Raw genomic sequence first — 43,831 nt, 5'->3', positions numbered from 1 at the left:
CGCCCTACCGCGAGCCCAGGTCAGACTGTTATTCCTGCCTATTCGCCTGCTTCCCAAGCAGATGGCGCGGGTTCGATTCCCGTCATCGGCTCAACGACGAACCCTCCCAGATCAACTGGGGGGGTCGTTCGCCGGCTATGCCAATCCTTTGCCAGCTGCGAACGATCGTCGGCGATGCGGCGCTTGGCTCATCGTGACGCTTTGGTAGACCAGAACACGAAATCAGTCCTCCGACTTACGTCGGGGGCGACCGTCGGTTTCAGCACGCTACGCAGGGCGCCGCGGTCTCAGCGGAATCTGTGGGGGCTATGGGAACTATGCTCACCTCGACGGTCAGACCAACTCGTGTCGCGAGGTTGACTAGAACATCGATCGAGAATCGGCTCATCTTGCCATTCTTCAGATCCGAGATGCGCGGCTGTGTGACACCGAGGTTCCGCGCGGCCACGTTCTGCGACCACCCGAACTCATCGATGCGGTCGCTGATCGCGATCATCAGTCGAGATCTGACCTTGAGATTCTCAGCCTGCGCTGGCGTATCGGCGATGGCATCGAAAACTGACTTGAAATGCTGGGTGTTCTGCTCGGTTGGCATAGCGGTGCCCCTGTGGGAGTCGACGGGTACGTGTGGTGGTTTGCAGTTGTGGTGACGAGGTGGGCTAGAGATCCTTAGCTTGATCGACTGCAAGTTTGTACCGTTTGATGCCTGTGTCCTTCGCTGTCTTCGGGATCTGGTTGGACTTTTTCTGGAAGCAGTGAAGCACCCAGACCAGTCCCTTGAGTTCGGCTATGTAGAGGACCCGAAACCAGCCATCGTTCTCGGCGATGCGGATCTCTCGGACTCCGCGACCGATCTCGGGCATGGGCTTGGATCCGGGTGGTGTGTCGCCCAGTTGTGCCAGGTAGATGTGGTGACCGGCATCTGTTCTCGCCTCTGGAGGAAAGTCGCGTAGTTCATCGAGGGACCTTCCCACGAACTCCACGGGTTTGGCGGCAGTGGTGTCCCTCACAGCCACCAGTATACACAATCATATATACCCGTTGTCGGTGTGGCCGAACACACCTTGCTAGGTGCCTAGACGCGAACGATCTTGATCAACCCAGATGTCAACACTGATCAATCAACCAGCCAAAACTGCTTTCACCAGGGCTCGCCTACCGGTCGACCTGTGGGTCAATCGCCATTGCTCATTGAACGCACACGTGCCAAATCTGTGCCACGAAGACCGCCCTCCCATCTCTGCACACCGACCATGATCACTACTCGTAGAGTCCGTCGTCTCAGTACGCAGTGGGTACGCAGCGCCGCCAATCGGTGCCGATTTCAGCCGACGCAGAAACCGGAAACCCCCAGGTCACGCCCACCGAGCCATAGCTAGCCCACCAGCACAAACGTCAGGAACGGTGTCCATCATCAACATCATGCGGTGATGTCAGAGTCGGTGGGGTCTGGTGCATCACCAGGCTTCTGTGGCGGAGTAGTAGTGGTCTGCGAGAGCTGGCAGGTACGGCCCCTCGTCGATTACGAGGCCGCGGAGCTTCTGATAGTCCGGGTACCCGTCGAGTGAAGGCGCCAGCGTCACTGAGCGAGTTGTGGGGTCGATGGCCATCAGTCCGGCGTCGAACAGCTGGTGGAGGTCGGTTCGCAGGAGCAGGCCCTCGTCCAGATCGTGTGTCTGGTGCTTGGCGAAGCCCCGCAAGTGGGCTGCTTGCAGCACCGCGGCCGGACATGGCCCGGTGATTGCGCACCGCAGTCCATACCGTTCCAGCAGGCCCCTGCGGAATGGGCCTTGTCCGGTGCGAACTTGTACCAATGCTTGCCGCCGGCCTCCCTTCGGTGGTGTTGAGCGAGGCGTCGGAGCCTTAGGCAACGGCACCGCGAGTCCATCCAGAAGCGTGCGCAGTCCCTGCGGGTCGCACCGTCGTACCGCATTCTGCTGCGCGCCGTCCAATAGCGCCTCAATCGCGCGAAACGGCAGCGCGCCATCCAATGCTTGCCACTGTGCGCCGTAGCTGGCGACGTAGAGGGTGACGGGCACCTCCAACCGAAGCGGTTCGGGGAACTCGTGGCGACAGTCCTTGTGTCGACAGAGGTACTTCGGCGACTTGGTCGTGCGCGGCACGTGCCCGGTCCTTTTGCACTCCGGACACACATACCGAACCTTGATGCCAGGCTCGGAGTCGATCCGGTCGATGCGCGAAACACCGTGAACCGAGGTTGAATCGCGAAGGACCACCATGTCCCCGACCTGCACTTGGAGGTGGTTGGCAACTCCACTGTCGTAGACGTAGGTCGATCCGAGCTCATCGGGATAGCCGTCGTTGCTCTCCCAGCTTCGCCCCTCCAGCTTCGACAGCAGCGCCCATGTGTTCACTTCGTCCCCCTGTGACGTACCGGCGACCCCGCTCGGACCGCGCTAGCTCAGAGTACGAATACGGTCTGACATGCCAGCCGCGGATGCTTAACCTCCGGCTTATTACGGGAGCAGTCTCCCAAGGTCGGCGGATCTGACTCACCCACTACTTTCCCGCTACAAACCCCTGGCGATTTGGGCAAACAACGGCAGACAACCACGTAGCGCCGGTCGCAAAACACGCTGGTAGCAGCAGGTTTGCGTGTACGCCAGCGGACAGCCGCAGAGCAACGGAACAACCAAGAGGTTAGGGGTTCGAATCCCTTCGGGCGCACCGAAATCGACCCCGTATCTGTAGATACGGGGTCGATTTTTTCGTGGGAGGTGTGGTCAATCCGGGCTGGTCGCTGCCAGGACTCTGGCGGTTTCGCGGGCGGTCGGGGCGGGGGTGGCTATTCCTTTGAGGCCGGCGACTTTCGCGTTGATGTTGTCGGCGACGGTGATCGGGGGGTAGCCCTGTTCGCCGGGGGCGAGGGTGCCGGGGAGGGCTTGGATCACCGCGTCGTGGTTGCCGTCGAAGAAGAAGGCGGCGGAGCGGCGGCGGCGGATGTGGCCGTCGATGATCGGCGGATCGACACGGTGGAGGGTGGACATCCAGCGGTCGTTGGTCCAGCGGGCCATCGCGTCGCCGAGGTTGATCAGTAGAGCGCCTTGCGCGGGCTGCACGTTGTGCCAGTGGCCGTGTTTGTCGAGCACCTGCAGACCCGGGACGCGGTCGGCCCACAGGATGGTGAGGATGCCGAAGTCGGTGTGTGCGCCCATGCCGGTCATGTCGCCGTCGAGACGCAGTTCGCCCTCTGGCAGGGCGTAGTTGTTCATCTTCAGCGCGTCGATGGAATGGTCGGTGAGGGTGTCGAAGTAGTCGGCGGGTAGCCGCAGGGCTGCGGTGAAGGCGCGCAACAGGATTCGCGACAGTCGCTGTGCGTGGGCGAAGTAGGTGTCGATCGCGGGACGGAAGCCCGGCGCGGCCTCGGGCCAGTTATTGGCGGCATACGACGACGCGGGTAGGTCGAGGCCGGGGAAGTCGGTGGACTGGGTGCCGACGATGAAAGCCTCGTAGAAGTCGTTCATCTGATTCGCCGTGGGCAGTCCCAGACTCAGGCTCAGCGATTCCGACCTCGGCGGCGAGTAGCCACGGTTCTCCGAGGTCGAGCGCCGGTAGCGCTTCTTGATGTCGAGTGGCAGTGCGAAGAACTCGTCGAGCGCGTCGGTGAGTCCGGCCAGTACCTCGTCGGGGATGGCATGGCCGACGATCTGCATGAAGCCGACCTCGCGGCAAGCGGTGTCGATTGCGGCGGCGACCGCCGCGCGACCGGCATCGTCGGTGCCGGTCAGAAAGGGAGTGATGTCGATGGTGGGGACGGTGAACGGGGACGTCATCTCTTCAGGGTCTATTGCATGTATTGCCTCCGCATTACAGAACTGATGGAAGAGCAGACATGTAGTGAGTACGTAACGGTCCGGAAATCGACCACAAGTTGCATGTAGTCATCGCGCAGAAGGGCGCGACGACCAGGAGGACGACATGCAGAACCACCGACACCGCAGGCGCGCCGCGACCTCGGGAGCAGTGCTGTTGGCGGCGCTGCTCGCCGTCGCCGGTTGCGGCACCGATTCCCCGGATCAGGGTGGCGCCGCTGTCGCGCTCGAACCCGCGGCGCCCGCGCAGACACTGCGCGGGGTGTGCCCGGACACGGTCACCATCCAGCTGCAGTGGCAGCCGCAATCCGATCAGGGCGGGTTGTTCCAGCTGCTCGGGCCCGGGTACCGCGTGGACGAGGAGACCAAGTCGGTCGAAGGGCCGCTGGTGGCAGGCGGTAAGGACACCGGTGTGCGGTTGCAGCTGCGCGCGGGTGGGCCCGCGATCGGTTTCCAGTCCGTCCCCTCGCGCATGTACGTCGACGACACCGTCACGCTCGGGGTGGTGCACGGCGAGCAGGTGATCGCGGCGAGTGCCGCCAAGTCTGTCGTCGCTGTCACGCCGCTGCTGAAGTACAGCCCGTCCATTCTGATGTGGGATCCGGCGAGTCACCCGGACTGGCGTTCGATCGCCGACATCGGCCGCTCGAACGCGCCCGTTGTGGTGTCGAAGGAGCAGATCTTTCCGCAGTGGCTGGTGGCCAAGGGCCTGCTGAAACAGTCGCAGATAGATACTGGATACGACGGCGCCCCGGCCCGCTTCGTCGCCGACCCGACGATCGCTCAGCAGGGTTTCGCCAGCGCGGAACCGTACGTCTACGAGCACGAGGCCCGTGCCTGGAACAAGCCGGTGGCCTACGACCTGATCAAGAACTCCGGCTTCGACACCTATGCCTCGAATCTCACCGTGCGCGCCGACACAGTCGACGGACTGGCACCGTGTCTGGCCAAGTTGGTACCGATCGTGCAGCAGGCCGGCGCCGACTTCGGCTCCGCACCAGCCGACGCCAATGCCAAGGTCGTCGATATCGTGTCCCGCACACCGGCATTCACTCCCTATCCGGCAGGTGAGGCGGAGTTCGCCGCGAAGCAGCTCGTCGAGCTCGGCCTGTTGGCCAACGAGGCCGACGGCTCCTTCGGCACCTACGAGCAGGCTCGAACCCAGCGCAACCTCGAGGACCTGCGGCCGATCCTGGTGGCAGGCGGTGCCGCGATCCCACCGGCGCTGACAGCCGGCGAGATCTTCACCAACCGCTTCACCGACCCGAAAATCGGCATTCGCTGACCACGTGGAACCTCCGAACTGTGCTGGAGCGAAGGTTCTTTCGTAGGTCGCGAGGTTTCCCTGTCGGGACTACTTCCAAGCCGGGAGCGGCGGTAAGGGGCCGGTCAGGTCGCTACCTGAGGTACGGCCGACGAGCCAGCCGAGGAGGGCGGTGGCGGGGCCGAGGACGGTGTGGTGGGGACGGCCAGGGCCGACGGTGGCGATGAAATCTGTGTCGGTGGACTGGATGTCGAAGGTGGGGGTGGCTTCGGGCTGGAGTTTGGCGGAGAGGTCCGCGATGGTCTCGGGGAGAAGCCGCGCGACGAAGGGGGCAGGCCAATCGGCGGCGGTGTAGCCGACGTCGAGGTCCACGTGGTGGATTTCGGTCTCGCGCAGGCGCATCCAGGGGATCTGGTCGGCGGTGAGGGTGCCGCCCTGGCGGTTGCGGACCTCGACCTGCCAGTCGGCGGCGGGCATGGTGGTGGCGACGGCCTGCCAGCGGTGTGCGGTGGCGGTGAAGTCCGCGTGCTGCACGGTCAGCGGTCGGGGTGCGCCTGCCTCGATATCGGCATCACGAATGGCGACGCTCGGGTACTGCGGCATCTCGATGCCGGTGCGGGCCCACAGCAGCAGGTTCAACAGGCTGTCGGCATTGCGTGCCATGTGCGCCAGCACGTGACCGCGCGTCCACCCCGGTAACAGGGACGGTTCGGCCAACGCCGGATCGGTGAGGGTGCCGATGGCGGCGTCGAAGCGCGCGGTGGAGGCGGCGACCTGATCGAGCAGGTCGGTGGGAGTAGCCGTTTCGCTGGTCACGGATTCGAGGGTAGTGCGCCGCCGTCGCCGCGGACGCGAGAACGACGGCGTCGAACCTGCTCTGTGGACAACTCCGAACCTGTGGACAACTGGGGATGATCGGCCGTCGACGCCGGATCGCCGGAGCGGCTCCGTGTGACGATTCAGCTAGCGATGATCGCGTCGGCCTCGATCTCCACCAGCAGGTCAGGGGCGATCAGCGCGGTGACCTCATACATGGAGGCCGCGGGGCGGATCGTGCCGAACACTTCGGCATGGGCGGCCGCGACCTCGGGCCAGCGGGCGATATCGGTGACGAACATGCGCGTGCGCACCACGTCGCGCACGCTTGCCCCGGCCTGCTCCAGCGCGGCGGCGATGCGAGTCAGGACCTCACGGGTCTGGGCGCCGATATCGTCGCCGCCGACAGCGCCACCACCGGCGACAGCGGCGGTGGTACCGCTGACGATTACCTGGTCGCCGACTCGTACCGCTCGCGAATACCCGACGACATCTTCGAAATCGGAGGCTGAGGAAATGTTCACCCGAGTTGTGGTCATGGTTGCCAGAATGGTCCACCGCGTGGTGGAGGACAATTCATTTCCCGGTCGTCTCGTGGTCGGATCGCGACGGTATGCATGGCAAATGAACGTGCGTCCAGGTCTTCGTCTTTTCCCTCTCACCGCCGCTTTGTGCGCCGCCGCCGTGGTGGCGGGCTGCTCGTCGCCGGACTCCGCGGCCGGCTTCACCGCGGGCAAGGACCAGCCGCTGGTGATCTCGCTCGACGACCTGGTCGCCAAGGCGGGTACCAGCGCGGTGCTGGGGGTCAGCCTCGAGCCCGAGCACGGCAATGTCGCCCGCCGGGCCGACGGCGCCTACGTCTACACCCCGAGCGCCGGCTACACCGGTCTCGACCAGTTCACCGTCACCACCACCGACGCGGTTCGCCTCTACACGACCGATATTCCGGTGCTCGGCGAGTTCGGTGGCACCACGGTGCAGGGCAGTGGGTTCGGCTCGGCCTGGACCGCGGTGCCCGGTAGCACCGACGAGTTCTACGGGCTCACCGACCGCGGCCCGAACGTCGACGGTCCGGCGAAGAACGAGAAGCTCTCGCCCACACCGAATTTCGTGCCCAAGATCGGCCGGTTCAAGCTGGTCGACACCCAGGCCGTGCTGCAGTCGAGCATCGAACTGCGGAGCAAGTCGGGTGTGCCGTTCAACGGGCAGGTCGACACCTCGGCGAGCACCGGCGAGACCATCAAGGACCTCCAGGGCAATGTCCTGCCGCCCACCGATCACGGCATCGATCCCGAAGGCCTCGTCGCACTGGCCGACGGCACCTTCTGGATCTCCGACGAATACGGTCCGTTCCTGGTGCATTTCGATGCCACGGGCACCGAGATCGAGCGGCTCGCGCCCGGCAGCGGCCTGCCGAAGGAGATCGCGCTGCGCACACCCAACCAGGGCATGGAGGGGCTGACCATCACTCCCGACGGCAGCACCCTGGTCGGCGTGGTGCAGAGCGCGCTCAACACCCCCGGACTGAGCGGCTCGGCCAAGGAGGTGCCGTTCGCGCGGATCGTGACCGTCGATCTGAAGACCAAGGCGCAGAAGGAATTCCTGTACCCGCTGGAAAACCCGAAGCAGTCGAAGGTCGCGGTCTCGGAGATCACCGCGCTGAGCGCCACCACGTTCCTGGTCGACGAGCGTGACGGCAACCTCGCGCCCAAGTCGGACAAGAAGATCTGGACCATCGACATCGCGGGCGCGACCGATGTCGGCCCGCAGTCCGCCGTGCCGGGCGCGACTTACGACGCCGAGAAGGGCGGCCTGCTGATCGACGGCAAGCCCCTGGAGACGCTGATCGGGGTCACCCCGACCACCGAAGCCGTCGCCGCGCTGACCAAGGCGGGCGTCACCCCGGTCGCGAAGAAGAGCAACCTCGACCTCTCCGCGCTGGTCGCCGCACTCGACGAGAAGGGCAGGTTCTTCGGTCACGACAAGATCGAGGGCATCGCCACCCTCGACGGCGGCAAGACCATCTACATCGCCAACGACAGCGACTTCGGCCTGGCCGCCAGCCAGGGTGAACAGCCCCCGTTCGGGCTGAAGCCCAAGACGCTGCCCAACGGTGCACAGGACACCGGCGAGGTGCTCGCGGTGGACACGACCAAGCTGCCGGCGAAGATCGACGGCTACACGGTGAAGATCACCGTCAAGTAGTCCACTCGCGGGCTTCGACGAGTACCGCGGTGGCCAGGGCGAGTAACCACAGCGACATGGTTCCGACCTGGATTCGCTGGGCTATGCCGAGCGCGTAGGAGCCGGACAGGTTGTCGGCGACCATCATCCAGATGGTCGCCGCCGACCCGAGAACCAGTACGGCGACACCGAATTCCCGCAGGATCCGCCAGCGGTGGTAGCGGTAGGCGGCGGCGCTGAAGGCGAACGCCGCCACCGCGATCGAGGTGACGGCCAGTGTGCTCGTGAGCGCGTGCGGTTGATGCAGTTGCGGAAACAGTCCGCTGTCGCCGCCGCACGCGCTGTCTCCCGGGGCGCAGTCGTGGAGCGGGAGCAGGGCGTCGGCGATGGTGGACGCGCCGAAACACAACAGCGCTGTCCAGCCGATCGTGGTCAGCCGACGGCGCCGGAAAACGAGCAGTCCACCCAGCGCCGCGGGGATCAGCAACAGGCCGACCACGGTGTCGGCGGTGCCGAACACCTCACGGTAGGGCTTGCCCTCGGCGTCGAGTTCGCTGAGGAAGTCGTTGACCGGGTCGGTGTCGATCGGCAGCGCGAATTCCAGCAGCCAGGACGAGTAGCACAGGCCCGCGATCGCGATCGCGAGCGCGATCAGCAACGAGTAGCCACGGGTGTGCCGTGCGAATTCGGTCACACCGACCATTGTGCGTGTCCGGCCGCCACCGCCCGGATCAGGCGCGTCGAAAGCGGGGACGTGGTTTCATCGTGGCATCACAGGCACGCACAGGTTGCTGTCAGGTTCGCCGTGCAGGGTGTTTGGTAACCAACGGAGAGGTCCTCGATGAGCTACATGATCGCGCTGGCAGGTTTTGCCACGATCCTCGCGCTGGCCGTGTCCGGATTCGTCGCGGCGGATTCGTCGCGCGCACGGGTGCGGGTTCGCGCCGAACGCAGTCCGCGTCGTCGCTGAAGAACTCGATAGTCACCGGTCAGGATTGGAGCGTTTCACCAGTGCGGTGATCCGCTCGGCCGCCGCCTGCGGATCTTCGTGCTCCCACACCCGGATGACCGCCCAGCCCGCCGCTGTCAAGGCGATGTCGGTGGCGCGATCGCGGGCGACATTGCCTGCCAGCTTGTCGGCCCACCACTGCGCGTTGTTCTTCGGATCGGTCGCGTGGTCAGGGCAGCGATGCCAGAAACAGCCGTCGACGTAGACGGCGATGCGCAGTCGTGGAAACACCACATCCGCGCGACGGCGCTGACCTTTGATGGGCGGACGGTCGACGAAATAGCGCAGGCCAGCCCGGTGCAATTCGCGGCGTAGTGCCAGCTCGGGAGCAGTATCAGCGCGTCGCTGCTTGGACATTCGCGCGCTTGTGGCGGCGTCTGTGACGAGCTTGCGCGCAGCGGATGACCTCGACGAGGCGGCGGACTCGTCGGGCGATTCCCGGTTGTCTGCCCGCCGCGCGCTCATGCCGCCCAGCCGCCCATGCGGTCGAGGTGATCCCGGACGTCGTCGAGGAATCCGGGCGGGAAGCGCAGGCTTCCCATCTCGGTGCGGCGCAGGAATCCCGCCGTCGCGCGGGGAGAGAGCAGGCGGGGCTCGGTGAGGAAGTTCTTCAGGTCCTCGTAGGGCTCGTGGACCGGCCAGGTCGAGAGGGGGACGCGGTGCACGACACCCGCGTGTCCCCAGGCGGCGCTCGGCCACGGCTGGCCCGCGGCTATCGGCTCTCCCACGGTCAGCGGGTCCGACGGCGCGGCCAGGCGTTCGCCGACCCAGTTCGCCATCCGCACGCTCACCGCGTTGCCCACCAGTTTCCAGCGATGACCGTGGCGCACGCCGGGAACATCGAGGGCGGGGGCGGTCCAGTCGGCGTCGAACCCCTGTAATCGTTCGCCGTCGACGATCCCCGGCGTCACGATCTCGCCCGCGGGCAACCGGACCGCGGGCGGACTGGCGATGCCGAGACCGGAACCGCCCTTGAGGGTCGGCACCGCGTTCACCGCCCAGCCGAGGCCGCGCACACCCTCGGTCCAGTAGAAGCCGCACGGATCGCAGTCCGGATCGCCGTAGTCGCGGGGACCGGCGTCGTCGCCGAACAGCACCTGGCGGGGGTCCTCGGTGCGCGAAGCCAGCATCAGCACGCGCTGACGTCGTTGCGGCAAGCCGAACGCGCGACCGTCGACGACCCGATAGGCCCAGGCGTACCCGAGCTCCTCCAGCGCGGCGGTGATGTGGCGCATGGCCGCGCCGCGACCCAGCTGCAGCATGAACGGGACATTCTCGATCAACAGCCACCGCGGCCCGCGCTGCCTGCGCACGAGGCGGAACACCTCGTCGACCAGGCCGGATCGACGACCGGTGATGCCTGCGGTGCGCCCGGCTTGTGAGAGGTCCTGGCACGGGAAACCCGCCGCGACCAGCTCGGTGCCCGCGGGGAGCGACCGCAGGCGGGTGATGTCGCCGTGCAGGTCGGTGTCGGGGAACCGCGCCGCGAGGACACCCTGGGCACCGGGATCGATCTCACACAGCAGCTCCGACGCCCAACCATGCCTGCTCAGACCGAGTTCGAGCCCGCCGATCCCGGCGAACAACCCGACCATCCGCGACAACGAGACTCCTGTGTTTTTCGGAGCGCCGGCGCGCTCGGGTTAGCGGCCACCGGGTGGTCCGCTCTTCAGCGACCCGTTCCCTCGCGCCTGGGGCGAATTGTATCGGTCCCCTGAACAGGTGCGGGCCGCGAACGAATCCTTCCCGACGACGGATGCCGCGTGGCTCGGCAGGGGGTAGACGGGTGGGCTCGGGCCGAGGAAAATCGGTGGCCGGGGGTGGGGGTGCTCTGGGACTCTTGATGGGCCGAACTTGTCGGACCCGAGTGCGAACATCACCTGGCGTCCGTACCGGAAAACCAACCAGCCGACCGGACATCAAGGGGGAGTTTTGTCTGTCACATCAGAGCTGGCGGCCGCCGAATCGGAGGCCGACAGATCGGAGCGGCCGTCGCCGCAGTCGAGTGGGGGAATGCGGTCGCTGCGGCGATTTCTGCCCTTTCTCCGGCCCTACCGGGTGCCGCTGCTGCTGGCCAACGCGCTGGCGATCGTCACCGCGAGCACCGCGATCGCGATTCCGCTCGTCATCGCACGGGTGGTCGACGGGCCGATCGCGCGGCGCGATTTCGTCGGTCTGCTGGCGCCGGTCGCGCTGATCTTCCTGCTCGGATCACTCGAATCGTTCGGTATGTGGGGCAGGCGATGGCTGGTGTCCAAGCCCTCGACGATGTTCGAAATCACCATGCGCGCCAAGCTTTTCACGCAACTGCAGGCCCTCTCGATCGGCCGTCACGACGGCTGGCAGTCGGGTCAGCTGCTCTCGCGCGCCATCGACGATCTGTCGGTGCTGCGGCGGTTCGTCGCGTTCGCCGGTCCGTTCCTCATCGTCAACGGGGTGATCATGCCCACCGGGCTGATCGTGTTGTTCGCGATGAACTGGCAAGTGGGACTGATCTTTACGGTGACCTCCCTGCCGCTGACGCTGTTCTGCGCGCGCTTCGTCCGCCGCTTCGAGGTGGCCTCGCGGCGTTCGCAGGACCAGTCCGGCGACCTGGCCACCATCGCCCAGGAATCGGCGCAGGGCGTGCGGGTGCTCAAGGCGCTGGGGCGCGGCCGCTTCTTCGGGACGCGTTTCACCGCGCTCTCGCGCGAGCTGCAGCGCACGGAAATGGAGAAGGTGCGCCTGGACGCCACGCTGTGGGCGGCGTTGGTGACCTTGCCGACCGTGTCGATCGCGGTGTCGCTCGGGGTGGGTGGCTACTCGGTGGTGCACGGCTCGATGACGATCGGCACGCTGGTCGCGAGCATCACGCTGGCCACGTTCCTGCAGTGGCCGATCATCTGGCTCGGCTTCCTGCTGTCGGAGCTGTTCGAGGCGCGCACCGCGGCCGATCGATTCTGGGAGATCATCGACACCCCGCTCGACATCACCGACCCGCCACACCCGGCGGAACTACCTGATCCGCTGCGCGGGGAACTGGTCATCGACCGGGTCCGCTTCGCCTACCCGCGATCCGGGGGCGGTCCGGAACACACCGTGCTGGAAGAGATCTCGCTGCGAATCCGGCCGGGGGAGACGGTCGCGCTCGTCGGCGCGACGGGTAGCGGCAAGACCGCGCTGCTCGAGCTGATTCCCCGGCTCTACGACGTCAGCGGCGGCCGGATCACCATCGACGGTGTCGACATCGCCACGCTGCGCCTGGCGGAGCTGCGCCGGGTGGTGACGGTGGCTTTCGAGGAACCGGTGCTGTTCTCGGCCAGCGTGCGCGAGAACGTGGCACTGGGCGACGCGCGTGCCACCGACGTCGACGTGCGGCAGGCGCTCGATATCGCGCAGGCGAGCGAATTCGTCGACGCGTTGCCGTGGGGGCTCGACACCCGCATCGGGGAGCAGGGCATGAGTCTGTCGGGCGGCCAGCGTCAGCGTCTGGCCCTGGCCAGAGCTGTGCTCACCGGCGACACCGCCGCCCACGGCCGGATCATGGTCCTCGACGACCCGCTGTCGGCGCTGGACGTGGAAACCGAAGAGCGCGTGCAGGATCAGCTGCGGGCGGTGCTCTCCGGCGCGACCACTCTGCTCGTCGCGCACCGGCCGTCCACCGCCGCGCTGGCCGACCGCGTCGCGCTGCTCGCCGACGGACGCATCGTCGCCGAGGGCAGCCACGAGAAACTGCTGCGCACGAGCAGCCACTACCGCGAACTGATGGGAGGTGAAGCATGAGCACCGAGACGGTGACGACGGAAAAGGAAGTGCCGGAGGAGAAGTCCGATCTGGCGGCCGACTGGCGCGGTATCGCCAAGGAGGACGACGCCGTCACTGGGACCGGAAACCTGGTGCTGGCCGGGCGATCCCGGCGATTGCTCCTCGATCTGGTGCGGCCCTACCGCAAGCAGGCGATTCTCACCTTCGTCCTGATCCTGCTCGACAACGCGGCCAAGGTGTCGCTGCCGCTGTTCATCGCCTACGGGCTCGACCACGGCATCAGCCAAGGCCGCCAGGGCAATTGGACGCCGATGATCGCGACCGTCGCCGGATTCGTCGCGGTGACGTTGCTGTCGGGGCTCACCACGTTCGCCTTCCTGCGGGCCTCCGGGTCGCTGAGTCAGCGGGTGCTGTTCGACCTGCGGGTGCGCGCGTTCCGGCACACGCAGCGATTGAGCGTGTCGTTCCACGAGAAGTACACCTCGGGCAAGGTCGTCACCCGGCTCACCAGCGATATCGAAGCACTCCAGGAACTGCTCGAAGGCGCGCTGAATCAGGCGCTGAGCGCGGTGATCTCGGTGGTGACCATCGCGGCCCTGCTGATCTGGCTCGACCCGCTGCTCGCCTCGATCGTGCTGATCGGGTTCGTGCCGCTGGTGCTGGTCACCCGGTGGGCGCAGCGGCGTCAGCGCGCGGGGTACCGGCGCACGCGCGGGGCGATCTCGCGCGTTGTCGTGCAGTTCGTCGAGTCGATGAGCGGCATGCGGGCGGTGCAGGCGTTCCGGCGCGAACATCGCAACGAGGAGGTCCTCGGCGTCGAGGATTCGGCGTACCAGAAGGCGACGACCACCGCGGTCCGCGGGATGGGCGACTACGTCGGGCTCTCCAACTTCATCGGCAAGCTGACCACGGTGATCGTGCTGCTGGTCGGCGCCTGGCAGGTGATGGAGGGCAACCTCGCGATCGGTGTGCTCGCCGCGTACCTGCTCTACCTCGACCAGTTCTACGGCCCCCTCGACGAACTCGCGCAGGTGTTCAACTCCTACCAGTCCGCCGCCGCGGCGCTGGAGAAGATCTCCGGCGTGCTCGAGGAGGAACCGGCGGTCGCCGAACCCGAACGCCCGGTGACACTCGAGCGGGCGACCGGTGCGGTGCGGATGGACCAGGTGTGGTTCGGCTACAACACCACGTCGGTGCTGCCGGAATTCGACCTGGAGATCCCGGCCGGACAGGTGGTGGCGCTCGTCGGTGCCACCGGTGCGGGCAAGTCGACGCTGGCGAAACTGCTCACCCGGTTCTACGACCCGAGCGGTGGCGTCATCACGCTCGACGACGTGGATCTGCGCCACCTGGCCGATGTCGAGCTGCGCAGACACGTCGTGATGATCACGCAGGAGGCATACCTGTTCTCCGGCACCATCGCCGACAACATCCGGCTGGGCAGGCCCGAGGCGACCGACGCCGAGGTCGCCGCGGCCGCGCGCGCGGTGGGGCTGGACGCCTTCGTCGGCGGGCTTCCCGACGGCTACGCCACCGACGTGCGCACGCGCGGCGGCAGGCTCTCGGCGGGCCAGCGTCAGCTGGTGGCGTTCGCACGGGTGTTCCTGGCCGATCCGGCGGTGATCGTCCTCGACGAAGCCACCTCCAGCCTGGATATCCCCGGTGAGCGGCTGGTGCAGCACGCGCTGGAGACCCTGCTGCGCGACCGCACGGCCGTGATCATCGCCCACCGGCTGTCCACCGTGGCCATTGCCGACCGGGTGCTGGTGCTCGACGGCGGCCGGATCGTGGAGGACGGCGCACCGGCCGAGCTGATCGCGGGCCAGGGCCGCTTCGCAGGATTGCACGCCGCATGGCGGGATTCGCTGGTGTGATGCGCCCGTGTTGTGCAGCGCCGGGGCTGGTGTCGCTTACCGTAGAGAGGTGACGACCCCAGCCCCGGGCCCGGCCGACGGCCCCACCGAGATCAGACCTGCCTCCCGGTGGCCTGCGGTGCTCACCTGGCGTGCCCACGACAACACCCGCATGGAATCGGTGCGGGTGACGGTGAACGGCAATCGGATCAGGGCGGCGGGCCGGATGATCGGCTGCGCCGGCGATGAGCACCCGGCATTCAGCGCGTCGTACGACCTGGTCACCGACGAAGCGGGTGCGACGCGACGGTTGTCGCTGCGCACCACCACGGCGGCCGGTGAACGCCATGCCTCGATCTCGCGCGACGAGGAGAACTACTGGCTCGTCGACGCGGGCGGCACGCACGTGCGCTCCACCTTCGGCGGCGCCCTCGATGTCGACGTGGTGCTGAGCCCGTTCTTCAACACCCTGCCGATCCGCCGGTTCGGCCTGCAGAACGCCGTCGGCGACGTCCAGGTCCCCGTCGTCTACGTGCGACTACCCGACCTGCTGGTGCAGGAGGCCGAGCTCATCTACTCGAGCGCGTCCGACGGGATCAACGTCCTCTCGCCGGTCTCGAGCGCCACCCTGACGGTCGATCCGGAAGGTTTCGTCCTCGACTACCCGGGGCTGGCCGAACGCGCCTGATCTCGAGTACTCAGAGCGCGCGGAGCACCCCACCGTCACGACCGGCGCGGTGAAGTTCACCGAGCCAGTCGCCGGCGCCGGGCGTGATGCCGGTGATGTTCCAGGTCGTGCGGTCGTCGTAGGCGGTGCGGCCGCGGAAACCCGTCTCGACGAGTTCGCCGAGACGGCTGTCCGCGCGCAGGGATTCGCGGGCAGTGACGAGTGTCTCGATGGCCTCGTCGAGCACCCGTTCCAGCGCGGTCGCGTTCGGCTCGCAGATGGCACGCACGAGGTCGGGCGCGGTACCCGCGACGCGGGTACCGTCTCGGAACGAGCCCGCCGCCAGGCCGAGCGCCAGCTTCCCGCCCGCGGCCCCCGCCGCGGCCAGCGCTTCGGCCAGCACATGCGGCAGGTGCGAGATCCGCGCGACAGCTCGATCGTGTTCCTCGGCGAGCACCGGTACCACCACCGAACCACAGTCCAACGCGAGCCGCACCACCCGCGACCACGGTTGCACCCGCGTTCCCTCGTCCACTCCGACCGCCCAGACCGCACCCTGGAAAAGATCGGAATCAGTGGCAGCCCAACCGGATTGGGACGTTCCCGTCATCGGATGCCCGCCGACGTACAAGGCCTCGAGTCCGTGCTTTCGCACCGCGTCCAGCACCGGCCCCTTCACGCTCACCACATCGGTCAGCGGGCACCCGGGCGCGAGCACGGCGATGTCGGCCAGCAGGTGTTCGACCGCGGGCATCGGCACCGCGATCACCAGCAGCGCGTCCAGCTCGGCAGCGCGGACCAGCACCGCGGACAGGTCGCCGGACACCTCGAAACCGTCCTGACACGCCGCGGAGACGCCGGATTCGGAGCGGTTGTAGCCGAACGCCCGGTATCCCGCCGCGACGGCGGCGCGCAGCAGCGAACCGCCGATCAGGCCGGTCCCGAGGACGCACACAGCCCCACGCTCGTCGATGCTCATCCGAACAGATTGGCACACGAGTTCATCATTAGGGGTGGGACAGACTACCGTTTGGTCCATGGCAGCACAGCGCTCGGGCACGAACAGGGCGACGTCGGATGACGACTTCGACGTCGAAGGGTTCGCAGTGGCCGTGGTCCGCGAAGAAGGCACATGGCGGGTCAGCCCGCTCAGCTCCGATGCCCTGCACGATCTGTCGGCCGCCGAGACCGAATTGAAGGCTTTGCGCAGCTCAGGTGCGGTGTTCGGCCTGATCGACGTCGACGATGAATTCTTCATCGTGTTGCGTCCCGCGCCGAGCGGCACCCGTCTGCTCGTCTCCGACGCCACCGCGGCGATCGACTACGACATCGCCGCCGACGTCCTCGACGCGCTCAATGTCGAGATTCCCGACATCGACCCCGACGATCTCGAAGACGTCGAACCGTGGGAGGAGGGCGACCTGGGCGTCCTGGCCGACCTGGGCCTGCCCGAACCGGTTCTCAGCGTCATCATCGCCGACACCGACCTCTACCCCGACGAGCAGCTCGGCATGATCGCCCAGCGTCTCGGTTTCGCCGACGAATTCGCCGCGGTCCTGGACAAAATGCCGAGGTGATCGACGAGGAGATGATGCGCGCCGCCCTGGCGGCCGCAGCCGACGCCGACCCGCGCGATGTGCCGGTCGGCGCCGTCGTCTTCGACGCGCAAGGTCGTGAACTGGCCCGCGCCACCAACGCGCGCGAAGCCCTCGGCGACCCCACCGCGCATGCCGAAGTCCTGGCCTTGCGCGCGGCCGCGGCAGTCCACGGCGACGGTTGGCGACTCGAAGGCGCGACCCTCGCGGTCACCCTCGAACCGTGCACGATGTGCGCGGGCGCCCTGGTGCTGGCGCGAATCGGCAAGGTCGTGTTCGGCGCCTGGGAACCCAAAACCGGTGCCGTCGGCTCGCTCTGGGACGTAGTCCGCGATCGCCGCCTCAACCACCGCCCCGAAGTCCGCGGCGGCATCCTCGAACCGGACTGTGTCGCCCTCCTCGACACCTTCTTCAAAAACCAGCGCTGACCAGCCGATTTAACAATCTTGCACCCACTCCGGTACCGTAGTCGGCGGTGGCGTGTCCGAGCGGCCTAAGGAGCACGCCTCGAAAGCGTGTGAGGGGTAACCCCCCTCCGAGGGTTCAAATCCCTCCGCCACCGCCATGAGCCCCTCACTTGTTCACGCAGGTGGGGGGCTTTTTCTTGTCCGAAATGTGCGCCGGTACGACGACGGCGAGGTCCGCACGGCTCGCGTGAAATGGTGCCGGAAGGTGACCGGGGTGGCGAAACCGGCCGCGGTCGCGATTTCCTCGATGGGTGCGTCGCCGGTCTCGAGCATGGCCAGTGCCGCCTGGATCCGCTGGGCGATCAGCCATTTGTTCGGCGTCGCCCCGGTTTCCCGGACGAAATGGCGCAGGTAGGTGCGCGGTGAGAGTCCTGCGACCCGGGCCAGATCGGGTACGCCGATCGGGTCGGCGAGGTGTTCGAGCGCCCAGGAGAGGCTGCGGGCGATGGGGGCGTCGAGGGGTTCGGGGGGCATGGGCGATTCGATGTATTGAGCTTGGCCGCCCGCGCGGTGGGGCTGGATGACGAGGCGGCGGGCGACGGCGTTGGCGACGGACGCGCCCAGGTCGTTGCGAACCAGATGGAGCGCCAGGTCCAGCCCGGCGGCGCAGCCCGCGCTGGTCAGGATGTCGCCTTCGTCGGTGTAGAGGGGCTCGGGGTCGACCTCGACCAGGGGGTAGCGCTCGCGCAGCAGGTCGGCGTATCGCCAGTGCGTGGTGGCCCGGCGGCCGTCGAGCAGGCCGGCGGCGGCCAGGGCGAACGCGCCGGAGCAGATCGACACGATCCGGGAGCCGTTGCGGTGCGCCCGGCGCAGCGCGTCGATCAATTCCGGCGAGGTCCGCGCGCGCGGGTCGGCGACGCTCGGGACCACGACCGTGTCGGCGGCGGCGAATTCCGCGAGACCGTACGGGCTGGTCATGGTCGCGCCGCCGATCACGCGGACGGGTTCGGGGGTTTCGGTGCAGATTTTCAGCTCGTACCAGGGCTGCTCGATATCGGGCCAGGTCAGGCCGAAGACCTCGATGACGATGCCGGTTTCGAACGCCGTCATCCCGTCGTACGCCAGCACGGAGACAGACCTCATGTCTAAATCTTAGCGATAGTCGTCATCTATGCCACTTCTCCCGATGACACGGAAGTCCGACCATGGAGATATGTTGAAGCAACTCAAGGACTTCGCCATCGGAATCCACACCGCGAACGCGATCCGGCACGGCATCCGCCCACCTGTCGCGGCTCGGCCGGACAGCCGGAAGTCGCGGTGCGGGGGAGCGCGGACCACCCGGTAGCGGCAAGATCTGTCGTCGGGTATTCACCTCGTCCGACCTGCGGTGTATTCCTCGCGTAATAGACTGGGTTACACCGAATCCGGGAAGGAACGATGATTATGCGCGGGCGACAGCCGCCACCCGCGAAGTCCGGAATCGGGCTCGGGGGAAAACTTCTGGTTCTCATCGTGCTCGGCTGGGTCGCTGTCGGGCTGCTCGCGGCCGGCCAGCGGCACCACTTCGCTCACCTGCCCAAGCAGTGTTCGGACTGGGCGACCATCGCGGTCACCGCCGCGGCGGGGCCCGCGAACTACATCGGGCTCAATCCGCGCGTCACCGAATGTCAAGTGCCGCAGCCGAGTCAGTAGCGAAACGGCCGGGGAACACGAGTTCCCCGGCCGTCGACGCTCAGCCTTGCGGTAGCGGCGCGACCTGCCGCTGTTCGGCCTGGACCTCGCGCAGCCGCGAGCCCTCGATGTCGATATCGGGCACGATCCGGTCCAGCCACTTCGGCATCCACCACGCCCACTTGCCCAGCAGCACAAGCAGAGCGGGAATGAGCACCATCCGGACGACGAACGCGTCCAACGCCACGCCCGCGGCCAGCGCGAAGCCCATCGACTTGGCGGTGACATCGGATTCCAGCAGGAACGAACCGAACACCGAGATCATGATGATCGCCGCGGAGGTCACCACGCGCGCTCCGTGGTGATAACCCTTGATCACGGCCTCGGTGGGGTCGGCGCCGTGTACGTATTCCTCGCGCATGCGGGTCACCAGGAACACCTGGTAGTCCATGGCCAAGCCGAAGACCAAGCCGATCAACATGATCGGCAGGAAGCTCACCAGTGGATGTGGATCCTTGATCAGCCCGAGCTCGCCCTCCTGGAAGATCAGCACGGTCGCGCCGAAGGTGGCGCCCATCGACAGCAGGAAGCCGAGCGCGGCGGTGAGCGGGACCAGGATGGACCGGAACACCAGGATCAGCAGGATGAACGCCGCGCCCGCCACGATCGCCATGTACGGCACGATCTTGCTCAGCAGGACATGGTCGATGTCGGCGTAGATGGCGGTGGTTCCGGTGATGCCGTACGACATCTTGTACTGCTCGTTCAGATCGGATTCCGCAGCGCGCGCCGACTGCACCAGATCCTTCGTCGACTGCGCGTTGGGCCCGGTCTTGGGTATGCCGTTGATCAGGGCGCCCGCGCCGTCCTTGCTCATCTGCGGCTCGGTGACCAGATCCATGTCGGGGTAGGACTGTAGCTTGTCGCGCAAGGCATTCAGCGCCGCCTGCCGCTGGTCAGCGGGGGTTTCGCTGAGGTCGACGGCCACCTGCAAAACACCGTTGCTGCCCTCGCCGAAGCCTTCGGTGCGCAGATCGTAGGCCTTACGGACGGTGGTCGACTTGGGCAGGCTGTCCTCGCCCGGCAGGCCGAGGTTCAGGTTCAGCGCCGGTGCGGCGAGCAGGCCGAGCACCACGATGGCCAGGATCATCGTGACCGCGGGGAACTTGGCGATCCCCCTGGCCACCCGGGTGCCGTTGGTGACGACGCTGTCGTCCTCGGGATCGTGCTGGGCGATCAGCGGCAGTTTCGGCTTGAACAGCGCCTTGCCGAAGGCGCCGAGCAGCGCGGGCATCAGGGTGATGGCGGTGAGCACGGCGAACGCCGCCGCGATGGCGCCACCCAGACCCATGAACGTCAGGAACCTGACCCCGACGATGCTGAGCCCGACCAGCGCGATGATCACGGTGAGCCCGGCGAACACCACCGCCGAGCCCGCGGTACCCAACGCGGTACCGGCCGCTTCCTCGGCGGAATCCTGCACCGCCAGTTCGTGTTTGTAGCGCGAGACGATGAACAGCGCGTAGTCGATGGAGAGGGCGATGCCGATCATCGAGGCCAGGAACGTGGTGAAGCTCGGCACCGACAGCACCGAGGTCGACAGGAAGATCAGCGAGGTCGCCGCGCCGAGCCCGACGATCGCGGTGATGATCGGCACGAACGCGGCGACGATGGCGCCGAACGCCACGATCATCACCACCAATGCCACGGCCATACCGATCATCTCGGACTTGCCGCTCGGCATCTCCTGTTCCATCGCGATGGTGCCGCTGATCTCGACCGTCAGCCCGGCCGCGCGGGCTGAGTCGCCGGCGTTGTAGGCGGCCTCGCGTTCGTCGGCGGTGATGTCGGCGAAGTCCTTGATCGCGAACGGGACACTGAAGTACGCGACGGTCTCGGGTGCGGTCTCGTTCAGCACATTCAGGGGCGCGCCACTGCAGGTCGACGGATCGGGTTGCCCGGTGAGACAGCCCATTTCCTCGGTCGCGGTGATCGGATTCACGATCGGTTCGGCATGGTCGACGATGTCGAGCTGCTCGAGGTCGGCGATCAGGTCATCGATCGCGGCGCGGTTGGCCGGGTCGGTGAGCTTCTGGCCCGCGGGCGCTCCCACAACATAGGTACCGGTCACCGCGTCGAACGCGAACGCCTCCGACATACCGGGGAAGTGCTTGTCGAGGATTTCGGTGGCCCGTTCCGAGGGCAGGTTCGGCATGCTGAAGTCATCGGTCATCGGCTTCTGCAACGAGGATCCCAGCCCCGCGAGCACCATGAAGAGCAGCAACCAGACGGGCAGCACAATCCATTTGCGGCGAAAGGCCAGCTTGCCCCACCGGTAGAGATAGATGGACACGGTTCTTCTCCTCGTGGATCGGTGCGGAGCGCGGATCGGAGGTGTAGCCGGGTCGAACTAGCCCTGAGTCTGGTGCCCAGCAACGGTGATATCAAGCACCGGTGCAGCGCGGATGCCGAAAACGAACGGCCCCGCAATCCGGTAGCGGATTGCGGGGCCGTGCTCGAGGTCTCGGGTCAGCCGACCGAAACCGGGTGCTTCACCGTTTCGACGTTCTCGGTACGCAGCTGCTCGAGCTTCGCACCCTCGACGTCGATATCGGGCACGACGCGGTCGAGCCACTTCGGCATCCACCACGCCCACTTGCCCATGATCACCAGCAGCGCGGGCACCACGACCATGCGAACGATGAACGCGTCGATCGCCACACCGGCGGCCAGCGCGAAACCGAACGACTTGGCGGTGACGTCGGTCTCCAGGATGAAGGAGCCGAACACCGAGATCATGATGATCGCGGCCGAGGTCACCACGCGGGCACCGTGGTGGTAACCGGCGACCATCGCGTCCTTGGCCGACTTGCCGTGCACGAATTCCTCGCGCATGCGGGTCACCAGGAACACCTGGTAGTCCATGGCCAAGCCGAAGACCAAGCCGATCAACATGATCGGCAGGAAGCTGACCAGCGGCTGCGGATCTTCGATCAGGCCGAACTTGCCCTGCTGGAAGATCAGCACCGTCGCACCGAAGGTGGCGCCCATCGACAAAAGGAAGCCGAGTGCGGCGGTGAGCGGGACCAGGATCGAGCGGAACACCAGGATCAGCAGGATGAACGCGGCACCGGCCACGATCGCCAGGTACGGCAGGATCTTGCTGAGCAGTACATGGTCGACATCGGCGTAGATGGCGGTGGTGCCGGTGATGCCGTACTCCATGCCGTACTGCGCGTTCAGATCCGCTTCCGCGCCACGCGCTTCGGCGACCAGATCCTTGGTGTCCTGGTTGTTCGGACCGGACTTCGGGACACCGTTGAGCATGGCGCCCTGGTTGTCCTTGCTCCACATCGGCTCGGTGACGTAATCCATGCCCTCGTAGGACTCGAGCTTGGCGCGCAGCGCGCCGACGGCGGCCTCGCGCTCACCCTCGGGCGTCGCACTCAGGTCAGCGGCCACCATGAGCACACCGTTGCTGCCCTCGCCGAAGCCTTCGGTCCGCAGGTCGTAGGCCTTACGGATGGTGGAGGTCTTCGGCATGCTGTCGTCACCGGGCAGGCCGAGGTTCAGGCCGGCGGCGGGCGCGGCGAGCGCGCCGAGCACGATCACCGACAGGATCAGCGCGACCCACGGCGCCTTGGCGATCAGCTTGGCGAAACGCTGGCCGTTGGTGACCGAGGTGTCGTCGTCGGGATCGTGCTGCGCCACGATCGGCAGCTTCGGCTTGAACAGCGACTTGCCGAAGGCGCCCATCAGCGCCGGCATCAAGGTGACGGCGGTGAGCACGGCGAACGCGGCGGCGATGGCGCCACCCAGACCCATGAAGGTCAGGAATTCCACGCCGACGATGCCGAGCGCGCCGAGCGCGATGATGACGGTGAGACCGGCAAACACCACGGCCGAACCGGCGGTACCGAGCGCGGTACCCGCGGCTTCTTCGGCCGAATCACGCACGGCCAGTTCGTGTTTGTACCGGGAGACGATGAACAGCGCGTAGTCGATCGACAGCGCGATACCGATCATCGAGGCCAGGAAGGTGGTGAAGCCGGGCACCTCCATCACCGAGGTACCGAGCATGATCAGCGAGGTCGCCGCGCCGAGGCCGACGATGGCGGTGATGATGGGCACGACCGCGGCGACGATGGCGCCGAAGGCCACCACCATCACGATCAGCGCGACACCCATGCCGATCAGTTCGGACTTGCCGCTCGGCTGTTCCTGCTTCATCGCGATCGAGCCGCTGAGTTCGACGGTCAGCCCGGCGTTGCGGGCTTCGGCGCCGACCTCGAAGGCGGCGTCGCGCTCGGCGTCGGTCACGTCGGTGACGGCCTTGATGGTGAACGGGACGCTGAGCACGCCGACGGTGCCGGGTGCGGTCTCGCTCAGCACGTTGAGCGGGGCCGACGAACACTTCGACGGGTCAGGGGCGGCGAGGCAGCCCATCTCCTCGGTGGCCGCGATGGGGCTGGCCAGCTTCTTCTCGTGATCGACGATCGACAGGTCGTTGAGCTTGGCGATGAACGCGTCGATCGCGGCCCGGTTGGCCGGGTCGGTGAGCTTCTGCCCCTCCGGAGCGCCGATCACGTAGGTGCCGGTGACGGCATCCATCGAGAACTGCTCCGACATGCCTTCGAAGTGCTTGTCGAGGATCTCGTTGGCGCGGGCCGACGGGAGCTCGGGCATGCTGAAGTCGTTGGACATCGGCTTGCTCAGGGTGGCGCCGAGGCCGCCGAGCAGCACGAACAGCAGTAGCCAGACCGGCAGGACAATCCATTTACGGCGGAAAGCGAACTTTCCCCATCTGTACAGGTATACGGACACGCGTGTGCTCCTAGCGCGAAGAACGGGTGGGTGGCATGGCTCGTAGACAGCACTCGCGGGCCACCCCTGCGGGACCCGCCTCCACAACATCGTTTTCTGCCTACCGTGCGGTAGGTAGACTACCTAGTGGATAAGTGGAGGAGCAACCTCAATATTGGGGGCGCCGGATCCGTCACACCGAATCATGGGAGGATTGCCGCCATGCCCGCCCGAGACATCGCCGACACCGTCACCGCAGGTGGGGGTACTAAACAGGCGATCCGCGACGCCGCAGTACAGCTGTTCGCCGCCAAGGGTTTCGAACAGACGAGCCTGCGCGAGGTAGCGGATGTGGTGGGAATCACGAAGGCTTCGCTCTATTACCACTACGCGTCGAAGCTCGATCTGCTTCTGGCGATCATCGATCCGATCATCGATCACATGCGCGACATCGTCGAGGACATCGAGGCCGTTCCTTACAACGGCGAGGGCATTCGCGCGGTCCTGCGCACCTACCTGCGCGGCATGATCCGCCATCGCGACGCGGGGGCGCTCTGCGTGCGCGACACCGCGGCCATCGTCAACGCCATCGCCGATCGCTATCCCGACCTGATGGAACCCACCCGTGAGCTGCGGCTGTGGCTGGCCGGGCCCGATCCGACCCAGAACTCGATGCTGCGTGCCGCCGCCGCCATCGAGGTGCTCGGAGTGGCGCTGCTGTCCTCGGAGCTGGCACCGGGCGCCACCGACGAGTTGGTCGAGAAGACTCTCCTCGACGCGGCAACCTGCGTACTGACCGGCTGTATCAATTCGGCGTGAGCGGGCGGCCCGCGTGGTGACGCTTCGCTACCGCCTCCGGCCGCTGACCGCTCGATCCAGGAGCACCGCGTAAGTTCGACACCGTGCATATCACCGCCAGGGTCGATTACGCGGTGCGAACGCTGCTCGAGCTCGCCGCGGCCGACGGAGTCGTCAAGTCCGAGGCCATCGCCGCCGCCGCGCAGATCCCACCGAAGGTGCTGGAGACGGTGCTGGCCGAACTGCGTCGCGCCGAGCTCGTGCTGAGCAGGCGCGGGCCCGACGGCGGGTATCGCCTCGGCAGGCCCGCGACCGAGATCTCGGTGGCCGATGTGATCCGCGCCGTGGAGTCGCCGCTGGCGTCGGTGCGCGGGCAGCGGCCCGAAGACGTGCGGTATCCGGGCGCGGCGGAACCGCTGCAGCAGGTATGGATCGCGCTGCGGGTCAATATTCGGGCCGTGCTGGAGAACGTCTCCATCGCCGACGTCGCCACCGACCGGCTGCCCGGTTTCATCGGTGAACTGGTCGCCGACCCCGGCGCCTGGGTGCGTCGCGAGCCGCGTACACCCGCAGGCACATGAAGTTGTCCACAGGCTGAGAGTTGTCCACAGGGCAGGTAAAAGTGCTCGGCGCTGCTCACCCGCGCGCTGTAGCCTTCGACCATCATGTTGATCACCCTGCTGCGGACCTACCTGGCCCCGTACCGCGCCCAGCTGGCGGGTGTCCTCGTACTCCAGCTGATCTCGGTTATCGCGATGCTCTACCTGCCCAGCCTCAATGCCGATCTGATCGACGACGGTGTCACCAAGGGCGACATCGGTTTCATCTGGACCACCGGTCTGTGGATGCTCGCGGTGAGCTGCGTGCAGATCGTGGCCTCGGCCGCGTCGGTGTACTTCGGCGCGCAGGCGGCGATGGGCGCCGGTCGCGACATGCGCGGTGGCGTGCTGCACCGGGTGGAGACGTTCTCGGCCAGAGAGGTGGGGATGTTCGGCGCGCCGTCGCTGATCACCCGCTCGACCAACGACATCCAGCAGGTCCAGCTGCTCATCGTGATGTCGGTGACAATCCTGGTGATGGCGCCGATCATGTGCGTCGGTGGCGTCATCATGGCGCTGCGCGAGGATCTCGGGCTCTCGTGGTTGCTGCTGATCGCGGTGCCCGCCCTCGCCCTCTCCATGGGCACGATCGTGGCCAGGATGGTGCCGGGGTTCCGGCAGATGCAGGAACGCATCGACGGAGTCAACCGCGTGCTGCGCGAGCAGATCACCGGTATCAGGGTGGTCCGCGCGTTCGTGCGCGAGCGGCAGGAGATCTGGCGCTTCGGGATGGCCAACACCGCGCTCACCGACGCGTCGCTGCGCGTCGGCAAGCTGATGGCGCTGATGTTCCCGACCGTGATGTTGATCAGTAATCTCACCGCTGTCGGCGTGATCTGGTTCGGCGGTCACCATGTGGACAACGGCACGATGCAGATCGGCTCGCTCACCGCGATGCTGTCCTACGTCATGCAGATCCTGATGGCCGTCATGATGGCCTCGTTCCTGGCGATGATGGCCCCGCGCGCGGCCGTCTCCGCCGATCGGATCGGCGCGGTGCTCGAGACCGAGTCCTCGGTGCGCCCGCCGCGGTTGCCGCAGTCGTTCAAGGGCGACCAGGCCACGGTCGACCTGCAGTTCGCGGAATTCGCCTACCCCGGCGCGGAGAAGCCGGTGTTGCGCGGTATCCGATTCCAGGTGTCGCCCGGTACCACCACTGCCGTCGTCGGTTCCACCGGCGCGGGCAAGACCACGCTGATCAACCTGATCCCGCGTCTGATCGACGTCACCGACGGCGCGGTCTACGTCGGCGGCACCGATGTACGCCACCTCGACCTCGAACTTCTGCGTAGTGGGATCGGATTGGTGCCGCAGAAGGCATATCTGTTCTCCGGCACCATCGCGACCAACCTGCGCTACGGCAACCCCGACGCCACCGACGACGAACTCTGGCACGCGCTCGAGGTCGCCCAGGCGGCCGACTTCGTGCGGGAGATGCCGCAGGGTCTCGACACTCCGGTGGCCCAGGGCGGCACCACGGTGTCGGGCGGTCAGCGTCAGCGGCTGTGTATCGCCCGCGCGCTGGTGCGCAGGCCGCGGATCTTCCTGTTCGACGATTCGTTCTCCGCGCTCGATGTCGCCACCGACGCCCGGCTGCGCGCCGCGCTCAAGCCCGAGACCGCCGACGCGTCGGTGATCATCGTGGCCCAGCGGATTCAGACGATTCGAGACGCCGACCAGATCGTCGTCCTCGAAGACGGTGCGATGGCCGGCATCGGAACCCATGACCAATTGATGCAGCGCTGCTCGGAGTACCGCGAGATCGTCGAGTCCCAGCTGAGCGTGGAGGAAGCCCGATGAGGCCAGGTGGACCCGTTCCCGGAGCGCCGGGAACGAAGGCCAAGTCGTTCCGTCCGTCGCTGAAGCGACTGGTGAGCAGGCTGGCCCCCGAGAAGTTCACCGTCGGTGTGATCGTCGCGCTGGTGATCACTTCCGTGGTGCTCAATACGCTCGGCCCGTATCTGCTCGGCAGGGCGACGAACCTGGTGTTCGACGGCTTCGTCGGTAAGCAGCTCGAGCCCGGCCTCACCAAGGACCAGACCGTCGAGCTGCTACGCAGCCAGGGCGAGACCACCCGCGCCGACATGCTCTCGGCGATGAACGTGATCCCCGGTACCGGCATCGACTTCGACGCCGTCGGCCGCGTGCTGATGCTCGTGCTCGCGCTGTACGTGGCCGCCGCGATCTTCGGCTGGCTGCAGGGTTATCTGCTCAATATCGCCATCAACCGCACCGTGAAGCGGCTGCGCGACGAGGTGGAGCAGAAGCTGCATCGGCTGCCGCTGCGCTACTTCGACACCGCGCCGCGTGGTGACGTGCTCAGCCGCGTCACCAACGACGTCGACAATGTCTCGCAGAGCCTGCAGCAGACGATGAGCCAGCTGCTGGTCTCGCTGTTCACCGTGGTCGGCATCCTGATCATGATGTTCTGGATCTCGCCGCTGCTGGCACTGATCGCGCTGCTCACGGTGCCCGCCGCGATCGTGGTCACCGCGCAGATCGCCAAGCGGTCCAAGCCGCACTTCGTCAACCAGTGGAAATTCACCGGCGAGGTGAACTCCTCGGTGGAAGAGGCCTACACCGGCCACGAGATCATCACCGCGTTCGGCCGCGGCCGCGAGGTCGGCGAGGAGTTCGACAAGCGCAACGACAAGCTCTACGACGCGAGCTTCAAGGCGCAGTTCATCTCCGGCCTGATCATGCCCGCCATCATGTTCCTCGGGAACGTGAACTTCGTGTTCATCGCACTGGTCGGCGGGCTGCGGGTGGCCACCGGCAATCTGTCGCTCGGCGACGTGCAGGCGTTCATCCAGTACTCGCGCCAGTTCAGCCAGCCGCTCACCCAGATCGGTGCGATGGCGAACCTGCTGCAGTCCGGCGTCGCCTCGGCGGAACGGATCTTCGAGATCCTCGACGCCGAGGAGCAGTCCCCCGATCCGGTGGTGGAGATCGCGCGCCCGGTGGATCGCGGGCGGGTGGAGTTCGAGGCGGTGTCCTTCGGTTACGACCCGGAAACCCCTGTCATCGAACGGCTTTCGCTGGTAGCCGATCCCGGCCACGTGGTCGCCATCGTCGGCCCGACCGGCGCGGGCAAAACCACGCTGGTGAACCTGCTGATGCGCTTCTACGAACTCGACGCGGGCACCATCGCCATCGACGACGTCGACATCACCACCATCACCCGCGACCACCTGCGCTCGCGCATCGGCATGGTGCTGCAGGACACCTGGCTGTTCAAGGGCACCATCCGCGAGAACATCGCCTACGGCAATCCGACGGCGCCGGAAGCCGACATCCAGGCCGCGGCCAGGGCGGCCTACGTCGACCGGTTCGTGCACTCGCTCCCCAACGGCTACGACACGGTCATCGACGAAGAGGGCGGCGGGGTGAGCGCGGGCGAGAAGCAGCTCATCACGATCGCCCGCGCGTTCCTGGCCAAGCCGTCGATCCTGATCCTGGACGAGGCGACCAGCTCGGTCGACACCCGCACCGAGTCGCTGGTCCAGCACGCCACCGCGGCCCTGCGCCGCGATCGCACCAGTTTCGTGATCGCGCATCGGCTTTCGACGATCCGGGACGCGGATCTGATCGTCGTGATGGACAAGGGGCGCATCGTCGAACACGGCACCCACGAGCGGCTGCTGGCCGAGCGCGGGCCCTACTACAACCTGTACAACGCCCAGTTCGCGGCCGCTCAGTAAGGCCCTGGCACGATGGGTCGGTGGCCGACAGCAGCGAGTTCTCCTTCGAAGTAGGCACCCGTCTGGACGGGGGCAGGCACGGCCGGACCGGCGTGATCTCCACCCCGCACGGCGAGATCGCCACGCCCGCTTTCATTCCGGTGGGAACGAAGGCTTCGGTGAAGGCCGTGCTACCGGAGACGATGCGCGAGATCGGGGCGCAGGCGCTGCTGGCCAACGCCTACCACCTGTACTTGCAGCCCGGCGCCGACGTGGTCGACGAGGCGGGTGGGCTCGGGAAGTTCATGAACTGGCCGGGGCCCACCTTCACCGACAGCGGCGGTTTCCAGGTGATGTCGCTGGGGGTCGGTTTCAAGAAGGTCCTCGCCATGGAGGCTGTGGACATCCGGTCCGATCAGGTGATCGCGGCGGGCAAGGAGCGCCTGGCCACCGTCGATGACGACGGGGTCACCTTCCGTTCGCACCTGGACGGCTCGAAGCATCGCTTCACACCCGAGGTGTCGATGGGCATCCAGCACGAACTCGGGGCCGACATCATGTTCGCCTTCGACGAGCTGACCACCTTGATGAATACCCGCGGCTATCAGGAGAAGTCGTTGCAGCGCACGCACGAGTGGGCGCAGCGGTGCATCGACGAGCACGAACGGCTCACCGCGGTGCGCGGTCATCGTCCGTATCAGGCGCTGTTCGCGGTGATCCAGGGTGCGCAGTACGAAGACCTGCGGCGCAAGGCTTGTCGTGAGCTGGAGTCGATCCGGGGCAGTGGTGGAACGGAATTCGACGGTTACGGCATCGGCGGAGCGCTGGAGAAGCACAATCTCGGCACGATCGTCGGGTGGTGCTGTGATGAGCTGCCCGAGGCCAAACCGCGCCACATGCTGGGAATCAGCGAGCCGGAGGACATGTTCACCGCGATCGAGAACGGGGCGGACACGTTCGACTGCGTCAATCCCTCGCGGGTGGCGCGCAATGCCGCGATCTATGTCGACGAGGGGCGGTTCAACATCAACACCGCCCGGTTCCGTCGCGACTTCACCCCGATCGACGAGAACTGTGACTGCTACACCTGCGCCCACTACACCCGCGCCTACCTGCATCACCTGTTCAAGGCCAAGGAAATGCTCTCGGCGACGCTGTGCACAATTCACAACGAGCGCTTCACGATTCGCCTCGTCGACCGGATCAGGGCCAGCATCGAGGGCGGCTACTTCGACGAGTTCAAGAAGGAGTTCCTGGGCCAGTGGCGGGGCCGGATCAAGGTGCCGGGGGAGTAGGCGGCGGACCTTCCGATCCGCCGCCCGCCCTGCGGGCTAGTCGTGCAGCGCGTCGACCTTCGCCGGAGCGTAGGTCGGTTCGGTCTTCTTGAGCACGGCGATGACGCGGTAGGTGATGGGCATGACGAGCACCTCGCACAGGGTCTTCCACAGGAAGCCGACGATGACGTAGTTGATGAACGACTGCCAGGTGTTGATGCCGATGGCGGTAGCGGCGATCGAGCAGAAGATCAGGGTGTCGGCGAACTCGCCGACAACGGTGGAGCCGATCAGGCGAGCCCACAGGTGCTTTTCCTTGGTGCGCTCTTTGATCAGTACCAGGGTGGCCGAGTTCAGCAGCTGACCGACGAAGTAGCCGGCGAGACCGGCGAGCACCAGCTGAGGGGTGGTGCCGAGGACCGTGCGGAAAGCTTCCTGGTTCTCGTAGAAGCCCGCGGGGGGCAGCTGGATGGCGATGTAGAAGCAGGCGACGGTCAGCAGCAGCGCGGCGAAACCGGTGTAGATGGCGTGGCGGGTGGCGCGGAAGCCGTAGACCTCGCTGAGCACGTCGCCGAGGATGTAGGCCAGCGGGAACAGGAAGAAGGCGCCGTCGGTCGCGATCGGCAGGATCTGGATCGGGCCCAGCATCACCGAACTGTCGGTGAAGAACTCCACACCTTTGGTGGCGCAGATATTGGAGATGATCAGCGTCGCGGTGAACAGGGCGACGATTACCGGATAGAACCCCCGCGCAACCTGGGCGAATGCCGCATGTTCCGGCGCGGGGTGCCCAGATTCAGCTGGTTTGTCGAGCGAGTTTGTATCAGTCACGAGCCCCATTCTCCCAAGAAACACCCCGTCCACTACCCGAGCCCGCTAAACCCGATACGTCTCTACCCAAAGGGGCCCGCCCCGATCTGGACTGACCGGAGGGTGCGACGAAGGAGTACCCGGAGGGAGGGAAGATCGGGGCCTCCAGGGCCCCGCTCGAGCGCGCCAGCGCTCCAAAAAAACAGCCCGTACACTACCCGGGGCCGGTGCGCCCGATATATCCTCTTCCCGCCTCGAAACGCCCAGCGTTCCACGGAACACCGTTGTGGAATACCCTGTAGCAATGACGAATCCCGGCGATTCCGACGAGTGGTGGAAGCAGTACGGCGGCTCCGGCGTGTCCCCGGAGTCCGGCGCGCCGGGTTCGGTGCCGCAGCATCCGACCGCCCAGCCGTCGCAGCCTTCCCAATATCCGTCGTCGCCGCAGTATCCCCAGCAGCCGGCGCCGCCCCCCTCGCAGCCTCAGTACCCGCAGCAGCCGTCGCAGCCGCAGTACCAGCAGCCCAATCAGCCGCAGTACCCGCAGCAGCCGCCCGCTTACGGGCAGCAGCCCGGCTACGGCGGCTATCCGGCGGCGGGTGCGTACCAGCCCTACGGGCAGTACCCGCAGCCGCAGGGCACCAACGGTCTGGCGATCGGCGCGCTGGTCTCCTCGCTGATCGGGCTGTGCAGCTGCGGTGTCGGCGCGATCGTCGGCATCATCCTCGGCGTGATGGCGCTCAACCAGATCAAGGAGCGCGGCGGCGAAGGTAAGGGCATGGCGCAGGCAGGCATCTGGATCGGTGTCGCCGCGATCGTGGGCTGGATCCTCTACATTCTCTTCTTCGTGGTGCTCGGCATCGCCGGTGGACTCGACTCGTCCACGACCTACTGATCTCACAACGAAACAGGGGCGCTTCCGGATTCCGGAAGCGCCCCTGTTGTTTTCGTCAGGTGTGGGGAATCAGCCCTTGACGACCTGCGTGCCGCCGGCGAACTTGTCGTGCCAGCCCTGCTTGTTCGGGTCGTTGCTGATCGTGACCATGATGTAGATCGCCAGGCCGAGGCTGACGAGCCCACCGACGCAGGGAATCAGGCCGACGATCGTGAACAGGTTGCGCTTGAGGGACTGCTCGGGCGTCAGGCTCGGCGCGCCACCGGGGGCGAGTACGCGCAGGCCGAGGATCTTCTTGCCCAGGCTCTGGCCCTGCTGGGTGACCTCCATGGCGACGAAGTAGCCGTAGATGGCCAGCGACAAGATCAAACTGGTGGCGATCTGGCCACCGGTGCCGCTACCGACGATGAGCCCGAGCACGATCGCGACGGGGATGCCGACGATCAGGTAGTCGATCAGACGCGCACCGATCCGGATTCCCAGGTCGGCGGCCTGTACCCCGCCGAAGCCCTGCTGCTGACCGTACTGGCCCTGCTGCGGGTAGGGCTGCTGCTGACCGTACGGGTCCTGCCCGTAGGCCGGCTGCTGCTGGCCGTAGGGGTCCGGCTGGCCGTAACCGGGCTGGGGTGCGCCGCCGTGTCCGGGCTGGCCGTACGGCTGCTGCTGGCCGTAGCCGGGCTGCGGCTGCTGCTGGCCGTAGGGGTCCTGGCCGTAGCCGCCGGGCTGACCGCCCTGCGGGTACTGGTTGGGGTCGTAACCACCGCTGGTCATAATCTCAGTCCTCGTTTTGATCTTCTAGATCGGTCTATGCGTACGTTACGGACATCCCTCTGGTCGGAACAACCCGATAGGCTCGAGTATCCATGGTTTCTCGGGGATACGCGCTGGGTCGAAAACATCGCGCAGCTCGCCGGTCGTCCGCGCGGAATACCCGAGTGACTCCGCGATCGCCGCCACCACGTCTCCGGGCGTGTGGCCCCGGGCACGTTGGTCCGAAAGGCTCACGGCGCCATCGCGTTTCGCCAGTCGCTTGCCTTCCTCGTTGAGCACGAGCGGCACGTGGGCATAAGTCGGGGCGGTGAGTCCGAGCAGTTCCGCGAGATACGCCTGGCGCGGGGTGGACGGCAGCAGATCGTCGCCGCGAACCACCTGGTCGACGCCCTGGGCGGCATCGTCGACGACGACGGTGAGGTTGTAGGCGGGGACACCGTCGCCGCGGCGCAACACCAAATCGTCGACAGCGCCCCGATATCGGCCGTGCAATAGGTCGGTGATCTCGTACTCGGTGACGTCGGCGCGCAATCGCACTGCGCCGACGCGTCCTTCGGCCCGCTTGGCCGCGCGCTGGGCGTCGCTGAGCTCACGGCAGGTGCCGGGGTAGGCGCCCATCGGCCCGTGCGGCGCGGTGGCGGCCTGCTGGATTTCGCGTCTGGTGCAGAAACATTCATAGGTGCGTCCGGCTGCGGTCAGTTCGGCCACAGCGGCGGCGTAGCTCGGCAGCCGTTCGGATTGGTAGACCACGGGGCCGTCCCAGTCGATGCCGATCGCGGCGAGGTCGTCGAGCTGACCCGCGGCGGCGCCGGGCCGGACCCGGTCCAGATCGTCGACGCGGATCAGGAACTCGCGCGCGGAAGTTCGCGCGAAAAGCCAGGCGAGTACCGCGGTACGCAGGTTTCCCACGTGCAGCTCGCCCGAAGGGCTCGGCGCGTAGCGGCCCGCGCCTCGACTCGTTGGCACTCCACGATCCTAGGTGGGCTCGCGGCACAGCCGCGTGCGTAGCCGCTCCTCGGCGATGCCGTCGCCGGCATCGAGCGCGTCGAGCAGCTCCCGCGCGTGCGCGATCAGTCCGGCGCGGTCGACATCGTGCTGCTGGGCATTCGCCGGGTAGGACCCGAGTCGCTCGCTCGCCCGGCGCAGTAGAGTACCCGCGCCTTTGGCGTTGCCGCGCTGGATGTGGGTGAGGCCGACGGCGTATTGGGCCAGCCCTTGCCAGAGCATCCGTTCGGCAACCGGCCCGTTCTTCCATGCCGCCTCCAATACCTCGTGGGCATTGAATGCCAATCCGTCGTCCAGCAGTTGCTGAGCGAAGGTGAGAGTTTGCTGGGGTCCGAGGTCGAGGTCGTCGGGAATTCGGGCGACTCCGGCACTGCCGGGGGGCAGCGGTCGGCCGAGTCGATCGCGGGGACGGTCGTTACGGGCACGACCTGCGGTGTCACGGTCACGGGAGATCATTCCCCCATGATCCACGCCTGCCCTCGATGGTGCTCATGTGACTGCTGAGGTACTCGAGAAATTGACGTATCACGGACTAATCACACGGAAGTAAATGGGGATGTGTCAACCAGATCGGGAATGGGTAAGAGGCCTGGCAATGCCTCCGCAAACGTGAAGCTTCGCAAGGTTGGCAAAACGATATGGGAAAGCAAATTCTCTTCCGCAACATTGCGGAAGACCTGCTAGTGTTTCTTCCGCGGGGGCAGCCCCCGGAGGCGGAAACGCCTCGATGCGCTGGTTCGTGCCGGTCGGTTGCGCGCGCCGTGTGGCAGTGCCTTGTGTGCCACGAAGTAACTCATCGGTCGCGCCGGATTTCGGAATGTTGCAACGATTCCAGGAGTTATCCCCTCTTCTCGATGAACCAAAGGAGCAAGTGCCGTGGAAGTTGATGTAACCGACGCTGTGTGGCGGAAGAGCACCTACAGCGGACCCGATGGGAACTGCGTCGAAGTAGCCTTTCTCGCCGGCGGCGACATCGCCGTTCGTGACACCAAGGATCGTGGTCGCGGACCCGTACTGGCCTTCGGTCCAGGGCAGTGGCGAGCCTTCCTCGCCGATGTCACCGCGGGAGAGTTCGCGCGGGGCTGACCCGCGAGATGCATCTCGAATGGGCAATACCGGCCCCGAGTCGAGCGGACTCGGGGCCTTCTCAGTGATCTCGGCGGGGTGGCCTATCGTGGCCGGATGACCACGATGGCCGCGCGTGACGCGACGATGTACTGGCTGTCGCGGCGCACCGCCAACGACGTGTTCCTGCTCTACTCTTTCGCCGAAACCGATTCCGCCACCGACGAACTCCGCGCTTTCATCGCCGCGCGCGCCGCGCGCATTCCGGATCTGCGGATCCGGTTGCAGGAGATTCCGGGCGATCTCGACTACCCGCGCTGGGTTCCGGCCGAATTCACCTCCCAGCAATTCGTGCACCACAGGCCGGACGGCCTGTCGTGGCAGGCGTTGCTCGCGGATCTGGGCGAACTCCTGGGAACCGGTGTCGTCGCGACCGAATTTCCTTGGCGTGTCCATGTTTTCCGGTCGGTTCACTCCGCACCACGGTCGGCCGCGCCCGTTGTGGTGGTGGTGCTGCAACTTTCGCACGCACTGGCCGACGGCACCCGTGCCGCCGCCATCGCGCGAGCGCTCTTCGGGATGGCTGTGGATGAAGCTGTTGTCCACAGCACACCCGATGTGCCTGTGGACAACTCGGCAGATCACCCGGTCGGACCTGGTAAAACTTCTGCACAGCCTGGGGATTCCTGTGGACAACCCTGTGGATGGATCGCTCGGCGAGTCGATCCGAGAGTGCTTGGGGTGCTGCGTCTTCCCGCACAGCTCGCGGCGACGGTGTGGCGCGGGCGGGCCGCGTACCTCGCGCAGCGGGAATTGGCGGACCGGACGGCCGCCGGTGAGGTACCCGCGGCCACAACCGGGTTCGCGCCCTGTGCGCTGAATCCGGCTACCGCGGTCGACGGTCACACCGTGAGAATGCTCGTCGTCGATGCGGACGACCTCCGCATTCCGGGCAAAACCGTCACTGTTGTTGCGTTGACGGCGATTTCGCGGGCACTGGTCGACTATCTCTCGCAGCGAGGTGAGCAACCGGAACGGCTGGGTACCGCACTACCGATGGCACTTCCGGGGCCGAGTGCGGCCCGCAACAACTACCGCGGACTGTCCATCGACCTGCACATCGACGAACCCGACCTGCGTACGCGCGCGAACCTCATCGCCGATGAACTCGCTGCCCGCCGCGAACGAGCGCTGAATCCGCTGCTCTCCGCGCAGGATCGAGTCGGCGATGTCGTCCCCGCGGTGCTGGCGGTGCGTGATGTCGAACGGGCCGAACTGGACAATGTCCCCGCGGCGCTCGATGGCAATACCGTCGTGTCCAGTGTGTATCGCGGGCCGGCCGATCTCGCCTTCGCGGGTGCCCCGGTCCTGTTCACCGGCGGTTTTCCGGCTCTCGGTACCGTCATGCACCTGACTCACGGTGTCCACGGCATCGGCGAAACGATCACGCTGTCCGTGCATTCCGATCCGTGGGTGCTGTCCGATCCGGACCGCTACCTGGAATTGCTCGCCGTCGCGCTCGATGCGGTCGTCGCCGCGCACCGCTGATCCGCGGGGCAGGACCAGTTTTCACCGACGTCGACCGTGGCCGACGCTGTTTCCCGCGCGATCGAGCTCCGCGCCCACCGCGAGCAGCGCCGAGTGCAAGGCCGTCGCCGGGTCGGTTCCCGCGGCTTCACCCTCGATCACGCCGTCGATCCGGAACGGGCAGAAGTATCCGGTTCCGCTGTCTCCCCGGTGTGGTCGCCCGATCTCGATCAGCGGGCCGGTTCGATGCGCCGCGGCGATCGCCGTCGCGAGGGCCGCATCGGCAGCTCGCGGATCACGTCGACGAGTGCCTGGCAGCGCGGGCGTCGATTGCGCGTGTACCCGCTCGTACCACGCGATCACCTCGAAAGACGCGGCTCGCGTGCCGGTTTCGTAGTGTCCCAGCGCCGCCCTGCTGTACGGAACGCGCGCGGCCAACGCCGCCAGCGACAACCCCGACTCTTCCCGCAATCGCCGCAACCGAGCTCCGACGACGCCGTTCCCCTGCTCGCCCCGACTGGACATGGGCTCATCGTAGAGAACTGTAGACGTTTGTAGACGCTTTTTGCTGTCCAAAAGGTCTTGGCGGCGACCATACTTTCTCGTGGCGGCTCGGCGACCACCATACCGCGCCACTCGTGCAAGCACTGACTCGTTCGGAGGGGAACCGATGGAGATCTATCTGTGGATTGCCGTGGGGCTGTTCGTGTTCGGGGCGCTGAGCCGCTACCTACTACTCACACCGCCCGCCGAACGCGGGCGCCCGAGCGTCGCCGAGATCAGGCGGCGGCTTCAGGCCGAGCGCGAGGGACCCGGCCACGACTCGACATTGCCGTCGGTGCGCAGCATTTCCGCCAGCAGCTTCTCGGCGTCGGATTTCTCCCGCGCCAGCACGCTCCAGCCGCGTACCAGGCCGTCGGGGCCCGATTTCGTCGTCCACGAGCCGACGGCATGAGCACCCTGGGGATGCAGCGAGTAGTAGATGGTGCCGACCGGGAACGCGATGTCCATGCCGCGCATCCAGCCGGTGAGCGCCTCGCCCTCCCAGACCCGCATCTCGCCACGTACCTGGGCGACCGGATCGGCTTCGGGCGCAGGCGGTTCAGCGGCCGAGTCGAGCATCAGATGGTCACCCTCGTGCCGGATGGTCACCGCCGCTACCTCGACCTCGTCCGCGTGGTTCGCCGGTTTCTGCCAGGCTGCCCACCAGTCACCCGCCAGGTCGACGCGGTTGTCGACGATGCCCGCCAGCTCCGCCAGCGAGACCTGCAACGCGTCGGCCAATCGGACAGCGACCGGCAGTGTCGGCGATTGCTCCTCGGACTCGTACCTGGTGATCTGGCGCGAGCTCACCCCGATCGCGGTGGCCAGCGCGGGCTGCGAGAGCCCGAGCAGCCTGCGCCGCTCCTGGATCACCTTCCCCGTCCCGGTGTTCATACAGTCATCGCCTCCATTGCCTGCCCCTCCCGTCACACCCTGCTGGACACTTCCGCACCAGACCCGCCGACATCGCGGGCCGCCGCCCTCCGCTACGAAGACCACTGGCGCGCCGCGCATGCCGACTGTCTGGCCGATTCTTCCATTTCTTCGCTCCAGCAGGCCCGTTTCGTGCTGACTCAGCACAACGGATGCGGCCCGCGCTGCCTACAGCACCTGGCGGCGACGGCCTACAGCACCGGATTGATCGACGACATCTGACCCTACGGCGCGACCTCGGACGTCGTCACCGTTCGGCTACCAGCGAATCCGGACCCGACACGTTGACGAACTGATTGCGAGACGGCGAAGGTGCTGCGATCGCTATTACCGTCGAGGTATGAGTGTGGACCCCTTGGCGGAAGGCGACGGCGCCACCATCCTCGAACGCCCAGGTCTGCGCCAGCGATGGTGGCGTTTGCGCAGGCCGTTCGTCCTGCCGTCACAACGGGCCACCGCCGACAACATCGTCGCCGCACCCACCCCGCTGCAACCGATCGACCTCGCCGACGACGCCGAGGTGTCGCAGGTACTCGACCTGGCCGTGCGCGTGGGTGAGGTCGTCCTCTCCGCGGGTACCGGTGTCGGTGACACGTCAGCGCAGGTCCGCTTCATCGCCTCGACCTACGGTCTGAACAGCTGCGATATCGACGTCACCTTCGACGCGATCCGTATCTGGGCCGACCGTGGACCCAGCCTGCCGCCGGCCAGCGATATGCGCGTCGTGAAGTACCGCTCGCTCGACTTCACGCGGTTGGCCGCGGTCGACCGGCTGACGCGCCGCATTCGCAGCCAGATCGTCCCCGTCGACCAGGCGCACGCCGCCCTCGACGAACTGATCTCGTCGCGCCACCCCTACCCGCGCTGGGTGTCGACGGCGGGTTGGTCGCTGCTGGCGGCGGCGATCGCGGTGCTGCTCGGCGGTGGGTTCGTTCTCGCCGCGATCAGTTTCGTGAGCACCGCGGCGATCGACGTGGTGAACCGATACCTGCATCAGCTCGGTCTGCCGATGTTCTTCCAGCACATGGTCGGTGGTGTCATCGCCACGATCCCGGCCATCGCGCTCGCCTCGATCAGCGACCACTGGCGTTCCGACGCGGCGCTGATCGTCGCGGCGGGCATCACCGTGCTGCTGTCCGGTCAGCAGTTGGTGGGTTCGGTGCAGGATGCCATCACCGGCGCGCCGATCACCGCGGCCGCCCGCATGCTCGAAGTGGTGATGATGACCGGCGGCATCGTCGCGGGCATCGGTCTGGCCCTGCGGATCTCGACGATGATGGGGATCGCGGTGCCCGAGATCGCGGCCAGCGCGGGCCGCGACACCGATGATCTGGCGATCAAGCTGGTGGCCGGTGCGGTCGCGGCGATCGCCTTCGCGATGGCCTGTTACGCGGAGCGTCGGGCGCTGTTCGCGGCCGGGCTCAGCGGTGCGGGCGGCACCATGGCCTTCCTCGGCGCGCAGGACATCGGTTTCGGGCCGGTGGTGTCGGCCGGCCTGGCGGCCACGGTGATCGGCCTCGCCGGTGGTCTGATGGCGCGTCGCGCGCTCACCCCGCCCCTGGTCGTCGCGGCGGCGGGCATCACGCCGCTGCTGCCGGGTCTGAAGGTATATCGCGGGCTGTATGCCCTGCTCGAGGACGAAACGCTGCTCGGTTTCGGGCAGATCCTCGGGGCGTTCGGTGTCGGCTGCGCGCTGGCCGCGGGCGTCATCCTGGGTGAATGGTTCGACCGGTTGCTGAGTCGTCGTGGTGCGCCGCGCGACTTCGATCCGTCGTTCACCAGCGACCGATGAGGTAGATCGGCGAAGTTCAGATCTGCACGAGGGTGCTGGTCAGATCTGCACGAGGGTGCTGGTCAGATCTGCACGAGGGTGCGTGGCCCGTCGGCGGCCGTGTCGGCGGGCGCCGGGTCCTGGATGCGTGGTTTTCCTGCCGCCCAGCGCATCTGGCTGCGCGCCGCGGGTGCCTCGGTGGCCGCGGGGATGACCAGCAGCGCGAGCGCGGCGCCGTTGCTGCCGACCACGTGCATGATGCGCGCGGCCTGGTCGTTGCGGGCTGTGCTGTCGCCGGATTCGCTGGTGGTCCAGTCGAATCCGAGCCGGGCCAGCTTGCCGATCCGCGGTCCGACCGCGGTCACCAACTGGTGCAACTCGGTCATCGGCTGGTCGGTTCGCGGCCACCAGGCGCCGTCGATCGGCCCGGTGGTGGCTGTGCGGTCACGCAGCATCAGCCGGATCGGCCCGGACGCGTCGCGCCCGATGCTCGTTTCAGGTGATGTATTCACTTCGTTCTGTACTTTCTGATTTCTGTGCGATCGACGCGCTCGTGGCATCGACCGGCGCGATCCGAACTCCGGATCGGCGCGAAGGCTGGGTACCCACTGGACTGCGTCGGCACGCACATCTGTGTTGGGGCGGCGACGACGGTATGTGGGTGTGGTGGGGGTCTCCCGCACCATCGGGGCTCACTCTACGGATGCCCACTGACAGATCCACCGATTAAACGAACAGGGCCCCGACCGGCGAACCGATCAGGGCCCTGCTGTTGCGGAGGATAGGGGATTTGAACCCCTGAGGGCGTTAACCCAACCCGCGTTCCAGGCGAGCGCCATAGGCCACTAGGCGAATCCTCCGTGGAGCAGCATAGCGGGTCGCAGGGGGTCGATGCCAAACCGGGCCCCCGCGACCGCTTCTGACCTGCTACTTCTTCAGAGCGGCCAGTACCTTGCGGACCTGGGTCTCGGCGGCGGTGCGCATGGCCGCCTTGTCGACGGTGCGCATCGTCGACACCTCGATCTCCACCTTCACCGAGATGTTGCTGTCGTGCGCGGCCACCACGACGGAGTAGTCGCTCGGGATGGAGCCGTAGGTGTGCTGCTCGCTGGCGTAGTACGCCTCCGTGCCGAGGCCGCTCACCGGGCCGTGGTCGTAGTCCTTGCCGGTGGTCTTGGTGTCGTAGCCCTTCCAGCGCGCGTAGTCGGACTCGGTCTCGCTCTCGGTCTTGAACTCGACCTCGAGACCCAGGGCCGCGTCGTTGGCGTTGCGGCCCGACTCCTGGTTCTTGGCGTCGCAGTCGTAGGAGCCGCCGCCGATGTACTCCGACGGGCCACGCTCGGTGTGGGTGGTCGTCTCGCGCGTGGACGACCACTGATTCAGCACGGTGAGATCGACCAGGTCGCAGGCGTTCTTGCCGTCTTTGTAGACGTAGCTACCCGCCCACTTGTCCGGATCGGGTCCGAAGGGGTTGTCGTCGTCGACCTTGTTGGCCGTGAACGCGATCAGCCCGATCACGAGCGCGCCCACCGCCACAATGGCGCCACCGACGATCCACCAGACCGCCTTGTTGCCCGACGAGGGCGGCCGCGGCGGTGCGCCCCATTGCGGCTGCGGCGCTTGATAGGCGCCCGCTTGCGGATGCGCGTACTGCTGCGGCTGTGGGAACGGTTGTGGATTCGCTCCGCTCTGATAAGGCCCGGGCGGCGCGGTGTAGGGCTGGGGGTTCGCGCCGCTCTGATAGGGCCCGGGCGGTGCGGTGTACGGGCCGGGCGCGCCGATATTGCCGCGCAGCACTGTCGGGTCGGCTTGGGCGGGGTTCTGACCTGCGCCTTCGCCTGGTCGTTCCCACCATGCGACGGTGGGGTCGGACGGCGGCACACCGTCGCCGGGTGGTCGCTGATTCGGGCCGGTCACGATCGGGCCCCCTCTCCAGTCATGGGGAACACCGAACCCCCGCTGCCGATATCGGATAGATCGTAGCCAGCGTCACCGTCGCCGCGGCGGTTATACGGTTGCGTACACTCGAGTATCGACTGGTCGGATGCGCTCGTCGTCGAGGGATATGAGGTGGAACACGTCGTGGGAACCGCGCGAACGCCCCGGGCCAGATGGGTCGAGGAGGGCCTGGCCGTACTGGCGTCCTCCGGCGTCGACGCCGTGCGGGTCGAGGCGCTGGCCAAGCGCATCGGCGTGACCAAAGGCGGGTTCTACGGTTACTTCGCCGACCGTGACGCACTACTCACCGCGATGCTCGACGTGTGGGAGAGCGAAGCGACAGATCAGGTGCTCGAACGCGTCGAAACCCTCGACCCGAAGACCAAGGCGCGCGTCGCGGGCCTGCTCACCTTCTCCAGCAATCGACTGCTCCCGATCGACCTCGCGATCCGCGACTGGGCCCGCCGCGACGACGACGTCGCCGCACGCCTTCGCCGCGTCGACAACACGCGAATGGCGTTGCTGCGCGAGACAATCGGCGTGTTCTGCGAAGATCCCGACGAGGTCGAAGCCAGGAGTCTGCTCGCCTTCTGCGCCACCATCGGCAGCCACTTCCTGGCCGCCGATCACGCGGGCCGCACCCGCGTCGAGGTCCTCACGCGCGCCGCCGACCTGCTATTCGAAGACCGGAATCGCTAGTACCGCGAACAACCGCTACACTGGCCGACGGATCCCGCGCGGCGAGCATCCTGTGAACTCCCCCAGGGCCGGAAGGCAGCAAGGGTCAACGGGCTCTGCCGGGTGCGCGGGGTCCCCTTTATTTTCAGGGGTCCCCGCTCCGACCGATCGGCCTACGCACCTTCGCAGCGTGCGAGCCTGATCCCGGCCCCGATACCCCGCCGATTGCGGGCAATCGCCGGGTAACGTTGCGCCTGTCAGCACGCATAGCGTGCACCCCCTTGCTGCTTCGAAAGGCTGCCCAGGATGCCCCGGCAAACGCAGATCGGTTTGATGAGCCACGAGGAACTCGTGTCCGAGCACGAGTCCCAGACCGCGAAATACGCGACGCTCAAAACTGAGAAGCTCACGCTGGATCTCACCCGAGGTAAGCCCTCGCCGGAGCAACTCGACCTGTCCTCGTCGCTGCTGTCCCTGCCGGGCGAGGGCGACTTCCGCGACGGCTCGGGCACCGACTGCCGCAACTACGGCGGCCTCACCGGTCTGCCGGAACTGCGCGCGATCTTCGGCGAACTGCTCGGTATCCCCGTCGAGCGACTGCTGGCGGGCAACAATGCCAGCCTCGAGATCATGCACGACATCATCGTGTTCTCGATGCTCTACGGCACCCCCGACTCCCCGCGCCGCTGGGTCGGCGACGAGCCGATCAAGTGGCTGTGTCCGGCCCCCGGCTACGACCGTCACTTCGCCATCACCGAGGCGCTCGGCATCGAGATGATCACCATCCCGATGCGCCACGACGGCCCCGATGTCCACGCCATCGCGACGCTGCTGACGAACGATCCGCAGATCAAGGGCCTGTGGGCGGTGCCGAACTACTCCAACCCCACCGGTGTCGTCTACTCGGAAGAGATTGTCCGCGAACTGGTTTCGCTGCCCGCCGCGGCACCGGACTTCCGGCTGTTCTGGGACAACGCCTACGCGGTGCACCCGCTCACCGATATCGCGGCGCCGGTCGTCGACGTACTCGGCCTGGCCGAGGCGGCGGGCAACCCGAACCGTCCGCTGGTGTTCGCGTCGACCTCCAAGATCACCTTCGCAGGTGCGGGCGTGAGCTTCTTCGGAGCGTCACAGGCCAACATCGACTGGTATCTGTCGCACGCCGCGAAGAAGAGCATCGGCCCCGACAAGCTCAACCAGCTGCGGCACCTGCGCTTCTTCACCGATGCCGAGGGTGTGCGCGACCACATGCAGAAGCACCGTGCGCTGCTCGAACCCAAGTTCGCGCTCGTGCGCCGCATCCTGGAAGACCGCCTCGGCGCGTCGAAGGTGGCGTCGTGGACCGAGCCCAAGGGCGGCTACTTCATCAGTCTCGACGTGCTCGAGGGCACCGCGGCCCGGGTGATCGCGCTGGCCAAGGAGGCGGGCATCGCGCTCACCGCCGCGGGCTCGGCGTTCCCGTACAGCAAGGATCCCGAGGACAAGAACATCCGCATCGCCCCCAGCTTCCCGCAGCTGCCGGAACTGGAGAAGGCGATGGACGGACTCGCGACCTGCGTGCTGCTCGCGGCCACGGAGAAGCTGCTCTGAGATCGCCTGCGTTGGGGGGGGCGCGAGGGCCCCCCCACCCGCCGGGGGGGTTTGTTACCCCCCGGCCGCACAGGGGGTGCCAGAGATTGGTGTGGGGGCGGGGCG

At 66.7% G+C, this 43,831-nt stretch carries 40 protein-coding genes, 2 tRNA genes, 1 other RNA gene and 1 pseudogene; 22 read left to right on the top strand and 22 right to left on the bottom strand.

Going from position 1 to position 43,831, the window contains the following annotated elements:
• Positions 1-259: 259 nt before the first annotated feature.
• From ACFQ9R_RS27840 to ACFQ9R_RS27825, 4 genes are all read right to left on the bottom strand, one after another.
• Positions 260-595 carry a helix-turn-helix domain-containing protein gene (locus ACFQ9R_RS27840; RefSeq protein ID WP_378994496.1) on the bottom strand — a complete coding sequence of 112 codons (336 nt, stop codon included), beginning with the start codon at positions 593-595 and terminating at the stop codon, positions 260-262.
• Between the two features lie 64 nt (positions 596-659).
• Positions 660-1,010: a type II toxin-antitoxin system RelE/ParE family toxin gene (locus tag ACFQ9R_RS27835; RefSeq protein ID WP_378994494.1), complete on the bottom strand. Its 351-nt coding sequence runs from the start codon at positions 1,008-1,010 to the stop codon at positions 660-662.
• 447 nt (positions 1,011-1,457) lie between these two features.
• The gene (locus ACFQ9R_RS27830) at positions 1,458-2,375 is read right to left on the bottom strand and encodes an HNH endonuclease (RefSeq protein WP_378994492.1); all 918 of its coding nucleotides are present in this window, start codon (positions 2,373-2,375) and stop codon (positions 1,458-1,460) included.
• 369 nt (positions 2,376-2,744) lie between these two features.
• Positions 2,745-3,794 carry an isopenicillin N synthase family dioxygenase gene (locus ACFQ9R_RS27825; protein WP_378994490.1) on the bottom strand — a complete coding sequence of 350 codons (1,050 nt, stop codon included), beginning with the start codon at positions 3,792-3,794 and terminating at the stop codon, positions 2,745-2,747.
• Between the two features lie 145 nt (positions 3,795-3,939).
• Between ACFQ9R_RS27825 and ACFQ9R_RS27820 the strand changes: the two genes are divergently transcribed.
• Positions 3,940-5,118, top strand: coding sequence for a nitrate ABC transporter substrate-binding protein (locus ACFQ9R_RS27820; RefSeq protein WP_378994488.1), 1,179 nt, complete (start codon positions 3,940-3,942; stop codon positions 5,116-5,118).
• Positions 5,119-5,187: 69 nt separating this feature from the next.
• Here ACFQ9R_RS27820 and ACFQ9R_RS27815 read toward each other — a convergent pair whose 3' ends face one another.
• Together ACFQ9R_RS27815 and ACFQ9R_RS27810 are read right to left on the bottom strand one after the other, a co-directional pair.
• Positions 5,188-5,913 carry a maleylpyruvate isomerase family mycothiol-dependent enzyme gene (locus tag ACFQ9R_RS27815; protein ID WP_378994486.1) on the bottom strand — a complete coding sequence of 242 codons (726 nt, stop codon included), beginning with the start codon at positions 5,911-5,913 and terminating at the stop codon, positions 5,188-5,190.
• A gap of 143 nt (positions 5,914-6,056) precedes the next feature.
• Positions 6,057-6,452 (bottom strand): RidA family protein, encoded by a 396-nt coding sequence (locus tag ACFQ9R_RS27810; RefSeq protein WP_378994484.1) that lies wholly within the window; start codon positions 6,450-6,452, stop codon positions 6,057-6,059.
• A gap of 85 nt (positions 6,453-6,537) precedes the next feature.
• Between ACFQ9R_RS27810 and ACFQ9R_RS27805 the strand changes: the two genes are divergently transcribed.
• The gene (locus tag ACFQ9R_RS27805) at positions 6,538-8,118 is read left to right on the top strand and encodes an esterase-like activity of phytase family protein (RefSeq protein ID WP_378994482.1); all 1,581 of its coding nucleotides are present in this window, start codon (positions 6,538-6,540) and stop codon (positions 8,116-8,118) included.
• Here ACFQ9R_RS27805 and ACFQ9R_RS27800 read toward each other — a convergent pair.
• The gene (locus tag ACFQ9R_RS27800; RefSeq protein WP_378994480.1) at positions 8,111-8,791 is read right to left on the bottom strand and encodes a DUF998 domain-containing protein; all 681 of its coding nucleotides are present in this window, start codon (positions 8,789-8,791) and stop codon (positions 8,111-8,113) included. The genes ACFQ9R_RS27805 and ACFQ9R_RS27800 overlap by 8 nt on opposite strands.
• A gap of 147 nt (positions 8,792-8,938) precedes the next feature.
• Between ACFQ9R_RS27800 and ACFQ9R_RS27795 the strand changes: the two genes are divergently transcribed.
• Positions 8,939-9,067 (top strand): hypothetical protein, encoded by a 129-nt coding sequence (locus tag ACFQ9R_RS27795; protein WP_378994478.1) that lies wholly within the window; start codon positions 8,939-8,941, stop codon positions 9,065-9,067.
• A 12-nt stretch (positions 9,068-9,079) separates the two neighbouring features.
• Here ACFQ9R_RS27795 and ACFQ9R_RS27790 read toward each other — a convergent pair.
• Both ACFQ9R_RS27790 and ACFQ9R_RS27785 read right to left on the bottom strand, forming a co-directional pair.
• Positions 9,080-9,487, bottom strand: a pseudogene (locus tag ACFQ9R_RS27790) (very short patch repair endonuclease); the annotation flags it as partial.
• An 80-nt stretch (positions 9,488-9,567) separates the two neighbouring features.
• Positions 9,568-10,701: a DNA cytosine methyltransferase gene (locus ACFQ9R_RS27785; protein ID WP_378638684.1), complete on the bottom strand. Its 1,134-nt coding sequence runs from the start codon at positions 10,699-10,701 to the stop codon at positions 9,568-9,570.
• 337 nt (positions 10,702-11,038) lie between these two features.
• Between ACFQ9R_RS27785 and ACFQ9R_RS27780 the strand changes: the two genes are divergently transcribed.
• From ACFQ9R_RS27780 to ACFQ9R_RS27770, 3 genes are read left to right on the top strand one after another with little or no spacing between them, the layout of a single operon-like run.
• Complete coding sequence (locus ACFQ9R_RS27780; protein WP_378994475.1) at positions 11,039-12,868, top strand: ABC transporter ATP-binding protein; 1,830 nt, start codon at positions 11,039-11,041, stop codon at positions 12,866-12,868.
• Positions 12,865-14,724: an ABC transporter ATP-binding protein gene (locus ACFQ9R_RS27775; RefSeq protein WP_378994473.1), complete on the top strand. Its 1,860-nt coding sequence runs from the start codon at positions 12,865-12,867 to the stop codon at positions 14,722-14,724. The genes ACFQ9R_RS27780 and ACFQ9R_RS27775 overlap by 4 nt, the downstream gene beginning before the upstream one ends.
• A 49-nt stretch (positions 14,725-14,773) precedes the next feature.
• Positions 14,774-15,391, top strand: coding sequence for a putative glycolipid-binding domain-containing protein (locus ACFQ9R_RS27770; RefSeq protein ID WP_378994471.1), 618 nt, complete (start codon positions 14,774-14,776; stop codon positions 15,389-15,391).
• Between the two features lie 10 nt (positions 15,392-15,401).
• Here the strand turns inward: ACFQ9R_RS27770 and ACFQ9R_RS27765 are convergent, their stop codons facing one another.
• On the bottom strand, positions 15,402-16,349 hold the full coding sequence (locus ACFQ9R_RS27765; protein ID WP_378994468.1) for a prephenate dehydrogenase: 948 nt from the start codon (positions 16,347-16,349) through the stop codon (positions 15,402-15,404).
• 58 nt (positions 16,350-16,407) lie between these two features.
• Between ACFQ9R_RS27765 and ACFQ9R_RS27760 the strand changes: the two genes are divergently transcribed.
• The 3 genes from ACFQ9R_RS27760 (at position 16,408) to ACFQ9R_RS27750 (ending at position 17,530) form a co-directional block, all read left to right on the top strand.
• On the top strand, positions 16,408-16,947 hold the full coding sequence (locus ACFQ9R_RS27760; RefSeq protein WP_378994465.1) for a tRNA adenosine deaminase-associated protein: 540 nt from the start codon (positions 16,408-16,410) through the stop codon (positions 16,945-16,947).
• Positions 16,948-16,958: 11 nt separating this feature from the next.
• Positions 16,959-17,393, top strand: a complete 435-nt coding sequence (locus ACFQ9R_RS27755) for a nucleoside deaminase (RefSeq protein WP_378638685.1) — start codon at positions 16,959-16,961, stop codon at positions 17,391-17,393.
• A 46-nt stretch (positions 17,394-17,439) separates the two neighbouring features.
• Positions 17,440-17,530: transfer RNA gene (locus tag ACFQ9R_RS27750), tRNA-Ser, on the top strand.
• Between the two features lie 16 nt (positions 17,531-17,546).
• Here the strand turns inward: ACFQ9R_RS27750 and ACFQ9R_RS27745 are convergent.
• Positions 17,547-18,515 (bottom strand): GlxA family transcriptional regulator, encoded by a 969-nt coding sequence (locus ACFQ9R_RS27745; RefSeq protein WP_378994462.1) that lies wholly within the window; start codon positions 18,513-18,515, stop codon positions 17,547-17,549.
• A 303-nt stretch (positions 18,516-18,818) separates the two neighbouring features.
• On the opposite strand from ACFQ9R_RS27745, the gene ACFQ9R_RS27740 reads away from it, so the two are divergent.
• Positions 18,819-19,067 carry a hypothetical protein gene (locus tag ACFQ9R_RS27740; RefSeq protein WP_378638529.1) on the top strand — a complete coding sequence of 83 codons (249 nt, stop codon included), beginning with the start codon at positions 18,819-18,821 and terminating at the stop codon, positions 19,065-19,067.
• 40 nt (positions 19,068-19,107) lie between these two features.
• On the opposite strand, the gene ACFQ9R_RS27735 is transcribed toward ACFQ9R_RS27740, so the two are convergent.
• Both ACFQ9R_RS27735 and ACFQ9R_RS27730 read right to left on the bottom strand, forming a co-directional pair.
• Positions 19,108-21,399, bottom strand: coding sequence for an MMPL family transporter (locus ACFQ9R_RS27735; RefSeq protein ID WP_378994460.1), 2,292 nt, complete (start codon positions 21,397-21,399; stop codon positions 19,108-19,110).
• A gap of 176 nt (positions 21,400-21,575) precedes the next feature.
• Positions 21,576-23,870, bottom strand: coding sequence for an MMPL family transporter (locus tag ACFQ9R_RS27730; RefSeq protein ID WP_378994458.1), 2,295 nt, complete (start codon positions 23,868-23,870; stop codon positions 21,576-21,578).
• A 201-nt stretch (positions 23,871-24,071) separates the two neighbouring features.
• Between ACFQ9R_RS27730 and ACFQ9R_RS27725 the strand changes: the two genes are divergently transcribed.
• The 5 genes from ACFQ9R_RS27725 to tgt all read left to right on the top strand — a co-directional run bounded on the left by ACFQ9R_RS27725 (position 24,072) and on the right by tgt (position 30,221).
• Positions 24,072-24,668, top strand: a complete 597-nt coding sequence (locus ACFQ9R_RS27725; RefSeq protein WP_378994456.1) for a TetR/AcrR family transcriptional regulator — start codon at positions 24,072-24,074, stop codon at positions 24,666-24,668.
• 83 nt (positions 24,669-24,751) lie between these two features.
• Complete coding sequence (locus tag ACFQ9R_RS27720; protein WP_358102957.1) at positions 24,752-25,228, top strand: Rrf2 family transcriptional regulator; 477 nt, start codon at positions 24,752-24,754, stop codon at positions 25,226-25,228.
• Between the two features lie 84 nt (positions 25,229-25,312).
• Positions 25,313-27,046, top strand: coding sequence for an ABC transporter ATP-binding protein (locus ACFQ9R_RS27715; RefSeq protein ID WP_378994454.1), 1,734 nt, complete (start codon positions 25,313-25,315; stop codon positions 27,044-27,046).
• A complete protein-coding gene (locus tag ACFQ9R_RS27710; RefSeq protein WP_378994451.1) occupies positions 27,043-28,947 on the top strand; it encodes an ABC transporter ATP-binding protein in 1,905 nt (634 codons plus the stop codon). The genes ACFQ9R_RS27715 and ACFQ9R_RS27710 overlap by 4 nt, the downstream gene beginning before the upstream one ends.
• Before the next feature lie 20 nt (positions 28,948-28,967).
• Positions 28,968-30,221 carry a tRNA guanosine(34) transglycosylase Tgt gene (tgt, locus tag ACFQ9R_RS27705; protein ID WP_378994448.1) on the top strand — a complete coding sequence of 418 codons (1,254 nt, stop codon included), beginning with the start codon at positions 28,968-28,970 and terminating at the stop codon, positions 30,219-30,221.
• A gap of 36 nt (positions 30,222-30,257) precedes the next feature.
• On the opposite strand, the gene ACFQ9R_RS27700 is transcribed toward tgt, so the two are convergent.
• Positions 30,258-31,040: a queuosine precursor transporter gene (locus ACFQ9R_RS27700; protein ID WP_378994446.1), complete on the bottom strand. Its 783-nt coding sequence runs from the start codon at positions 31,038-31,040 to the stop codon at positions 30,258-30,260.
• Positions 31,041-31,314: 274 nt separating this feature from the next.
• Between ACFQ9R_RS27700 and ACFQ9R_RS27695 the strand changes: the two genes are divergently transcribed.
• Positions 31,315-31,905, top strand: a complete 591-nt coding sequence (locus ACFQ9R_RS27695) for a DUF4190 domain-containing protein (RefSeq protein ID WP_378994444.1) — start codon at positions 31,315-31,317, stop codon at positions 31,903-31,905.
• Between the two features lie 69 nt (positions 31,906-31,974).
• On the opposite strand, the gene ACFQ9R_RS27690 is transcribed toward ACFQ9R_RS27695, so the two are convergent.
• The 3 genes from ACFQ9R_RS27690 to ACFQ9R_RS27680 are packed head-to-tail and all read right to left on the bottom strand — an operon-like array spanning position 31,975 to position 34,137.
• The gene (locus ACFQ9R_RS27690; RefSeq protein WP_378994442.1) at positions 31,975-32,676 is read right to left on the bottom strand and encodes an RDD family protein; all 702 of its coding nucleotides are present in this window, start codon (positions 32,674-32,676) and stop codon (positions 31,975-31,977) included.
• Positions 32,677-32,721: 45 nt separating this feature from the next.
• Positions 32,722-33,642: a tRNA glutamyl-Q(34) synthetase GluQRS gene (gluQRS, locus tag ACFQ9R_RS27685; RefSeq protein WP_378994440.1), complete on the bottom strand. Its 921-nt coding sequence runs from the start codon at positions 33,640-33,642 to the stop codon at positions 32,722-32,724.
• A 9-nt stretch (positions 33,643-33,651) separates the two neighbouring features.
• Positions 33,652-34,137 carry a DUF309 domain-containing protein gene (locus ACFQ9R_RS27680; protein ID WP_378994438.1) on the bottom strand — a complete coding sequence of 162 codons (486 nt, stop codon included), beginning with the start codon at positions 34,135-34,137 and terminating at the stop codon, positions 33,652-33,654.
• A 420-nt stretch (positions 34,138-34,557) separates the two neighbouring features.
• Between ACFQ9R_RS27680 and ACFQ9R_RS27675 the strand changes: the two genes are divergently transcribed.
• Together ACFQ9R_RS27675 and ACFQ9R_RS27670 are read left to right on the top strand one after the other, a co-directional pair.
• Positions 34,558-34,767 (top strand): DUF397 domain-containing protein, encoded by a 210-nt coding sequence (locus tag ACFQ9R_RS27675; protein ID WP_378638552.1) that lies wholly within the window; start codon positions 34,558-34,560, stop codon positions 34,765-34,767.
• A 96-nt stretch (positions 34,768-34,863) separates the two neighbouring features.
• On the top strand, positions 34,864-36,294 hold the full coding sequence (locus ACFQ9R_RS27670) for a hypothetical protein (RefSeq protein ID WP_378994436.1): 1,431 nt from the start codon (positions 34,864-34,866) through the stop codon (positions 36,292-36,294).
• A gap of 21 nt (positions 36,295-36,315) precedes the next feature.
• Here the strand turns inward: ACFQ9R_RS27670 and ACFQ9R_RS27665 are convergent, their stop codons facing one another.
• Complete coding sequence (locus ACFQ9R_RS27665) at positions 36,316-36,798, bottom strand: helix-turn-helix domain-containing protein (RefSeq protein ID WP_378994434.1); 483 nt, start codon at positions 36,796-36,798, stop codon at positions 36,316-36,318.
• A 267-nt stretch (positions 36,799-37,065) separates the two neighbouring features.
• Positions 37,066-37,710 (bottom strand): helix-turn-helix domain-containing protein, encoded by a 645-nt coding sequence (locus tag ACFQ9R_RS27660; protein ID WP_378994432.1) that lies wholly within the window; start codon positions 37,708-37,710, stop codon positions 37,066-37,068.
• Between the two features lie 379 nt (positions 37,711-38,089).
• Here ACFQ9R_RS27660 and ACFQ9R_RS27655 point away from each other — a divergent pair, with 379 nt between their 5' ends.
• Complete coding sequence (locus ACFQ9R_RS27655; protein WP_378994430.1) at positions 38,090-39,541, top strand: threonine/serine exporter ThrE family protein; 1,452 nt, start codon at positions 38,090-38,092, stop codon at positions 39,539-39,541.
• A 62-nt stretch (positions 39,542-39,603) separates the two neighbouring features.
• On the opposite strand, the gene ACFQ9R_RS27650 is transcribed toward ACFQ9R_RS27655, so the two are convergent.
• The 3 genes from ACFQ9R_RS27650 to ACFQ9R_RS27640 form a co-directional block, all read right to left on the bottom strand.
• On the bottom strand, positions 39,604-40,032 hold the full coding sequence (locus ACFQ9R_RS27650; protein WP_378638566.1) for a DUF5994 family protein: 429 nt from the start codon (positions 40,030-40,032) through the stop codon (positions 39,604-39,606).
• A gap of 263 nt (positions 40,033-40,295) precedes the next feature.
• A tRNA-Ser gene (locus ACFQ9R_RS27645) sits at positions 40,296-40,380 on the bottom strand.
• A gap of 67 nt (positions 40,381-40,447) precedes the next feature.
• Positions 40,448-41,437, bottom strand: coding sequence for a hypothetical protein (locus ACFQ9R_RS27640; RefSeq protein ID WP_378994428.1), 990 nt, complete (start codon positions 41,435-41,437; stop codon positions 40,448-40,450).
• A 165-nt stretch (positions 41,438-41,602) separates the two neighbouring features.
• Here ACFQ9R_RS27640 and ACFQ9R_RS27635 point away from each other — a divergent pair, with 165 nt between their 5' ends.
• From ACFQ9R_RS27635 to ACFQ9R_RS27625, 3 genes are all read left to right on the top strand, one after another.
• Positions 41,603-42,157 (top strand): TetR/AcrR family transcriptional regulator, encoded by a 555-nt coding sequence (locus tag ACFQ9R_RS27635; RefSeq protein ID WP_378660906.1) that lies wholly within the window; start codon positions 41,603-41,605, stop codon positions 42,155-42,157.
• 26 nt (positions 42,158-42,183) lie between these two features.
• An RNA gene (gene ffs / locus ACFQ9R_RS27630) (signal recognition particle sRNA small type) lies at positions 42,184-42,278 on the top strand.
• 164 nt (positions 42,279-42,442) lie between these two features.
• Complete coding sequence (locus ACFQ9R_RS27625) at positions 42,443-43,726, top strand: aminotransferase class I/II-fold pyridoxal phosphate-dependent enzyme (RefSeq protein ID WP_378994426.1); 1,284 nt, start codon at positions 42,443-42,445, stop codon at positions 43,724-43,726.
• Positions 43,727-43,831 lie beyond the last annotated feature (105 nt).

It is taken from the genome of Nocardia sp. NPDC056541, assembly GCF_042794235.1.
In the GTDB taxonomy this organism is placed as follows: domain Bacteria; phylum Actinomycetota; class Actinomycetes; order Mycobacteriales; family Mycobacteriaceae; genus Nocardia.
The sequence above is the reverse complement of the archived record's forward strand: the minus strand, read 5'-3'. Positions and strand labels throughout refer to the sequence as shown.

What these genes read in the sequence shown, in the direction of transcription:
- ACFQ9R_RS27840 (WP_378994496.1), bottom strand. Translation starts at nt 595, where the DNA reads ATGCCAACCGAGCAGAACACCCAGCATTTCAAGTCAGTTTTCGATGCC.
- ACFQ9R_RS27825 (WP_378994490.1), bottom strand. Translation starts at nt 3,794, where the DNA reads ATGACGTCCCCGTTCACCGTCCCCACCATCGACATCACTCCCTTTCTG.
- ACFQ9R_RS27820 (WP_378994488.1), top strand. Translation starts at nt 3,940, where the DNA reads ATGCAGAACCACCGACACCGCAGGCGCGCCGCGACCTCGGGAGCAGTG.
- ACFQ9R_RS27810 (WP_378994484.1), bottom strand. Translation starts at nt 6,452, where the DNA reads ATGACCACAACTCGGGTGAACATTTCCTCAGCCTCCGATTTCGAAGAT.
- ACFQ9R_RS27805 (WP_378994482.1), top strand. Translation starts at nt 6,538, where the DNA reads ATGAACGTGCGTCCAGGTCTTCGTCTTTTCCCTCTCACCGCCGCTTTG.
- ACFQ9R_RS27795 (WP_378994478.1), top strand. Translation starts at nt 8,939, where the DNA reads ATGAGCTACATGATCGCGCTGGCAGGTTTTGCCACGATCCTCGCGCTG.
- ACFQ9R_RS27785 (WP_378638684.1), bottom strand. Translation starts at nt 10,701, where the DNA reads ATGGTCGGGTTGTTCGCCGGGATCGGCGGGCTCGAACTCGGTCTGAGC.
- ACFQ9R_RS27775 (WP_378994473.1), top strand. Translation starts at nt 12,865, where the DNA reads ATGAGCACCGAGACGGTGACGACGGAAAAGGAAGTGCCGGAGGAGAAG.
- ACFQ9R_RS27765 (WP_378994468.1), bottom strand. Translation starts at nt 16,349, where the DNA reads ATGAGCATCGACGAGCGTGGGGCTGTGTGCGTCCTCGGGACCGGCCTG.
- ACFQ9R_RS27760 (WP_378994465.1), top strand. Translation starts at nt 16,408, where the DNA reads ATGGCAGCACAGCGCTCGGGCACGAACAGGGCGACGTCGGATGACGAC.
- ACFQ9R_RS27755 (WP_378638685.1), top strand. Translation starts at nt 16,959, where the DNA reads ATGATGCGCGCCGCCCTGGCGGCCGCAGCCGACGCCGACCCGCGCGAT.
- ACFQ9R_RS27745 (WP_378994462.1), bottom strand. Translation starts at nt 18,515, where the DNA reads ATGAGGTCTGTCTCCGTGCTGGCGTACGACGGGATGACGGCGTTCGAA.
- ACFQ9R_RS27740 (WP_378638529.1), top strand. Translation starts at nt 18,819, where the DNA reads ATGCGCGGGCGACAGCCGCCACCCGCGAAGTCCGGAATCGGGCTCGGG.
- ACFQ9R_RS27725 (WP_378994456.1), top strand. Translation starts at nt 24,072, where the DNA reads ATGCCCGCCCGAGACATCGCCGACACCGTCACCGCAGGTGGGGGTACT.
- ACFQ9R_RS27715 (WP_378994454.1), top strand. Translation starts at nt 25,313, where the DNA reads ATGTTGATCACCCTGCTGCGGACCTACCTGGCCCCGTACCGCGCCCAG.
- ACFQ9R_RS27710 (WP_378994451.1), top strand. Translation starts at nt 27,043, where the DNA reads ATGAGGCCAGGTGGACCCGTTCCCGGAGCGCCGGGAACGAAGGCCAAG.
- ACFQ9R_RS27700 (WP_378994446.1), bottom strand. Translation starts at nt 31,040, where the DNA reads ATGGGGCTCGTGACTGATACAAACTCGCTCGACAAACCAGCTGAATCT.
- ACFQ9R_RS27695 (WP_378994444.1), top strand. Translation starts at nt 31,315, where the DNA reads ATGACGAATCCCGGCGATTCCGACGAGTGGTGGAAGCAGTACGGCGGC.
- ACFQ9R_RS27690 (WP_378994442.1), bottom strand. Translation starts at nt 32,676, where the DNA reads ATGACCAGCGGTGGTTACGACCCCAACCAGTACCCGCAGGGCGGTCAG.
- ACFQ9R_RS27680 (WP_378994438.1), bottom strand. Translation starts at nt 34,137, where the DNA reads ATGATCTCCCGTGACCGTGACACCGCAGGTCGTGCCCGTAACGACCGT.
- ACFQ9R_RS27670 (WP_378994436.1), top strand. Translation starts at nt 34,864, where the DNA reads ATGACCACGATGGCCGCGCGTGACGCGACGATGTACTGGCTGTCGCGG.
- ACFQ9R_RS27665 (WP_378994434.1), bottom strand. Translation starts at nt 36,798, where the DNA reads ATGTCCAGTCGGGGCGAGCAGGGGAACGGCGTCGTCGGAGCTCGGTTG.
- ACFQ9R_RS27660 (WP_378994432.1), bottom strand. Translation starts at nt 37,710, where the DNA reads ATGAACACCGGGACGGGGAAGGTGATCCAGGAGCGGCGCAGGCTGCTC.
- ACFQ9R_RS27655 (WP_378994430.1), top strand. Translation starts at nt 38,090, where the DNA reads ATGAGTGTGGACCCCTTGGCGGAAGGCGACGGCGCCACCATCCTCGAA.
- ACFQ9R_RS27625 (WP_378994426.1), top strand. Translation starts at nt 42,443, where the DNA reads ATGCCCCGGCAAACGCAGATCGGTTTGATGAGCCACGAGGAACTCGTG.